Genomic DNA, 56552 nt, shown 5'->3' with positions numbered 1-56552 from the left:
AGGGTTACGCGTAGTGGATGCGTCGATTATGCCGCAGATTATCACCGGCAACCTGAACGCCACCACCATCATGATTGGCGAAAAGATTGCCGACGCCATTCGCGGGCGCGAGCCGCTGGCGAAGAGCACGGCGGCGTATTATGTGGCGGATGGGGCGCCGGTTCGCCGCTGAGTGCGAACTTCTCCCCTCACCCCGGCCCTCTCCCAAAGGGAGAGGGTGTCATCGTCCCCTCTCCCTCTGGGAGAGGGTTAGGGTGAGGGGAAATTATTGCCGAAATGCTTCAAGCCGCTTAACCTGCCGTCCTTCCCCGTCAAAATTCTCCGCCGCCAGCCAGGCGCGCAGCTCTGCATCGCGCTGCGGCCATTCGCCGTCAATAATCGAAAGCATATCGCTGTCGCGGTTGCGTCCTTTACGCACCAGCTTCTGGCGCAGGCGCCCTTCCCAGACAAACCCCAGCCGCTCCGCCGCGTTGCGTGAGGCGATGTTCATCGAATCGCACTTCCACTCCAGCCGGCGATATTGATGCTCAAAGGCATTTTTCAGCAGCAGCCACACCGCTTCGGTACCCACGCGGGTGCCCTTCATTCTGCGCGACCAGGTGACGTGGCCGATCTCAACCGAGCCCTGAAAGCGTTCTATCGCCATATAGCTGACCAGCCCTACCGCCTTTTCGGTGCGCAGATCGATAACGGCAAAGGGCACCAGGTCGTCATCCAGCACCTTTCCCAGCACCCAGTGCGCAGTGGCCTCAACGCTCACAGGCTGGGTGCTGGCAAGCCACGTCCAGTCGCTGTCGTCACCCAGCGCATAGGCTTCAAACAAATCAGCCGAATGGCGGTCAGCATCCAGCGGCTCCAGGCGGCAATACTGCCCGGTGAGCAGGGTACGGGTTAACGCGCGGGCGCATTTCCAGTCCGGAACAATATCATTAACGGTTTGACCATGTTGATTGATTTCGGGCACGGCGATGACTCCCTGAAAGGTAAGGAGTTTGTTATAGCAGGTTAAAAAGCCAACGAAAAGAGAGGTGACTCATAACCAGACCGAATGCGTTATTCCCGGAGGGCATAAGCAAAGCAGAATTTCGACTTTGAGGAAATCCTCAGCCAGCCTACCGTAACGGTGCATAAAACAATCACAATATATTTTCTTCAGGGATCGCTATGAATAAAAAACTGCTGCCGTTACTGGTGCTGGCTGCGCTCTCAAGCGCTGCTCACGCCGCTACCCCGCCCAACACGCTGGTTGTCGCCCAGGGTCTGGATGATATCGTGAGCCTTGACCCGGCCGAAGCCAACGAACTTTCCAGCATCCAGACCGTACCGAGTTTGTATCAGCGTCTGGTACAGCCGGACCGCGATAACCCGGAAAAAAACACCCCGGTTCTGGCCGAAAGCTGGGAAGCGGACTCGGCAGCAAAAACCCTGACCATCAAACTTAAGCCCGATGCAAAATTTGCCTCCGGCAACCCGCTGCGCCCGGAAGATGTGATCTTCTCATATACCCGCGCCGTGACGCTGAACAAATCCCCGGCGTTTATCCTCAACGTACTGGGCTGGGACGCCAGCAACATCGCCAGCCAGCTGAAGAAAGTGGACGACCATACCCTCACGCTTCGCTGGACGGCGGACGTCAGCCCGTCGGTAGCGCTGAATATACTCTCCACGCCGATTGCCTCCATCGTCGATGAAAAGCAGGTTGCGGCGAACGTGAAGGATAACGACTTCGGCAACGCGTGGTTAAAAATGCACTCTGCGGGCAGCGGCGCGTTCAAAATGCGCGTTTACCAGCCGCATCAGGCCATCGTGCTGGAAGCCAACGACTCCGCGCCCGGCGGCGCGCCGAAGCTTAAAAGCATCATCATTAAAAACGTCCCCGATCCCGCTTCCCGCCGCCTGCTGATCCAGCAGGGTGACGCGGACGTGGCGCGCGATCTGGGTGCAGACCAGATAAGCGCCCTCAGCGGCAAGCCGGGCGTGAAGGTGCTGAGCATCCCTTCTGCCGAGCAAAACTATCTGGTGTTTAACACCGGCAACAGCGCTAACCCGCTGCTGAATAATCCAGCGTTCTGGGAAGCCTCGCGCTGGCTGGTGGATTATGAAGGCATCACCAAGGACCTGCTGAAAGGCCAGTATTTTGTTCATCAGAGCTTCCTGCCGGTCGGCCTGCCGGGCGCGCTGGAGGACAATCCGTTCACTTTTGACCCGGCAAAAGCAAAAGCGATCCTCGCCAGGGCGGGCATCAAAGACGCGCATTTCACGCTGGACGTAGAGAATAAACCGCCGTTCATCACCATCGCGCAATCCATGCAGGCGAGCTTCGCTCAGGGCGGCGTGAAGGTGGATCTGCTGCCCGCGGCGGGTAGCCAGGTGTACGCCCGCGTGCGTGCGAAACAGCATCAGGCGGCCATCCGTCTGTGGATCCCGGACTACTTCGATGCGCACTCCAACGCCAGCGCCTTCGCATGGAATGACGGGAAATCCAGCACCGTGGCCGGGCTTAACGGCTGGAAAATTCCGGAGCTGAACAACGCTACGCTGGCGGCGGTTGCCGAGCCGGATCCGGCAAAACGTCTGGATCTGTATAAGAAGATGCAGGAACAGTTACAGCATAACTCGCCGTATGTGTTCGTTGACCAGGGCAAAACCCAGATCGTGGTGCGCGATAACGTGAAGGGGTATCAGCAGGGGCTGAACGCGGATATGGTCTGGTACGATCGCGTTACGAAGTAGCCCTTGTTGCCGGGTGGCGCTGCGCTTACCCGGCCTACGTTCCTGGTTTTTGTAGACCGGGTAAGGCGAAGCCGCCACCCGGCATAAAGAGATTTCCCATGCCACATCTTTCCACCCGCGTGCTTCAGGGTCTGCTGACTCTCCTGCTCACGCTGTTCGGGCTACTGCTGGTCACGTTTGCGCTCTCTGCCTTTTCCCCGGTCGATCGCGTATTGCAGATCGTCGGCGATCACGCCAGCCAGTCCACTTACGATCAGGTTCGCCACCAGCTTGGGCTGGATCGGCCTCTTCCCGTACAGTTCTGGCACTACCTGCAAAACCTCGCTCACGGGGATTTAGGCACCGCCAGCGCTACCGGTCAGCCGGTATTGCAGGACCTGCTGCACGCCTTTCCCGCCACGCTGGAACTGGCAACGCTGGCGCTAATTATCGGCACGGTACTCGGCGTGATTGCGGGTGTACTGTGCGCCCGCTACGCCGGTTCGCCACTGGACTTAGCGATCAGAACGCTCACCCTGCTCGGCAATTCGGTGCCAATATTCTGGCTCGGACTGCTGATGCTGGCTCTGTTCTACGCGAAACTACAGTGGAGCGCTGGCCCCGGCAGGCTGGACGACATCTGGCAATTCACCGTTGAGCCACGAACCGGATTTGCGCTGGTTGATACCTGGCTTTCCGGCGACCGCGAGGCGTTCCACAACGCCATCAGCCACCTGGTGCTGCCGGTGCTGCTGCTGGCCTACTACTCGCTGGCAAGTATCACCCGCCTGACGCGCTCCGCCTGTCTGAGCGAGATGAACAAAGAGTACATATTGCTCGCCCGCGCCAAAGGCGCCGGAGAGATGACCATCCTGCTGCGTCACGTGCTGCCGAACATTCGCAGCACCCTATTGACGGTGATTGCCCTGGCCTACACCAGCATGCTGGAGGGCGCGGTATTAACCGAAACCGTCTTCTCGTGGCCGGGCATCGGGCGCTACCTCACCACGGCCCTGTTCGCCGGTGACACCACCGCCGTGATGGGCGGCACGCTGCTGATTGGCGTCTGCTTTGTTCTGATCAATAACCTTACCGACCTGCTTGTGCGGGCGACCGATCCCAGGGTGCGCTAATGCCGTTTTATCTCTTCTTACGCCGCCTGCGCCGCTCCCCTGCCGCGTTTTGCGGGCTGATCGCCATCGCGCTGCTGGTGCTTATTGCCCTGTTAGCACCGTGGCTTGCGCCGCATGACCCCAACTGGCAGGACGCCGCCGCGCGTCTGCAACCGCCCAACGCGCAGCACTGGCTGGGTACCGATAGCTATGGGCGGGATCTGCTCTCCCGATTAATCTACGGCACCCGTCCGGCACTGGGGCTGGTGGCCTTAGTCACCGTTATTACCCTCCCCGCCGGTCTGCTGGTGGGGATTTTGTCAGGCTACTACGGCGGCTGGATGGAGCGCATCCTGATGCGCTTTACCGACGTGGTGATGTCGATGCCGCGCCTGATCCTCGCCTTCGCGTTTGTCGCGATGCTCGGCCCCGGTCTGGTGAACGGCGCGCTGGCGCTGGCCTTAACGACCTGGCCTGCCTATGCGCGCCAGGCGCGCAGTGAAATCCAGCGTCTGCGCCACAGCGATTATCTGGCCGCCGCGGAGATGATGGGCATTCGCGGCCCGCGCCTGCTGGTCGGCCATATTCTGCCCCTGTGCCTGCCCTCCGCGATTGTACGGCTGGCGCTGGATCTGGCCGGGATCATTCTGGCCGCCGCCGGGCTGGGCTTCCTTGGCCTGGGCGCACGTCCACCGATGGCGGAATGGGGCGCGATGATAGCCGACGGCATGCAGGTCATTTTTGACCAGTGGTGGATTGCCGCCATTCCAGGCGGGGCGATTCTGTTTGCCAGCCTGGCCTTTAACCTGCTGGGCGATGGCCTGCGCGACGTACTGGAGCCACAGCATGACTGAACACCGCGTCATCGTCGATGCGCTAAATATCGACTACCCCGCCGCGCGCGTGGTCAACAACCTGAGCTTTACGTTAGGCAACGAGCGGCTGGCGCTGGTGGGAGAATCCGGCTCCGGCAAGTCCATGTCTGCCCGCGCCCTGATGGGGCTGGTGCGCAAGCCCGGCATCGTGAGCGCTAAGCGGCTTAACGTGCTTGGCAACGACCTGCTGACCCTGAACAGCCGCCGCTGGCAGGCGCTGCGCGGCAACGGCATTGCGATGGTTCTACAGGACCCGCGCTACGCGCTAAATCCGGTGAAAACCGTCGCCGCCCAGCTTGATGAAGCGCTGACCCTCCATCAGCGCCTGCCCCGCGCCGAACGCCTGGCGCGCATTCACGATATCATCCGCGCCGTGGGGCTGAACGAGCACGTGCTCCAGCGCTATCCCGGCGAACTCTCCGGCGGCATGGGCCAGCGCGTGATGATCGCCATTGCGCTCATCAACAACCCGCAGGTGCTGATCGCCGACGAACCGACTTCCGCGCTGGACGCACGCCTGCGCAACCAGATCCTGGAGCTGCTGGTACAGCAGTGCGAGGCGCGGCAGATGGCGATGCTGTTAATCAGCCACGATTTGCCGCTCGTCGCGGAACACTGTGACCGCGTGCTGGTGATGTATCAGGGTGAGAAAGTTGATGAAATGGCGGCGAGCCAGTTGCCGCAGGCAACCCATCCCTACACGCGCACGCTCTGGACCTGCCGCCCGAACGCCGGGACGTTTGGCCAGATGCTGCCGACGCTCGACCGTTCGCAACCGTGGAAGGAGGCCGACAATGGCACTCGTTGAGGTTAACCAGCTCCGGGTGAGTTTTGGTGAAAAAACGGCGGTTTCCGCCGCCAGTTTTGCGATCGAAAAAGGCGAAACCTTCAGCCTGATCGGTGAATCCGGCTGCGGCAAATCGACTCTTCTGCGCGTGCTGGCGGGGCTGCTGCGCGAGTGGAATGGCCACATTTCCGTCCTCGGGGAAAATTTACGGCCAGGACGACGTTTTGAAGGCGCGCTTCGCCGTAACGTGCAGATGGTGTTCCAGGATCCGTGGGCGTCTTTGCACCCGAACCACACCATTGCCCGCACCCTGTCGGAGCCGTTAAACATCCACGGCGAAACCCAGGTTGCCGAAAAGGTGGCGGATGCGCTGCAACAGGTGGGTCTGGCTGCCGACGCCGGCAGGCGTTACCCGCATCAGCTTTCCGGCGGACAGCATCAGCGCGTGGCCATCGCCCGCGCGCTGCTGCTGCGCCCGCAGCTTCTGCTGCTGGATGAACCGACCTCGGCGCTGGATATGTCGGTACAGGCGGAGATCCTGAACCTGCTCAACCGCCTGAAGGCGCAGCACGGCATGACCTACCTGCTGGTGAGCCACGATGCGGACGTGATTGCGCATATGTCCGACCGGGCGGCATTTATGGCGCACGGGGAGATCCGGCGGGTGTTTGACCGTGAGGCGATGTTGCGGGGCGAGCACAGGATGGGGTAAGTGTGCGCGGCGGTGCCCGGTGGCGCTGCGCTTACCGGGCCTACGTTTCGTGCCGCGTTGATGGTTTTTCGTAGGCCGGGTAAGGCGTAGCCGCCACCCGGCAAAAAATCACTTCAGCAGCTTCACCGTGGCATCGATGTCGATCTCATCTTCAGTGAAGATCAGCGTCGTGTTCTGGAAGGTAGTGATCGCCAGCTTCTTCACCGTGCGCATTTCGCCCGGCTTTTTCTCGGTTTTGGGTTTGATGCTGTTCATCAGCAGCCCCACCGACAGCACCGCATTCTCTTTGTCGATTTTGGTCTCAACGGGCTCTTCCTCGCTGAACACCACGAAGGATTTAATTGAGGTGAGCTTCACGCGCTCGCCCGCAATATAAAGATGCTTACTCTCCGGGATCACCTTCACCGCATACGCGGAAAGGCCTTTGCTGTTGGTGGTTGGCTCGAAGGTCACCGCCGCATCTTTCTTAATCAGATCAGGGTTGGCGACCTTAATCACATGAAAATAGCGGTTGTCGCCGTTTTCATCTTTGATAAATCCAAAGCCTTTATCTTTAAACCACGTTGTGATTGTACCGTTCATCGCTGTTACCGCCTGTCAGATCTCAAGACTAAAGTTTTGCAGCGCGCAGTGTAATGCACAATGGCTGACGAGACAAAAAAAAGCCCCTGCACGGGAGCAGGGGAAAGTTCATGTCAGAGCTTTTTAGTATTGTGTATTTAGTTGAACACCATCCCACCATCAATCAGCAGCGACTGACCGGTCATGTAGTCGGAATCCGGCCCGGCGAGGTAAGAGACGCAGGCGGCCACGTCTTCCGGTTCGGACAAACGGCCAAGCGTGATGCGTTTGGCAAAGGTTTCCGTCCCGTAGCCAAGCGGTTTACCCGCCGCCTCGGAGACCTGACGGTCGATTTCCGCCCACATCGGCGTTTTGACGATCCCCGGGCAGTAGGCGTTAACAGTGATCCCCAGCGGCGCGAGATCCCGCGCGGCGGTCTGGGTTAAGCCACGCACCGCGAACTTGCTGGAGCTGTAGACCGCCAGCTCCGGGTTGCCGGTGTGGCCCGCCTGAGAGCAGGCGTTGATAATTTTGCCGCCGTGCCCCTCTTTGCGAAAGGCGTCAATCGCGGCCTGAATGCCCCAGATCACCCCTTTCACGTTGATGTTGTAGACCTTGTCGACAATCTCCGGCGTGATGGATTCGATGGGCGTGGACGGCGCCACCCCGGCGTTATTGACGATGACGTTAAAACCGCCCAGCGCGGTGCGGGCTTTTTCCACCGCCGCGAACACCTGCTCGCGGTCAGAGACGTCCACCTTCACGGCGACGGCCTTCCCGCCGTTACGGGTGATCTCATCCGCGACCGCTTTCGCCGTCTCTTCGTTGTAATCCGCAATAGCAACGGCAAAACCATCCTTCACCAGGCGAAGCGCGATCGCTTTGCCAATCCCCTGACCGGAGCCGGTTACGAGAGCCACTTTTTGCATTTCTCTGTCCTTATATTGATTCACAAAATCTGGCTGAGATGGAGCTGGCCCATCAGCAGCGGGTTATCGCTGTAGTCGACGGGAATGGCCACCACGGCCGGGCCATCGACATCCATTGCCGCACGCAGCGTCGGCTCAAGCGCGTCCGCGCTCTCGACGGCAAAGCCTTTCGCACCGAACGCGTCGGCATAGGCTTTGAAATCGACCGGGCCGAACTCGACGCCGGAAAGCCTCTGGTATTTTTTCTCTTCCTGGATGGCCACCATGTTGTAGGCGTTATCCACCCAGATGATGTGCAGCACGTTGGCGTTCAGGCGTACGGCGGTTTCCAGCTCCATGCTCGACTGCAAAAAGCCGCCGTCCCCGGAGACCGAGACCACCTTGCGCCCCGGGTTGACCAGCCACGCGCCAATCGCCCACGGCAGCGCCACGCCCATGGTCTGCTGACCGTTGGAGATCATCACCTGACGCGCCCGGAAGCTGTAGAGGTAGCGGGCGATCCAGATGTGGAAGCTGCCCATGTCGACGGTGAGCGTTACGTCGTTATTCACGATGTCCTGCATGGCGCGCACAATGCGCAGCGGATGCAGGGCAAACTGGTTAAGCGATGCGCCGCGACGGTCGAGGAGGTCCCGCTGATGCTGGCGATCGACAAGAATTTCCGAGGCGCGCTGGCTGAGTTCAAGTTTGTGCTCGATTCGACTGGCAAGCAGATTCAGCGTGGCGGCAATATCCCCGACCAGTTCCAGATCGGGAACATACTTGCGCTCCTCATAAGCGGGCAGCACGTCAATGTGCACCAGCGTGGCGTCGCCGCTGTTCCACATGGACGGCTCGTACTCCACCGGGCTGTAGCCGATGCAGATAATCAGGTCCGCCAGATGCAGCAGCCGGTCGCCCGCCTGGTTGTTAAAGAGGCCGACGCGTCCGGCGAAGCGGGTGAAGTGTTCCTGATTCACCGCCCCGGCGGCCTGATAGGTGCTGGTGACCGGAATACGGCTTCTCTCCAGCAGCTTATGCAGCGCGGCGCTGTTGGCGGGCTGGCTGGCCATCAGGCCGAGTAAGATGACCGGGTTTTTGGCCTTCGCGATAAGCTTCGCCACGTCGTTGATGGCTGACTCCGGCGCCGGGCCCATCAGCGCCGCGGTGCTGGCGGGTAAAATCGCCCCCGTGGTGGGCTGGTCGACAATATCCTGCGGCAGGCTGACAAACGCCCCGCCCGGCCTGCCCTGCTCGGCAGCGCGAAACGCGTTCGACACCACCTCGGCAATCGCGTCCGGTGAATTAACTTCGACGGCGTATTTGGTGACCGGGCTGAACATGGCGACGGTATCCATGCTCTGGTGCACCAGTTTCGCTTTATCTGCCCGCTTCACCGCCCCGCCCAGCGCCACCACCGGGTCACCTTCGCTGTTGGCGGTGGCGATGCCGGTGATCAGGTTGGAGCAGCCCGGCCCGGAGGTGACCAGCGCGACCCCGGCCTTACCGGTTAGCCGCCCTACCGCTGCCGCCATAAACGCCGCGTTCGCCTCGTGACGCACCGGGATAATCTCGATGGAGGAGTCCAGCAGGGAGTCAAAGACCTTGTCGATTTTTGCGCCCGGTATGCCGAACACCTGCTTCACACCCTGCGCTTCCAGCTGGCCGACAACCATATCGGCGCCGTGCGCCCACTGACGTGACTGTTTCTCACTGTTCACGGTAGTTCTCCTGTTAGTTTTCGACGGCGCGGATAGCCGCATCAAGGTTGCTGGGGTGCAGGTTGGCCTGTAAAAACGCGCTGTCGGCGGGCAGGTCAATCATCAGCTTGTGGATTTCGCCGAAGGTGAGCACGCCGTTCTCCAGCTGATAGTCGAGCAGGTGGCCCCCGCCCTGACGGTCGTCGGTGATAAAGTGTTCGTGATAGCCCGCCACGTTAATGCCCTGCATATGCTGCGGGGTGCGGAACCCGACCAGTACGCCCTCGCGCTGGTTAAAGCGGAACACCGGCTGGTCATCCAGCACGTCGGTCATCGCCCGGTACGGCGGTGTCTGGCGCGGTACGGTGCGGGTGTGCGCGTGGCGGAAATTGCCGTCGATGCGCAGCGCACAGAACAGGTTATCGGAGGGGATTTGCTGGTCGATCACGTCGTGGATCTGCTGACGGCTGACCGGCCCGTCGAAGGCCTTGCGGTACTGCGGCTGGAACCAGGTCATCACCGCGAACGGCGTTTTTTGCTCCGGCTTCGCGGCGCGGGCGCTGCCGTCGGCGCGCAGCTGGTACACCTGACTGCTGAAGGCAATCATTTCACCGTCCAGCTCGTTAAAGGTACCGAGACCAAAATCACCGTGTGCCAGCAGGTCGGCGATGGTCGTCTCCCCTTCGTAGACGCCGCTTAGCAGGGCGCTCATTAGCGATGTCTGATAGATCACGCTGTCAGGATGCTGAGCCGAGAACCCACGCAGGGTCTCGCATAAACTCGCCTCACAGTCGCATGCAAATGAATGCATCATCATGCCCGTCCTCTTCAACTTTATTTATAAAGGTTAAATAAATGTTGACCCGATTCAGCAGAGAGTTCCAATATAGAATCCATGCTGGTTTGAGACGTTTTTGATATGGAACTTCGTTATCTGCGCTATTTTGTCGCGGTAGCACGCGAGCGACACTTCACCAGGGCGGCCAAAGCGCTGGGTATTTCACAGCCTCCTCTGAGTCAGCAGATCAAACGGCTCGAAGAGGAAGTGGGCACGCCGCTGTTCAGGCGCCTGACGCGGGGCGTGGAGCTGACCGAAGCGGGAGAGGCCTTCTATGAGGACGCCTGTAAGATCCTGGCGCTGAGCGATGCCGCGCTGGAGAAAGCCCGGGGCATCGCGCGCGGGCTGAACGGCAGCCTGTCGATTGGCATCACCAGTTCAGATGCTTTTCATCCCAAAATCTTCGCCCTGATTCGCCAGTTTCAGGTGCAGAACATGGCAGTGCAGGTTCACCAGGTGGAAGCCAATATGTCGTCGCTGACGACGATGCTGGCGGAGGGTGAGCTGGATATCGCCTTTGTGCGCCTGCCGTGCGAAAGCAGTAAGGTATTCGAATTAAAAATCCTCGATCGGGAGCCGATGGTGGTGGCGCTGCATCGCGATCATCCTCTGGCGGCATGTGGCGATCTGGCGCTGGATGAGCTGCGGGATACGCCGGTGGTGCTGTTCCCCCAGGAGGTCGCGCCGGGGCTGTATGACCGCGTTTACGGCAGCTGCGAGCGGGCCGGGATCGATATGCAACACACGCTGCAATCCTCACAACTTTCCTCTTCCCTGAGCATGGTCTCCGCTGGCGGCGGGTTCGCGCTGGTGCCGAAATCCATGGCCGCTATTTCTCCGCCGAATGTCACCTACCATGCGCTGCGCTCACCGGAGCTTTATACCGATATCGCGCTCTGCTGGCGGCGTTTTGAGCGTTCGCGGACGGTGAAGCGGTTTCTGGCGATGATGAGCGAGGGGTAGCTACGGTGTGGCTGTGCCCGGCGGCGCTGCGCTTGCGCGGGCCTACGGTTCGTGTCGCGGATAGGTTGGCTTGTTCGCGGTTTTGTAGGCCGGGTAAGGCGCAGCCGCCACCCGGCAATGCCCTTTGGAAGCCGCCTCGCAAACTTTTAAGCAACCTTATGTAATTCAGGGGCATCCCTTTTCATCCCTTCTTCACCTGCAACTTCCCGATTCTGCGGATCTCTTTGAACTGTCTGGCACCTGTGCGGCATACGTGAGCGTACTGGTGGAAACGGACGATGCGGTGACATTTGCCACGCTCTGTAAGCAACTGCTGGGTTGTTAGCGGAGTTTGTGAAGGAGCCTTATATAACGGCTCACTGAGTCGGCCTTATACAAAGGACAACGTTGTTTGATGAATGACTGTTAAGAGCGTTCAGCAGGCTTCGATGCCAGATCGACTTTCAGCCATCTCATGACTAAAAATTACTGTTCGTGCCGGGTGGGGCATGCAATTGTTAGAGGAATGCACAGGAAGGCGGTCACGCCACAGAGGGCGTGACATAAAATCAGGCCTGGTCGTCTTCTTTACCGTAGTAAAGCTTACCGATCTGAATGAGAGGACGGCCCTGGGATTTGCGGTGCAGGTTGCTGTCACGCAGTGAATAAACACAGCCGCAGTATTCCTGCTGGTAGAACTGCTCGCGCTTGCTGATTTCAATCATGCGCGACGAACCGCCCTGTTTCCGCCAGTTATAGTCCCAATAGACCATACCCGGATAGTGGGCGGCGGCTCGCTGACCGCAGTCGTTGATTTGCTGCATATTTTTCCAGCGAGAGATGCCCAGTGAGCTGCTAATCACGTTGAAGCCATTTTCAGCGGCGTAAAGCGCAGTCCGCTCAAAGCGCATGTCAAAACACATGGTGCAGCGAATGCCGCGCTCGGGTTCCCATTCCATGCCTTTGGCGCGCTCAAACCAGTTATCTGTATCGTAATCCGCATCGATAAACGGTACGCCGTGCTGTTCGGCAAAGCGAATATTCTCATCCTTACGAATCAGATACTCTTTCTGCGGATGAATGTTCGGATTGTAGAAGAAGATGGTGTAGTCGATCCCTGAGGCCTGGATCGCCTCCATTACCTCACCAGAACACGGAGCGCAACAGGAGTGCAGCAGCAGTTTATCTGCCCCGTTTGGGAGTTCTAGTTTAGGGCGTTTGAAATCAGCGGTAGTCATAAATTTATTTGTTGAGGTAATGAGGACTGAAAACAGTGTAGCATCAGAGCTGTGCTATCGGGAATGGCGGCCAGTCTCATACATATCCCGCAATGCCTGTTATTGACACATAGCGGACGCATCTTTCACACGTTTCTATATAACCTGGTTAGCAAAACTATCTCCGCTGCACTTCTTCTCAGCAAGCAATTCCTGAATACGCTACGCAAATTAAACAAATATTTCAGGCCAAGATAGATCAGGCACGTTAACGCTGGATCATATGCGCGCTGGCGAAGCGTTTTGGTTTGCCGGTGAGCGCATTTGTGGGGAACTGATGCGAGGTTTTCACCCAGACCAATTCCCCAGACGTTAATACCACTATCTCTCTCACCCCGGCCCCTCGCTCCCCGCCGCCAGCAGCGGCACCACCACATCGCTGACGGGCACCGCAATCCCGTGCCTGCGGCCGTAGCGCTGGATCACGCCGTTGCGGATGTCCCACTCCATCAGGCGATCCGCCTGACGGTCGGACAGGATCGACAGCATTAAAGATCTGCACTGGGACATTCGCCCCAGCCCGCACATTAGCACCATGCAGGTGCGGTCGACGGATAAGCCGCTGACGCTCAACAACGCGATTAATATCGCCTGGCTGATCCAGGCCACGTCACACTGGCTGCTGACCACGCGGCCTTATAAGCATCAGGAACGGGATTTTCTGCGGTACCGCTTTACCGTTTTCAGGTGTGTCGCTACGGATAGGTGGATATTCAGACGAGCCGTTATGAGTTTTTAAACAATTAATAAAGAGTCAAATAGACAGAATACCCAATAAACATTCAAGTATTTATTACATCTTCAATTAATATTCACTTAATTATTATTTAAGCAAAACCACCGTATTAATCATTAACAATTTATCCAGATCCAAACCATAAGCCCCCATACTTTCTTAATTTGCATCAACGAAACCGCAGATCGTTTTATATCCACCCTGTACAAAATTGACGGCCAATTTTGTACGCGCTAGCGTTGCACTAGTTACGTAACTAGCTAAACCATAAGGTCTTTTCAGGATTTCCTTAAATGGAGTTTTAAACAAATGGCTATTCCCGCTTATTTATGGCTTAAAGATGACGGCGGCGCCGATATAAAAGGCTCTGTCGATATATATGGACGTGAAGGTAGCATCGAGATTATCGCCTTAAATCACGGCATAATGCAGCCCACGGACAAGCATAACGGCAAGGCGACAAGTCTTCGCATCCATTCCCCCTATTCTTTCGATAAAGAGATCGACGCTTCCAGCCCCTATTTGTACAAGGCTGTTAGCACGGGCCAGAAGCTAAAATCCGCAGAGATAAAGTTTTACCGTATCAACGATGCTGGTCAGGAAGTGGAATATTTTTCCACCCTTCTGGAAGGCGTGAAGATCGCCAGCGTCTGTCCAATGATGCTTGATATCAAAGATCCTGACTATGAGAAGCATAACCATCTTGAGCTGGTAGAGCTGCTCTATGAAAAAATTACCTGGCGCTACGTGGACGGTAACATCATGCATTCAGATAGCTGGAATGACCGTAAGACGGCATAAGGAGAACGTTATGGGATGGAAGTATGAGCAATCAACTGGCAAGATGTATAAAGACGGCAAATTAATTGAGACAGGATATTCCGGTGCCCTTACCAATAAAAATAATCCGGACCGTCAGCATGTGAAGGGTCTGGGTCCATTGCCGCGCGGAACATATAAAATTGCGGGACATTCGAATTCTAAAGGACCCATTACCATTATCCTTGAGCAAACTTCGGGAGAGAGTTTTGGTCGTTCAGAGTTCCGCATTCATGGTGACCATAAGTACGGTCCAGCCGGATTTGCTTCGGAGGGGTGCATTATTCTCTCACTGTCAACGCGACGTAAAATCCTTCGTGACGGCGGTGAGCTTGAGGTAGTGCGATGAAATACCCAATCGTCCTGCTGCTTTGTGCGCTCACTGTCCCAGCCATTGCAGCCAGCACTGACTGGCCATCAGCACTTCATGGAATCGCCTCAGGTGACACACACTGGATTGAGCAAGCCCCAACGCTGGCTGCCACGGCTGACGTCAGGCAGGCGCAACTGCTGGAGGATGCTTTGGCCGCAGCGCTCACAACAAACACCAGCGCCACACTGAAAGCGCTCCAGACCATTGACGCGGGAAAGTGGCCGCACGTGGTTGGCAGCGATATCGTCTGCACGCCGCCTCTAGAGAAATCCCCCGCCGAAGTCGACGCGTTCTATCAGCGCACCCGCCGGGCGCTGCTGGATACGGTTGAGGGTGCTCAGTGCCTCTGGATCCTGGAAGCAACAATGGAAGAGCTAAACGCTGAGAAAGCCCGTCAGGGTAAGTAAGAGAGTTACCCGGCGCACAACGGCCGGGTCTTCCTTCTCGCCAGACCCTGGCTCACCCCGACCCCTCGCTCCCCGCCGCCAGCAACGGCACCACCACATCGCTGACGGGCACCGCAATCCCGTGCCTGCGGCCATAGCGCTGGATCACGCCGTTGCGTATGTCCCACTCCATCGGGCGATCCGCCTGACGATCGGCAAGGATCGACGTGCCTAAATCCACTGGCGCGCGCTGGAAGTTCGCCAGGATCTCCTCCGCCACCGCATCGTCCAGCTTCGCCCCTTCGGCGCGGGCGACGGTAAGCCCCTCGCGCAGGTAGGCCAGCGCCAGCTCGCTGATATCCTCGCGCCTGAACATCCCGGCGCGGCGATTGGCCAGCACCATCAGCCCGGCGACCGCGTTTTGCAGCAGCTTGCGCCAGGCGACGGTAGTGAAATCTGTCGAGAGCTCAACGTCACAGCGCGTGCCGCGAAGCGCCTCGACCACCCGCTGCGCCTGCGGCACGTCCGGCAGCGTAAGGCGCGGTTTGGCGCGCAGCCAGACGGAGGCATCCGGCTCGCGCTGGGCAGGGAACCAGACCACCGAGGGCAGCACCGTTGCGCCATTGACCAAAGGCGCAAGCTGGGCTTTCTGCTCCACGCCGTTTTGCAGCGCGCAGACCACGGTGTTTTCATCGCACAGAGCGCGCAGCCACCCGGCGCTGTCGGCATTTTGCGTCGTTTTGACCGCCAAAAAAACGAGGTCAACGGGGCGCGTAATGACGCTGGGATCGGTGAGTACCGGACCGGGCACCACAATTTCACCCTCATCATGACGCAGGCGCAGTTCCGGATGCGCGGTGCGCCCACACAGCAGCGGCGTGCGGCCCGCTTCATGCAGCACCGCGGCGATGGTGGTCCCAATCGCACCGGGTCCTGTCAGCGCAATGGTTGGATAGTCAGACATGGATCACTCCCCTTTTGCTAAGCCTGCTATCAGTTATACCACCCTGAAAAGAGCGCGCCACGCCCATTGTCTATACTCAACTCATAACAGACAACGGAGTGCGCCATGCCTTTACCCGACTTCAAATCCTCTGAACCTTATACCCTCGGCATTGAGCTCGAACTCCAGGTGGTTAACCCGCCGGGTTACGATCTGAGCCAGGACTCCTCTGCCCTCATCGCCGCCGTCAAAGACGACATCAAAGGGGGGGAAGTCAAACACGACATCACCGAAAGCATGCTCGAAATCGCCACCGGCGTGTGCCAGACCATCGACCAGGCAGCGGCGCAGTTTTCAGTGATGCAGCAGAGCATCCTGCGCGCGGCGGAAGATCAGCATATCCAGATCTGCGGCGGTGGGACGCATCCGTTCCAGAAATGGCAGCGGCAGGAAGTGTGCGACGACGAGCGCTATAACGTCACGCTGGAGCGCTTTGGCTATCTGATTTTGCAGGCGACGGTGTTCGGCCAGCACGTACACATCGGCTGTCGGACCGGGGACGACGCCATTTACCTGCTGCACGGCCTGTCGCGCTTTGTGCCGCACTTTATCGCCCTGGCCGCCGCATCACCGTATATGCAGGGCACGGACACGAAGTTCGCCTCATCGCGTCTCAACATCTTCTCGGGCTTCCCGGATAACGGTCAGATGCCGTGGGTCAACAGCTGGCAGGAGTTCGAGGGGCTGTTCCGCCGCCTGAGCTCCACCAGCATGATCGACAGCATTAAGGATCTGCACTGGGACATCCGCCCCAGCCCGCACTTCGGCACCGTCGAGGTGCGGGTGATGGATACGCCGCTGACGCTCAGCCACGCCATTAACATCGCCGGGCTTATTCAGGCGACGTCGCACTGGCTGCTGACCGCGAGGCCGTATAAGCATCAGGAACGGGATTTTCTGCTGTACCGCTTTAACCGTTTTCAGGCCTGTCGCTATGGGCTGGAAGGCATTCTGACGGACGTGCATACCGGCGAGCACAAAACCGTGGCGGAAGATATCGCCTGGCTGCTGGAGCAGGTTGCGCCGTCGGCCGAGAAGCTCGGCGCGACAAGCGCAATCAATGAGATTGCCCTGCTGTTAAAGCAGGGCAAGAGCGAGGCGCAGCGCATGCGGGACTTTATCGCCGATGGCGGCTCGCTGATTTCTCTGGTGCAGAAGCACTGTGAGCTGTGGGCGACGAGTCCGTAAGGCCGTGGCCCCACTCGCGCAGGCGCTGGAACAGCACGAACAGCGCCGGGATGAACACTATCCCCACCACGGTCGCCACCAGCATGCCGCTGAACACCGTAGTGCCGATGATGCGGCGGCTCTGGGCACCCGCCCCGGTCGCCAGCATCATCGGCAGGACGCCGATAATGAACGACACGGCGGTCATCATTACCGCGCGGAAGCGGCGCGATGCCCCCTCCCGTGCGGCATCGACAATCGCCATTCCATCCATGCGCCGGGCGCGGGCAAACTCCACGATAAGAATTGCGTTCTTGGCGGCGAGGGCTATCAGTAGCACCAGACCTATCTGCACATACACGTCGTTGGCGTAGCCCGCCAGCCACAGCCAGACCAGCGCCCCGCCGATGGCGAACAGCACCGAGAGCATCACGCTCGCCGGCAGCGTCCAGCTCTCGTACTGGGCGACGAGGAACAGCCACGCCATCACCACCGCCGCCAGCACGATCCATATCGCCTGATTGCCGGTCTGCTGCTCCTGATACGACATGCCGCTCCAGGCGTAGTCGTACCCGGCTGGCAGGTTTTCCGCCAGAATCTCGCCCATCGCCGCCATTGCGGTGCTGCTGCTCACCCCTTCCGCTGCCGAGCCGCTCACCGATACCGACGGGAACTGATTGTACTGCTGAATAAATGGCGCGCCGACGGTCGGCGTGATGGTGACGAGGTTGCTCAGACGCACCCGCTCGCCGCTGTTGCTGCGCACGAACAGGTCGCTGATTTGCTCCGCGCGCTCGCGCCACTGCATCTCGTTCTGCATCACTACGTGGTAGACGCGGTTGTTGACGCTGAAATCCCCGGCGCGCGTGCCGCCAAAGGCGGTTTGCAGGCTGCTGAAGATGCGCGACACCGGCACGTCGAGGCGGGCCGCGCGCTCGCGGTCAACGGTAAGCGTCATCTGCGGCACGTTGCTGCTCCAGGTGGTGAACACGCGGCTCAGCTGCGGGTGCTGGTTGGCTTTCGCCAGCACCTCACGCGTCACGCGCTCCAGCTCCGCCGGGCTTTGCCCCGCCTGCGCCTGAATGCGCAGGTCGAAGCCGGAGGCGTTGCCCAGCCCCGGCAGCGTCGGCGGCGCAAAGGTCATGATGGTCGCTTCCGGCAGGGCCAGCAGCTGGCGCTGAAGGGTGCCCATCACCTCATCCAGCGGCGGACGCTCGCTCCAGTCTTTGAGCATGATGGAGATAAACCCGCCGTTCGATGCGCTGGTGCCGTTGAGGATGTTAAACCCGGAGACCTGAATCACGTCTTCTACCGCCGGGTTGTTAGCGATCAGCTCGCGCGCGGTGGTCATCACCGCTTCGGTGCGCTCCAGCGAGGCTGCCTCCGGCAGCTGGACGCTGGCGAAGAAGTAGCCCTGATCCTCCTGGGGCAGGAAGCCCTTTGGCATCGACATGAAGCTGAATACCACCACCGCCGTCGCGCCTGCGGTGGCCAGCAGCGCCAGCCACGGACGGAGGTTGAACACGCTCACGATCCGGGTGTAAAGCGTGCGCGTGGCGTCCAGCCCGCGGTTGAACCCACGGAAAATCGCGGCGGGCTTTGCCGGACGCGGGCGCAGCAGCAGCGCGCAGAGTGCCGGCGTCAGGGTGAGCGCCACCAGGCTTGAGAGCGTGACGGCAGTCGAGAGCGTCACCGCGAACTGGCGGTACAGCTCGCCCACGATCCCCGGCAGGAGCGCCACCGGCACAAACACCGCCAGCAGCACCAGCGTGGTGGCAATCACTGGCCCGGCAATCTGGCGCAGCGCCAGCGCGATCGCCGCCGTACGGCTCTGCCCTTCCGCCATCAGCGTTTCGACGCTCTCCACCACCACGATGGCGTCATCCACCACCATGGTCAGCGCCAGAATGATAGCGAACAGGCTCAGCGTATTGGCGGAGTAGCCGAGCGTATAGAGCACCGCGAAGGTGCCCACCAGCGACACCGGAATGGCAAGGGCAACAATCAGCGTCGCGCGCCAGCTTTGCAGGAACAGGGACACCACGACCACCACCGCCAGCATCGTCAGCGCCAGCGAGACGCCAATCTCTTTGATGGTGGCGGCCACAAACGAGGTGGTGTCGAATTTGACTTCATAGACCAGATCGTCCGGGAAGCGCGTGGATAACCGTTCCAGCTCCGCGCGCACCGCATCGGCCACGCGCAGGGCGTTAGCGGACGGCGTCGGGTAGATGCCGAGGTAGGCGGAGTCGTGCCCGTTCAGCTGCGCGCCAGAGCTGTAGCTGCGCGAGCCAAGCTCGATGGTGGCGACGTCCTTCAGGCGCACCAGCTGCCCCATCTCCCCGGCGCGGATAATGATGTTGGCAAAGTCGTCGGCCTGATTTAAGCGCCCCAGCCCGTTAATGGTCAGGGTCTGCTGCTGGCCGTTAAACACCGGCGGCGTGCCGACCTGGCCTGCCGCCCCCTGCACGTTCTGCTCGCGCAGCGCCTGCGCCACGTCATCGCTGGTCACGTTCAGGGCGTTCATGCGGTCCGGGCGCAGCCAGATGCGCATGCTGTAGTCCCGTGCGCCAAACATCTGTACCTGCCCGACGCCCGGCAGACGCGACAGCGCCTCGCGCACCTGGGTGCTGGCGTAGTTGCTGACGAACAGCGGCGTGTGGGTGTTGTTCGGTGAGTAAAGGCTTACCCCCATCATCAGGTTGGTGGCGCGCTTGCGCACCTGCACGCCGTTTTGCTGCGCCTCGGTCGGCAGCTGCGCCACGGCCTGCGCCACGCGGTTCTGCACGTCGATGGCGGCGAGATCCGGGTCGGTGCCTGCCGCAAAGGTAATGTTCAGGCTATAGCTACCCTCGTCCGAACTGGTGGACTCCATATAGAGCATATGATCCACCCCGTTCAGCTGGGTTTCCAGCGGCGTGGCGATGGCCTCCGCCACGTCAGCCGAGCTGGCGCCCGGCCAAGACGCTGACACATTCACGACCGGCGGGGTAATCTGCGGGTACTGCTCCACCGGAATAATCCTCAGCGCGATGGCCCCCAGCAGGGTGATAACCAGCGCAATCACCATCGCAAAGCGCGGGCGTTTGATGAAAAACGTCAGCATGATGGCTCCTTAATTCAGTATCTGGACGGCAACGCCTGGCTGCACGCGCTGCGCACCGTCAGTAATCGCTCGCTCACCGGGCTTCAGGCCGGAGGCAATCTGGAACTGCTGGCCGATCTGCCCGGCGACCTTCAGCGGACGCATTTCGGCTTTATCCTCGGCGTTAACCACCCAGGCAAAGAACCCGTCGCCATTCTGCTGTACGGCAGCGGCGGGCAGAGTCAGCACCGGTTGCTCGCTTACCGGACGCAGGTAGACGTTCACGTTGCCGCCGGGCAGCAGCTGATGGCGCGGGTTGGCGAACTCGGCGCGCAGCATCACGCTGGCGGTGCGCGGGTCGATGCGGTTGTCCACGGAGGTCAGTTCCCCGCTGATGCGCTGGCCGTTGCTGTCAATCAGCGCCTGCCAGGCCTGCTTCATGGCGCTGATATCCGCATGCTGTCCGGCTTTGGTGGCAAACGCGCCCTCTTCCAGCGCAAAGGCAATGCGGATCGGATCGAGCTGCACCACCTCCACCAGCACACCGCTGGCAGGATTCACCAGACTGCCGACGTGAAAGTTGCTGTGCCCCACGCGCCCGTCAATCGGTGAGGTAATGCGCGTGTAGTTGAGGGTGACGCTGCGGGTCTCGAGCCGGGCTTTCGCCTGCTCCAGCGCGGCGCTCGCTACGTCGCGCTGCATGCGGGCGTTGTCCACGTCGTGGCGGCTGATGGCGTTGCTGCTGCCCAGGCTTTCAAAGCGTGACAGCTGCTGCTGCGCCTGACGCAGCGTGGCTTCGGCGCTTCTCACTTCGGCCTGCGCCAGACGCAGGGCGGCGCGCGGCTCGGCGTCGTCCAGTTCGAACAACACGTCGCCTTTTTTCACGTACTGCCCGTCGCGGAAGTGGATTTTCGTTATCACGCCTTCCGTGCGGGCGCGCAGCTCAACGGTGTGAATGGCTTCAATGCGGCCCGGGATCTGACGCTCGGCGGCGTGGGCGGTCTGCTCCACGGTGGCGACACGCACGGGAATGGCGGCAGCGAATGCGGGTGGCAGGGTGCAGACGAGGAGTGCGAACAGGAGTGGGAATTTCATGGGAGTACCTCAGGGTTGTTGCCCTCACCCCGGCCCTCTCCCACAGGGAGAGGGAGGTCAGAGTTCCCTCTCCCTGTGGGAGAGGGTTAGGGTGAGGGCAAAAGGTTATGCAGCCTTACGGAACCTGCGGGTCAGTCGCTTCTCGATTTCGACGACGAAGAACATCACCCCCGCCACCGCCAGCGTCACGAACCAGTAGCGCAGCGGCAGCGCTTCGGTGCCGAACAGCATCTGCATAAATGGCAGGTAGATAATCGCCGCCTGGAGCAGGAATAGTACGCCCGTCACCAGCCAGATCCCTTTGTTCGCCAGCAGGCCGCGGTTCAGAGAGAACCCGTCGGTGTTGCGGCAGTTAATCATGTATACCCACTGGGCGCAGACCAGCATCTGCAACAGCACGGTGCGGATAAACTCCGCGCTGTGGCCGCGCGGGGCCAGCCAGGCTTCCAGCGCAAAGGCGGCGATGGCAATCATGGTGCCGACGAAGGCCACGCGCCAGACGGCGTAGGCGTCCATCACGTGCTGCCCGGTCTGACGCGGCGGGCGGCGCATAATGTTGCGCTCGGCGGCCTCAAAAGCCAGGCCGAAGGAGAGCGTGGCGGAGGTCGCCATGTTCATCCACAGGATCAGCACCGGCGTCAGCGGAATGATGTTCCCCGCCAGCAGCGCAATCACAATCAATAGCCCCTGCGCCAGGTTGGTCGGCATGATGAACAGGATGGTCTTCTTCAGGTTGTCGTAAACGCGACGCCCCTCTTTCACCGCGCTGGCGATGGTGGCGAAGTTATCGTCCGTCAGGACCATATCCGCCGCCTCTTTGGTCACTTCCGTGCCTTTGATGCCCATCGCGATACCCACGTCCGCCTGGCGCAGCGCCGGGGCATCGTTCACGCCGTCACCGGTCATGCCGACGATTTCGCCTTTGTCCTGCAACGCTTTCACCAGGCGCAGCTTATGCTCCGGGCTGGTACGGGCGAAGATGTCATACTTCACCGCCGCTTCCGCCAGCTCGGCGTCGTCCATCTTCTCCAGCTGGTAGCCGGTAACCGCCTGCTCGCTGTTGGTGATCCCCAGCATCTGGCCGATGCTCATCGCCGTCTGCGGGTGATCCCCGGTGATCATCTTCACGCGGATCCCCGCCTGCTGGCAGGCGTTAATCGCCTCAATCGCTTCCGGACGCGGCGGATCCATCATCCCGGCAATGCCGAGGAAGATCAGACCGTGGCTCAGGTCGTCGTGAGTTAATGCCTGCTCGCCGTTCGCTGGCTTGAACGCCGCGGCGACCATGCGCAGCCCCTGACGCGCATAGCGCTCCATCTCCGTTTCCCAGTACGCGCGGTCAAAGGCTTGCGCACCGTTGCGGGTCTGCTGCTGCTCACACAGGGCGAAAATCACGTCCGGCGCGCCGGTGATCAAAATCTGCTCCTCACCGCCAATCTGGTAGTGGGTGCTCATGTACTTGTACTGCGAGTCGAACGGGATCTTGTTGACCAGGGTGGTCTCGACCGGCGCGAGGTGCGCTTTCGCCGCCAGCACCTTCAGCGCGCCCTCGGTCGGGCCGCCGGTGATGCCCCACAGCCCGCGCTCGTCCTGAATCAGCTGGCTGTCGTTACACAGGTCGATGGTGCGCAGGTACTGCTCCAGCACGGTGCCCGGCTGGATCTGCACCGGCTCGTCGCTGCCTTCGAGATAGATGTTGCCCACCGGCTCGTAGCTGTTGCCGTCCACGCGATAGCAGGTGTCGGCGGTGATGATGGCTTTCACCGTCATCTCGTTCATGGTCAGGGTGCCGGTTTTATCCGAGCAGACCACGGTCATCGCGCCCAGGGTTTCAACCGTCGGCAGCTTGCGGATAATCGCCCGCTTGCGCGCCATCGCCTGCACGCCCAGGGAGAGGATAATGGAGATAATCGCCGGCAGACCTTCCGGCACGGAGGCTACCGCCAGGCTAATCAGGGAGAGCAGCAGCTCGCCCATCGGGATCTCGCGGAACACCAGGCTGAAGACAAACAGCGCGGCCATCATCGCCAGAATGATGGCGAAGATCGCTTTGCCCAGCTTGTCCATCTGCACCAGCAGCGGGGTGCGGTGTTTTTCAATGCCCGCCATCATCTGGTTGATGTGGCCGAGTTCGGTCTCCTGGCCCGTGGCAATGACCACGCCAACGCCGCCGCCCGCGCTAACCGTCGTACCGGAAAAGACCAGGTTCGTGCGGTCGCCCAGCGGTAATTCGCCGTTCAGCGGGTTCGTGTGTTTATCCACCACGGTGGATTCACCGGTCAGAATTGCCTCTTCCACGCGTAAATTATGCGCTTCGATTAAGCGCATATCCGCCGGAATACGATCGCCTGCGCGCAACACAATAATATCGCCCGGGACGATTTCCGTCGTCGGGATAGTTTCATGGTTGCCGTTACGAATAACGCGCGCCTCGCTGGAGAGCATATTGCGAATACTCTTCAGGGATTTTTCCGCGTTACTTTCCTGAATGTGGCCAATTAAGGCATTGATTACCGCCACGCCCAGAATAACCAGCGTATCAACCCAGTGTCCCATTACTGCCGTTAATACGGCGGCGGCCAGCAGGACGTAAATCAGGACATCGTTAAAATGCGCGAGAAAACGCAGCCAGCCCGGCTTGCCTTTTTTCTCCGGCAGCGCGTTCGGGCCATGCTTCTGTAAACGCGCCTGCGCCTCGGCACGGTCCAGGCCATTAGCCTGGCTCTGCGCCTGAGCAAGCACCTGCTCTACGGTCTGCTGGTACGCCTGCCCGCCTGCGGGTGGCATATTCTGCGAGAAATTTTTTTTGGTCATGGTATTTTTCCTTCAATATCCGGTGGACGGAAGCCGGAATTCCTTTCTGGCTTTAAATAATTCATTTTTAAGTCTTGCGGGTTAAATTGATCTACCGCAATATATTGACTACCCGGTTATTCAAAACTGATTAAAATTATTTCGACGCGTTGATTTTTACAAAATATTTCTAAACCAACACTAAACGAGGAGGAAGCATGTTTGGTATTTATCGCGGACGGCGTCTGGCGTTATACATTGTCGCAGCCATTGTTATTGCGACGTTAATTGGATATAGCACCTATAGCTTTGTAAAATTATTTTCGTGAGAAAGACGTTTATTTACATAACGCGATATTAATTTAATCGCCCCGAAAATATTATCTATTTTCTGTTATTAATTCGCAGAATAACGGTGGCCTTTTACCCAATTTTGCCAGCGGGGATGATATTGCTTTACGTTTCAGGATGCCGGACAATGACATTTTTAACTGACGATTAACATTACGATGAAACACCCGTTAGAATCGCTGCTCACCGCAGGGGGCATTTTGCTGATGGCCCTGCTCTCCTGCCTGCTGTTACCCGCGCCGTCGCTGGGTCTGGTGCTGGCGCAGAAGCTGGTTCAGACCTTTCATATGGTCGATCTGAATCAGCTGTACACCATTCTGTTCTGTCTGTGGTTTTTGGTGCTCGGCGCCATCGAATTCTTTATCCTGCGTTTCATCTGGCGCCGCTGGTTTTCACTGGCGTCGTAAGCCAGTGAGATCGCGCATCCCGTGGATCAGCGCTTCACACCAGGCCGCGTAGTCGTGGCCGCTGGATGAGGGGTGGAAGCTGACGCGATAGCCTTTTTTCCTCAGCACCTGTTCAAAATCCTGCGTGGTGCGATAGATGCCGCCGCCCGGTCCCGTGGTTTCAAACTTCCCGGCCTGTAACCAGAAGCGCACCGGATACGGTGGAGACTGTTGGTACTGACGCGTCAGCCAGCCGGGAGCGTCACCTTCCGGCGCCCACCAGTAAGAACCGGAAAGGCTCAGCACGTTGCCAAACAGGCGCGGATAGCGCAGCGCCACCCATGAAGAGGCAATTCCCCCGTAGCTTGATCCTGCCAGTACGGTTTTCTGCCGCTGCATGCCGATGCCCTTCCCCCGCAGCCACGGCAGCAGCTCGTGCGCCATAAAGTCAGCAAAATCCGGGTTTGGTGGCAGCTCGTTGCCGCGACGGGCGTGATCGAGGCTGTCGATAAACACCACGTTAATCGGAGGCAGGTGATGTCGGGCAATCAGACCGTCCAGCACGTTGGCAAAATGGTATTCGTCCTGATAAACCTGTCCGTCGAAAAGGATGAGCGTCCAGCGTGCAGGCTGTGCGCCGCGCGGTTGGTAGATCATCACGTCGCGGGCATTGCCGAGAATGTTGCTGCTCAGCCTCTGGCGGCTCAACGTCCCGTGCACCAGCGGCTGTGCCGTAGCCCGAACGGAGCAGTAGCGCGCCGGGCTGAGATCGAGCAGAGAATAGCGATTCCAGCGATCGGTCTTCTGCTCCCCAAAGCTATTCGGGTTAAGCGGATCGGCCTGCGCGCTCACCAGGATGGCGCGGCGTTGATCGCGGGCAGAGCCTTCAACGATCGGCACATCGGGGGCGAGCTTGTACTGCATCACCGTATCAGCGGGGACCACGTAGCTGCGGAACCAGACGTCGCTGTTGCCCAGACGGAACAGCGGATCGTGATCCCCCGCCGGCGAGCCGAGAATGAAGACGTTATCCCGCGCGCCGCGCCACAGAAAGGTCACGCGCTTATGGCCCGCATCTACCGGCTCCACCATCGGCGTTCCCTGTCGACGCTGCGCCTGCCAGAACGCCTCGGTACTTCCACCGGCAGAAATGACGTTTGCCAGCGCCTTCAGCGTCGGGCTTTCTGGCGCCAGCATCTGCACGCGTGGTAACGGAGAGGTCTCTTTCATCCGCCACTGAAAACGCCACGGCTTGCCAGCTTCGCCGTGTAGCACCAGCGAGGTGTTCTGTTTCACCGGCAGGGCAAACAGCAGCGTGTGTTCCCCGTCCGCAGGACCGTTTTCGATCAGCGTGCGGATGCGACGGTTTTGCCCATCCAGCAGGCGCGCATCCGTCACGCCATGCAGCGTGGCGGAAACGTAATTTTCATCCAGCTCGGGCAGGGAGAAGCAGACTTCGCCGCTGGCATCAAACTTTCCCTGAACATCGCCCTGCCGGGACGACTGCTCGCACGTTGCCGCCACGGCGGGCAGCGCGCCGATCCCCAACAGCAACCCACTCCATACCCTCTTCATTACCGCTTGTTCCCCAACGAAATTTGTTAACAACGCTAATGCAAATGGTAATAATTTGCAATATCATCAACGGCGTTTTACCGGTGTTTTTATGGCGATAGCAACCAAGGACGTTCAATAAAAATGTTTAAAAATAATAAGATAATGCAGCTCTGGCTGCTGAGTCTGGCGACGACCAGCGTCGCGGCTCAGGCAGAAACGAAAGAAGAAACGATTACGGTGACGCAGGGCGTGACTGAAGAGCCCACTGCGCCCGTAAAAGGCATTGTGGCGACGAAAACGCTCTCCGCCACCAAGACCAGCGCGGAGATCGTGAAGACGCCGCAGTCGGTATCGGTGATCACCCGCGATCAGATGAACATGCAGGACGTCACCTCCGTTTCGCAGGCGCTGCGCTACTCGGCGGGCGTGTTTACCGAGTACCGGGGCTCGTCTAACCGTAACGACGAGGTGTTTGTGCGCGGCTTTAGCTACGTGCCGAAATTCCTCGACGGCTTAAGCTTTGGCGCAACGGCTTCCTCACAGACGGGCACAGTTGACCCGTGGCTGCTGGAGCGCGTGGAGCTGGTGCGCGGCCCGGCCTCGGTGCTGTTTGGACAGGTGAATCCGGGCGGGTTAATCAGTATGACCAGCAAGCGCCCGACGGCGGAGGCCATTCACAACGTGCAGTTCCGCACCGGCAATAACGATCTCGCCGAAGGTGCGTTTGATTTCGGCGGCAAGCTGAGCGACGACGGCCGCGTGCTGTATCGCGTGAACGGTATCGCCCGTACGCAGCATAATCAGGTGGACGATTATAAAGAGACGCGGATGGCGATCGCCCCGGCGATCACCTGGTACCCGAACGATCAGACCCGCTTTACGCTGCTGACCAGCTACCAGAAAGATCCGGATGCCGGATACCGCAACTTCCTGCCCGCGTATGGCACGGTGAAAAGTGCCGACGGGAAGTACATCCCGCGCGACTTTAACGTCAGCGATCCGAATTACAATCAATCCTGGCGCGAGCAGACGATGATTGGCTACGAGCTGGAACACCAGTTCGCCGACAACCTCACCTTCCGCCAGAACGCCCGTTACGCCACCATCAAGCAGAAATATCGTTATCTGGTTTACGCCAACAGCGCGGCCAACAGCACGGTGTTGACCCGTCGCGCCCAGCGTGAAGAGCGCACGACCAACGAATTTGGCCTTGATAACCAGCTGGAATATCTGCTGGAGACCGGAAGCGTCAACCACACCCTGCTCGGCGGGTTTGATTACAAGACCAGTAAGGATAAACAGCTGCTGGCGCGCGGGAGCGGCTCACAGTATGACCTCGACTGGACAAACCCGGTTTACGGCGTGAACGTGGATGAAAGTACCTTCAAAACGGCCACCGACGAGCAGCAAAATCTCGACCAGATGGGCCTGTATCTTCAGGATCAGATGAGCTGGAACAACTGGGAGTGGCTGGTTTCCGGGCGCTACGACTGGAGCGAAGTGCGTACCAGCGACTTCACCGACAACAGCTTAACCCAGCAGAACGACAACAAATTTACCTGGCGCACTGGCCTGCTGTACGCGTTTGATTCTGGCCTGTCGCCGTACATCAGCTACAGCACCTCGTTTGAACCGAACCTGCAAACCAACCGTGCGCCGGGCGTTGCGCCATTCAGGCCTACTACCGGGGAGCAGACCGAGATTGGCGTGAAATATCAGCCGGTCGACACCACGCTGATGACCCTGGCGCTGTACGATTTGACTCAGGACAACGTCGCGACCTATAACAGCGCTGAAGGCTGGTTCGAAAATGCGGGCAAGGTGCGTTCGAAAGGCGCTGAAGCGGAAATCCACGCCACGCTGATGGATAACATCAACCTGATTGGCTCCTACACTTACACCGATGCAAAAACCGAAAGCACCACGGTGGCGGGAACTGAAGGCAAAACGCCTGCGCGCATTCCAGCGCATATGGCATCGGCGTTCGCCAGCTATACCGTTCCGGGCGGAGCGCTGAAGAGCCTGACCGCTGGCGTGGGGATGCGCTACATCGGCACCAGCTACGGCGATGCGAAGAACACCTTCAAGGTGCCATCGGTGGATCTGTATGACGCGATGCTGCGCTACGATCTGGGCGAGATGAACCGCAGCCTGAAAGGGGCAAGCGTGCAGTTCAACGTCAATAACGTGGCAGACACGAAGTATGTGGCGTCATGCGCAAGCGATACGGCGTGCTTCTACGGGATTGGCCGGACGGTGACGGCGACGGTGAATTACAGCTGGTAAGCATGGTGCTGTCTGATCCCCTCACCCTAACCCTCTCCCTAAAGGGGAGAGGGCCGGGGTGAGGGGATGTTTTTCAGTGCGCCCGACCGTGGTTTTCTTTGCGATACGCCCCGGGCGGCTGGTTGAAGGTGCGGGTAAAGATGCGGGTAAACGTCTGCTGCGAGTCAAACCCGTAGCGCAGGCAGATATCGTACACGCGCTCGTCTGACTCACGCAGATCGCGCGCCGCCATCAGCAGCTTGCGTTCGCGGATGTAGCGCCCCAGACTTTCGCCTTTGTACTGCATAAACAGCCGCTGTAAATGCCATTTTGAGTAACCCGCATGGCGGGCAATCTCTTCGATGCGTAACGGCTGGTGTAGATTGTCATCAATCCATTCGACAATCGTATCAATGACCTGAGCGGAAATCGTCATACTGCTCTCCCCCTCTGCTTCTCGCTTAAACATTATTCCCACCACTCGCGAAATTGTTGCGTGGTATCACTTACCCGCACGGGCTCGCCCAGCTCCGGCGTCAGCAGCCGGTAGTTTTTCTCCTTACTGGCTTTCGCCAGCTGGATCAGTGGATCGTTCCAGGTATGTTTCGCCAGCACAAAACGCCCGTTATGTCCCGGTACGACCGCTTTGGCATTGAGATCTGCCGAGGCCTGCGCCGTTTCCGCCGGATGCATATGGATGTACTTCCAGTCCTGGTCGTACTGGCCGTTTTCCATGATGGCTAAGTCAACTCCGCCAAACTGCTCGCCAATCGCTTTGAAGTGCGGGCCGTAACCGGAGTCTCCGCTGTAGTAGACCTTTCGCTCTGGGGTGACAAACATAAAGCTGCCCCACAGGGTCTGGTTACGCTTAATGCCGCGCCCGGAAAAATGGCGCGCCGGCAGAACGTGTACGGTCAGCGTATCGCTGATATGCACCGACTGGTTCCAGTCCCGCTCGTCGATAATCTCAGGGTTCATCCCCCAGTAGCGCAGATGCGACCCCACGCCCAGCGGGGTGACCACGCGCTTAACCTTCGGCAGCAGCGCCTTGATGGTGGCGTAATCCAGATGGTCATAGTGATCGTGGGAGATAATCAGCAGGTCGATCTCCGGCATGCTCTCCGCACGCCACGGGTACTCCCCCGCAAACGCTTTATTGAGGAAGGAGAACGGTGCGGCGTAGCTACTCAGAACCGGATCGATCAGGATGCGTTTCCCCGCCAGCTGCATATACCAGGAGGAGTGGCCGAGCCACACCAGCGTGTCCTGTTCAGGCGACAGGCTCGCCAGATCGGTTTTCACCAGCGGCAGCGGCTGCGCAGGACGGGCGTTTTCGGTTTTACGGGTAAGGAACTGCCACCACGCCACCAGCATATTTTGTTGCCCGGTAAAGCCCGGCGTAGGGAGCGTGTTATGGAATTGCCCGTCGCGATAGTGCGGAGAGGCTTCCACTTCAGAGAGCTGCGCACCCTGCGGTGGCTGGCCAAATCCGGCATTCAGTACAAACGGTAAACTGGCAGCTGAAGCAATAATCATGACTAACACCACGCAGATGAATAGAGGCTTTTTCATTTCCTGACCCGCCTACGCGCCCCATCCGATGGTTTGCGCGGGTGACACTTGATTATGAGTGAGTAAGCACTCATTATAGATAAGATGATTACGCCGTCAAGAAGGTTTTCGTTCTTTGACATTCCGCGTTGCAGCGTATCAAGGCTCGTGTTTCAATCAGGGCTTTTACAATTGACGGGAGGAAAAATTTAGTGGCACGTCCGAAGAGTGAAGATAAAAAACAGGCCTTACTGGAAGCAGCAACGGCTGCGTTTGCGCAGTCAGGTATTGCCGCCTCAACGGCGTTAATTGCCCGTAATGCGGGCGTCGCTGAAGGGACACTGTTTCGCTACTTTGCTACCAAAGACGATCTGCTGAATGCCCTCTACCTGCATCTGAAGCAGGATCTCTGCCAGACCATGCTGGCGAATCTCGATCGCACCATCACCGAGCCAAAAGAGCATACCCGCAATATCTGGAACAGCTATGTAGACTGGGGCATTCGTAACCCCCTGGCGCATGCGGCTATCCGCCAGATTGGCGTCAGTGAAAAGCTGAACGCCGAAACCGAGCAGGCGGTGAAAGACATGTTCCCGGAACTGCATGAACTATGTCGTCGTTCGATCCGCCCGGTGTTTATGTCTGACGAGTTTAAGACCTTCGGTGATGCAATGTTCTTATCGCTGGCTGAAACCACCATGGAGTTTGCCGCGCGCGATCCGTCCCGTGCCGTCGATTTTAAAGCGCTGGGCTTTGAAGCCATGTGGCGCGGGCTTGCTGAGGAAGATAACCATGGACAGTAAATCCTTGCTGGAACATGCCAGACGCGTCGCGCTGGAGATGCCTTTTACCGAACATTGCTGGCCGTTTGGCCCGGAGTATGACGTGTTTAAGGTGGGCGGGAAAATTTTTATGCTGATGGCGACCGCACACGGTCGGGCCCACGTCAGCCTGAAATCCGATCCGGAAAAATCGCTGCTCAATCAGCAGATCTACCGTGGCGTGGAGCCCGGTTACCATCTGAATAAAAAACACTGGATCTCACTTTATGGCACGGACGACATCACGCCTGAACTGGTCACCGACCTGATTACGGATTCGTGGAATCTGGTCGTTGATAAACTGCCGAAAAAAGATCAGAAGTGGATACGGCCAGCCTGATTGTTCGTCTGAGACGAACAGAATAAGCGCTCGAATCGCACTTATCTTTTCCCGCTTCGCGCGGTAATCTGCTTTCCTTTCACGCCCGCCCGCGGGCGAATTTCATCACCAGGAGTTGTTATGGATATTATTTCTGTCGCCCTGAAACGCCACTCTACCAAGGCGTTCGACCCAGCCAAAAAACTGACCGCAGAAGAAGCGGAAAAAATCAAAACGCTGCTGCAATACAGCCCGTCCAGCACCAACTCCCAGCCGTGGCACTTTATTGTTGCCAGCACTGAAGAGGGTAAAGCGCGCGTGGCAAAATCCGCGGCGGGCACCTATGTGTTTAACGAACGCAAAATGCTGGATGCCTCTCACGTGGTGGTGTTCTGCGCGAAAACCGCGATGGACGATGCCTGGCTTGAGCGCGTTGTCGATCAGGAAGAGGCTGACGGCCGTTTCGCCACGCCAGAAGCAAAAGCCGCGAACCACAAAGGCCGCTGCTATTTTGCCGACATGCACCGCGTGGATCTGAAAGATGACGACCAGTGGATGGCGAAGCAGGTTTACCTGAACGTCGGCAACTTCCTGCTGGGCGTGGCCGCGATGGGCCTGGATGCGGTACCCATCGAAGGGTTTGACGCCGCGATCCTCGACGAAGAGTTTGGCCTGAAAGAGAAAGGCTTCACCAGCCTGGTGGTGGTCCCGGTCGGGCATCACAGCGTGGAAGATTTCAACGCCACGCTGCCGAAATCTCGCCTGCCGCTGAGCACGATTGTGACTGAATGCTAAGCGCTTCTGGCACGCCGGCTATCGGCGTGCCCGTTTTCAGTAAAGCGTTATCTGCGGATGCTTTACCCCGCACACCAGCGCATAACGCGTTAATGTATCGAGACTCGCCCGGGTAATATTTGCTTCCATTCGTGATACCGTCGGTGCGCTGACGCCCATCCGCTCCGCCACCTGGGCGCGCGTCAGACCAGCATGATTGCGCCATTGCGCCAGCATCTCCCGCAGGCGTTCCTTGCGCTCTTCTGCATCAAAGGAAGCCTGGACTTCTGAATCGCTTAACAGTTCAGCTCTGAGTTCGTCCCAGTCAATAATCTTTTTGCTCATCCAACATCTCCTGTTGTCGTTTCAGTGCCAGACGGAGTTCAGCAGAGGGCGTTTTTTGCGTCTTCTTGATAAACACCCGCAGCAGAAAAATGGTTCTTTCCCGCTGATAAACGTAGATCCCACGAGTATGGATCAGCCCGACGGTTCGGATTTCGAACAAACCATTGGGTAAGGGTTTGCTGTCAGGTTCACGCAATACTGTCGGGTTGTTGCGTAATTTATCAAGCTGGCGAATCAGCTTAGCCTGTACTCCCGCAGGCAATCAGAGGATCTCCTCCCTGACTGTCGCATGAACGATAAGTCTGAACACTGTATTTCATCCCTGATAATATTAGCATGTAAGGCAATTTGCATTAAAGGCTAATTTTGCCTTTCGTGATTCACCTTACCAGCTTATTCCAGGCAGGACCGGATCCGCGTTGATTCCCTGAAAGCCCCGCGCAAAAAACTTATTTCCCCTGCTCCGCCAGCCACGCCATCGCCCTCTCCCCTGCCTCATCCACGGGTAAATAGACCAGCAGCCGCGATCCGTTTCGCGGCGCAGAGTACCAGTACATCTGCTGGAGATGAAAATCCCCCAGCTCGGGATGGGTGAACAGCTTGAGCTGGTTCTCCACGCCGCGCACGTCGTTACGCTGGTGCCACAGGGTTTTAAACTCTTCGGACACCGCAAAAAAACGCGCCAGCTTCGCTTCCCAGAGCGGGTCGCCACGGTGCTCAGCCATGGCCGCGCGGAAGTAGGAGACGAAAATCGGCAGCACGTCGTCACGTTTGCCGAGCCGCGCGCGCCACGCCGGATGGGTGAGGAACAGGTAAATACAGTTGCGATCTTCCGGCGGGATGGCGTTGAAATCGACGCCCATCAGGTGGCCGAAGCTGTCGTTCCACGCCACGATATCGAAATTCGGTTTCTGAATACTGGCAGGTTTCGGCATCAGGGTATCAAGCAGGCGGCGCGTGCCTTCGCTGATGCCCTCGCAGCAGACCGCCTGCGGGGCTTCACCCGGCGGCAAACCGGCTAACACAAACAGGTGTCGGGCCTCGGTTGGGGTGCACTGCAAGGCTTTCGCCACGGCCGCCATCACCGCGCTCGATGGGTTGACGTCCCGGCCCTGTTCCAGCCAGGTGTACCAGGTCACGCCGACATCCGCGAGCATCGCCACCTCCTCCCGGCGCAGGCCCGGCGTGCGGCGGCGGCCGCTGCGCGGTAAGCCGAGCCGCTGCGGATCAAGGCTTTCGCGCCGGGCACGCAAAAACGCGCCCAGCTGCTTGCGGGTGTCATCCTGAAGAGAGGTGACAGGTTCAGACATCAGCGCCATAACATCTCCTGCATGGTAGTGCCAGTACCAGTATAAGCAAGAACTGGTACCCGTTTATCAGATGGTTGATGCTACGACTCTACGCTGTTTGACGCAATGGAGTCACCATGAATACGTCAGTTGTTTCACCGGGTCGTGCGGGCCTGATATTGCTGTTAACCGGCCAGATGCTGCCGCTGATTGATACCTCAATCACCAACGTGGCGCTGGATTCCATCACCCATTCATTACACGCCACCGCCACCGAACTGGAGCTGATCGTCGCCCTCTACGGCGTGGCCTTTGCCGTCTGCCTGGCCCCCGGCAGCAAGCTGGGCGATAACCTTGGCCGCCGTCGCCTGTTTATGTGGGGCGTGGCGTGTTTTGGCCTGGCCTCACTGCTGTGCGGCATGGCGGGCAATATCGAACAGTTGCTTGGCGCGCGCATTCTTCAGGGCGCGGGCGCCGCGCTGATCATGCCGCAAATTCTCGCGACGTTGCATGTGACGTTAAAAGGAACGGCACACGCCAGAGCGATCAGCCTGTTCGGGGGTATCGGCGGAATTGCGTTTATCGTCGGCCAGATGGGTGGCGGCTGGCTGGTGTCGGCGGACATCGCCGGGCTGGGCTGGCGCAACGCCTTCTTTATCAACGTGCCGATTTGTCTGGTGGTGCTGGCGCTGAGCCGTCGCTACGTGCCGGAAACCCGCCGCGACACGCCGTCGCGCATTGACTGGACCGGGACTGTCCTGCTGACGGCAATACTGTGCTGTCTGCTGTTCCCGATGGCGCTCGGCCCGCAGTGGCACTGGTCGTGGCCGCTGAAGGCCGCACTGCTGGCGATTGTGCCGCTGGCCTGTTTGATGGTGCTGAACGCGCGCAAAAAAGAGCGTGAGAATGCCCACCCGCTCATCGCGCCGCGCCTGTTACAGCTGCGCAGCATCCGCTTTGGCGTGCTGATCGGGATACTCTTTTTCAGCGTCTGGTCCGGGTTCATGTTCTGTATGGCGCTGACCATGCAAAGCGGTCTGGGGATGGCGCCATGGCAGTCCGGGAACAGCTTTATCGCGCTTGGCGTCACCTATTTTATTTCTGCCTGGTTCGCCCCACGCCTGATTGCCCGCTACAGCACCAGCGCCATCCTGCTGACCGGGCTTGCGATTCAGCTTGTCGGCCTGGTGGCGCTGATCGCCACGTTCCGTCACTGGGGAATGCAGAATACCGCGCTGACGCTGGCCCCGGCCACCGGGCTGGTGGGTTACGGGCAGGCGCTGATTGTAAACAGCTTCTACCGTATCGGGATGCGCGATATTCAGCCTGACGACGCGGGGGCCGCGAGCGCGATTTTAAGCACGCTGCAACAGGCTGCGCTGGGGCTTGGCCCGGCCATTTTCGGCGCGATTTTGCTGCACGGGCTGCAAAATCATCACGGAGATTATACCCAGGCGGTCAACGTCTTCCTGATGGTGGAAACGGCCATGATGGTGGTGCTGGCGCTGGTCACGCTGCGTATGCGTCATCGTCTGTGTTTACCGGTCGTCAAGGCCTGTCCGGCGACAAAATAAAACTGCCTGAATTTGCATAATAGATCCGCAGCCGCCATTATGGGGCTGCATCAATACAGGAGACGTTATGCAGGAATTAATTGCTCAGGTTGAAGAGTTAGGGATTGAAATTAATCACACCACCTCTTTAGTGATTATCTTTGGTATTATTTTTCTTACGGCCATTATCGTTCATTTTATTCTGCACAAAGTGGTGCTGCGCGCATTCGAGAAACGCGCCCAGGCCAGCAGTCATTTATGGTTGCAGATCATTACGCAGAACAAATTATTTCACCGTCTGGCGTTTACCCTCCAGGGGATAATCGTCAACGTTCAGGCGGTTCTGTGGCTGCAAAAAGGCAGCGAAGCGGCGGAATTACTCACCACCTGCGCGAAATTGTGGGTGATGGTTTATGCCCTGCTCTCCTTCTTCTCGTTGCTGGACGTGATTTTCAATCTGTCGCAGAAAATGGCTACCGCCTCGCAGCTGCCGCTGAAGGGGATATTCCAGGGCGTTAAGCTGGTGAGTGCCATTCTGGTGGGGATACTGATTATCTCCCTGCTGATCGGTCAGTCACCCGCCATTCTGATAAGCGGCCTGGGTGCGATGGCTGCCGTTCTGATGCTGGTCTTTAAAGACCCGATACTGGGCTTAGTGGCGGGCATTCAGCTCTCCGCCAACGACATGCTCAAGCTCGGCGACTGGCTGGAGATGCCGAAGTACGGCGCCAACGGCACGGTGACCGACATCGGCCTGACCACCGTTAAAGTGCGCAACTTCGATAACACCATCACCACCATCCCGACCTGGGCGCTGGTGTCCGATGCGTTCATCAACTGGAGCGGCATGTCCGCCTCCGGTGGTCGCCGCATCAAGCGTAGCCTGAATATCGATACCACCAGCATTCATTTCCTCGACGAGCAGGAGCAGCAGAAACTGATTCAGGCGAAACTGCTGAAGCCGTATCTGGCGGCGCGTCATGAGGAAATTAACCTGTGGAATCAGCAGAACGGCGAAGGGGAATCGGTATTAAACCTGCGCAAGATGACCAATATCGGCACCTTCCGTGCCTACCTGAATGAATATCTGCGTAACCACCCGCGCATTCGCAAAGATATGACGCTGATGGTGCGCCAGCTCGCGCCGGATGCCAACGGGCTGCCGATTGAAATATATGCCTTTACCAACACGGTGATCTGGGCGGAATACGAAGATATTCAGGCCGACATCTTCGATCATATTTTCGCGGTGGTGGATGAATTTGGCCTGCGTATTCACCAGTCGCCAACCGGAAACGATATTCGCTCGCTGGCTGGCGTCATCGCCAGATAATCAGGCGCTGGCGCGGGAAATAAAGCGCCAGTCCATCATGACCCTTTCCGTGGGCGCATCCGGGTTGTCGATTTTGTTCAGTAACAGATCGACCGCCTTGCGCCCGATATCCCGCGACGGCTGTTCAATGGTGGTGAGTGAAATCATCTCCGCCAGCTCAGTGCCGTCAAAGCCGACCACCGCGATATCTTCTGGCACCCGCAGCCCTGCCTGCTGTATGGCGCGCAGCGCCCCCGCCGCCAGCGTATCGGAAACGGCAAATACCGCATCCGGCGGGTTTGCTTTTAACAGATTTTGCATCGCCGCCATGCCCGCACCAGAGCTGAGCTCACTGGCGTACTCCACCGCCTGATAATCCAGATCCCGCAGGTGTATGACGCTCTTATAGCCGCGCTCGCGCAGACGGGCATATTTGTAGCTGAGGTCGTGGTTGATGAGCGCAATGCGTTTGCGTCCCCCGTCGGCAAGCTGGCTGACAACGTGCTGGGAGGCATCAACATCATTAATCCCCACGCAGGAGACCGCGCCCGCATCGGCGTATTCAGCGCACTGCACCCACGGCGCGTTGCCAATCAGCGCGGCCAGCTCCGGCAGTTTCGAGAACGCATCCATGGTGATAATGCCGTCGACGATTTTGCCGGAGAGCAGGCTTAAGCCCGAGCGGGAGCGCTCAATATCCGAGCCGGAGTTGCACAGCAGAATGCGATAGCCGTTCTTTTCTGCCTCGGCTTCAATGCCCTTCACCACTTCGGCGCAGAACGGGTTGGCGATGTTCGAGACCATCACCAGGATCATATAGCTGCGGGCAGTGCGCAGCTGACGCGCCAGCAGATTGGGCTGATAGTTACTCTCCTGGATCGCCTGCAAAACGCGCTCGCGGTTTTTCGCCTTCACGGTATCGCTGTTATTCAGTACGCGGGAGACCGTTGCTACGGATACCCCGGCCAGTTGAGCGATTTTCTGAATTGACATAGCGACGATACATCCTGCGGTTAGCGTTTTGTGCAGGCTACCATAAATTGATTGCCCGGCGAACCGGGCAATGCGTCAGTATTCCACGCGCACCCAGCGCTGCTGCTGATGACTTTTCATAATCGCATCAATGATATACATCACACAGGTGCCATCCTGGAAGGTGGCAAACTGCGGATTATCCGGCATCGCGCCCGCCTGCACGGCACGGTAAAACTGCGCCATCATATTTTTAAAGGCATCCGGCCAGCCTTCAATGTGCCCGCCGGGGAAGTGGGCGCTGTCGGCCACGTCACGGTTCATCAGGCCCGGATCGTCGCAGAGTATCTGGTTTGCCCTGGCGCGATGGCCGACCCACAGCTGCTGCGGGATTTCCTGATCCCACGCCACCGACTGCTCACTGCCGTTAATTTCAAAGGTCAGGCGATTTTTTCGCCCCGCGCTCACCTGCGAGACGCTAAAGCTGCCCTTGCTGCCGTCGTCAAAGCGGAACAGCACCGAGCCAAAGTCTTCGGTGGTGACCGGTTTGTCTTCATACTCCGCCTGCTCGTCATGGGAGAAGGTCTGATGACCGCCCGCGCTGGCCTTGCGCGTTGGCCAGACGGTGGATAAATCAGCCATCACCCCGGTAATACGCCTGCCGGTCACATACTGTACCGTATCGCACCAGTGGGAGCCGATATCCGCCACCGCCCGCGACGCGCCGCCGAGCGCGGCATCCACCCGCCAGTTGTAGTCGGTTTCCAGCAGCATCCAGTCCTGTAAATAGCTGCCGTGCGAAGCAAACAGCCGCCCGAGGCTGCCCGCACGCATCATGCTCGCCGCCTGGCGCACCATCGCAAACTGGCGATAGACAAAACTCACGCCATGCACCACGCCTGCCTGCTCCGCCAGCGTCACCAGCTCGCGCGCCTCGTCCGGCGTCATGCACAGCGGCTTTTCGGAAAACACGTGCTTGCCCGCACGCAGGATCTGGCAGTTAATCTCCGCGTGCAGGTGGTTCGGCGTGCAGTTGTGCACCGCGTGCAGATTAGGGAGCGCGAGCAGTTCCTCCACGCTGGCACAGGCGTGCGGCACATTGAGCTGGTGCGCCTTTTCCTGCGACTTAACGAGCGAGCCGTCACAGAGCGCGACCACCTGCACAAACCCGAGACGCCTGAGCGCCTCGATATGCGCCGGGCCAATAAACCCGCTGCCGATAATCCCGACGTTAATCATGGCTGCCCCCTGCGGCGAAATCATCAAACGCCCGTCCGGAAACCGGGATGATATGACGGCGGATAAATTCACTGCCCTCACTCGCGCCGGTATCGCCATCCTTCAGGCAGCACTCCCACTCCAGCACCGCCCAGCCGTCGTAGTCGTACTGGGTCAGCTTGCTGAAAATGCCCTTAAAGTCGATCTGTCCGTCGCCGGGCGAGCGGAAGCGTCCGGCGCGGTTGATCCACGGCTGGTAACCGCCGTAGACGCCGCTGCGCCCGCTGGGGCGGAACTCGGCGTCCTTCACGTGGAACGCTTTAATGCGCGCATGGTAGATATCAATAAAGGTCAGATAGTCCATCTGCTGGAGCAGCATATGGCTTGGATCGTAGAGAATATTACAGCGCGGATGGTTATCGACCAGCGCCAGAAAACGCTCGAAGGTGACGCCGTCGTGCAGATCTTCCCCCGGATGCAGCTCAAAGCAGACGTCCACGCCCTGCTCGTCGAAGGTATCCAGAATCGGCCGCCAGCGGGCTGCCAGCTCCCCGAATGCATCCTGAAAACGCTGCTCGTTGTGCGGCGGCCACGGGTAGAAAAACGGCCAGGCCAGCGATCCGGAGAAGGTGGCGTGTGCTTTCAGGCCTAATCGGGCCGAGGCGACCGCCGCCTGCTTCAGCTTTTCCGTCGCCCACGCCTGACGCGCCGCCTCGTTACCCCGCACGGAAGCAGGGGCGAAGTGGTCAAACGCCTCGCTGTAAACCGGGTTTACCGCAACAAGCTGCCCTTCCAGATGGGTCGACAGCTCGCTGATGACCAGCCCATGCGCGGCCAGCCTGGCGGTGATGTCGTCGCAGTAGGCCTGACTCTCTGCGGCTTTCTCCACATCAAAAATATGCGGATGGTTGCAGGGGATCTGCACCGCTTTGTAACCCTTCCCCGCCGCCCATCCTGCCAGCCCGTCGAGCGTGTTGAAGGGCGCTTCCCCGCCAATAAACTGCGACAGAAAAATGCCCGGTCCTTTCATTGTCCTCATACCACCTCCTGAACGTTACGCCTTGTCATCGTCATACTTAAACGTGAGAAGGAAAATCAGCGCGATCGCCGCGGCAGCCACCGCCGGGATCCACCAGAATGTGACCCACGCCTGCGGCACGGTCTGCCCTGCCACCAGACGGTTGTAGAGCGCGCCGGAAATCTGCGAGCCGAGCAGCATGCCGATGCCGTAGGTGAACATCACGATCATGCTCTGCGCCTGGCCTTTGACCTTTTCGCCCGCCACGCGGTCGGTGTAGATAAAGCCAACGACAAAGAAGAAATCGTAGCAGACGCCGTGGAGCAGAATGCCGAGATACAGCAGAATGCGCCCCTCCTCGCTGACGCCCAGCGCGAACATGGCATAACGTACAAACCACGCCAGCATGCCGATCAGCAGCATATATTTCACGCCCAGGCGGCGGAACAGCAGAGGAATAACCAGCATGAAGACGATCTCAGACATCTGCCCGAAGGACATGGCGGTGCTGACGTCGGCAATGCCGGCATCCGCCAGATACGAGGCGGTGTAGGCGTAATAGGTGCCGAGCGGGACGGAGATCAGCATCGCGCAGACGGAGAAAACGAAGAAGTGGCGGGTTTTGAGCAGCGCGAAGGCGTCCGCGCAGAAGAGATCCCGCACCTTTACCGGCAGGCCTTTCGCCGGGGCGGGCGTGTGCGGCAGCGTCAGGCTGTAGATCGCCAGCAACACGGAGCTGACCGCCGCCACCTGGAAGATGGTGACGCTGGACGCCACGCCGGTGACGCCGATGAAAATGCCCGCCGCGATCCAGCCGATGGTGCCGAACACGCGCACTACCGGGAAGGTTTTATCCACGTTCGCCAGACTGTGAAACGCAATGTTGTTGGTCAGCGCCAGCGTCGGCATATAGCAGAGCGTGTAGCCAAACAGCAGGCCAATCAGCAGCGCGCCGTTCTCAGCAATCAGCGCCCCCGGCACGAACCAGAGGATCGCCGCGCCCGCGAGGTGCATCACCGCCATCACCTTCTGCGAGGCGAAGAAGCGGTCCACCAGCATCCCGAGCACGAACGGCGAAAGAATGGAAGCGATGGGTCCGGCAGAGAACGCGTCGCCAATCAGCAAAGACATGTTGTGCCGGGTCATCACCAGGCCAAGCGTGACCGACCAGCTACCCCAGATAAAAAATTGCAGAAACATCATCAGCGACAGACGCGGCACCAGCAGCCGGTGCTGCGTTATCGCCTTTTCACTACTCTCAGTTGACACCATGATAAGCCTCACCCGGAAAAAGTAATCGATTACAAATTAGTTCAAATGAAAAGTAATCGATTACAAAACAAAGATCCTCTGGATCAAAACAGAATTGGGAGGGGAGTCACGATAAAGGTGAAGGGGAGGTGCCGGGTGACGGCTGCGCCTTACCCGGCCTACTAAATAACGTCCCCGAACATGTAGGCCCGGTAAGCGCAGCGCCACCGGGCGTGAAGGCGGGTGCGGTCTGGTTTGGTGCGGTCTGGTGCCCTCACCCCGGCCCTCTCCCACAGGGAGAGGGAGAAAACCGCGCTACTTTTTGCGTGAAAGCTTAAACGCGATAAACAGGAACACCACCCACACCGGCAGCAGCATCGCTGACAGGCGCATCTCATCCATGGTGCACATCAGCACCAGAATCAGGCCGAGGAAGGCGATACAGAGGTAGTTCCCCGCCGGATAGAGCAGCGCTTTAAACTGCGTCTCGCGCCCCTTGCGTCGCATCGCCGCGCGGAAGCGAAGGTGCGCCAGGCAGATCATGATCCAGTTCAGCAGCAGCGTGGCGACAACCAGCGCCATCAGCAGGCCAAACGCCTCTTTCGGCAGCAGATAGTTAATCAGCACCACCAGCGAGGTGATAGCGCCAGAAAGGAACAGCGAATTGATCGGCACGCCGCGACGGCTGACGCGGGTGAGGAACTTCGGCGCGTTGCCCTGTACGGAGAGGCCAAACAGCATGCGGCTGTTGGAGTAAACCCCGCTGTTGTAAACCGACAATGACGCCACGAGAATAACGAAGTTGAGCGCCGAAGCCACCACGTTGCTGTTCAAATCGTGGAAGATCATCACGAACGGGCTACTGTCAGATTTCACTTCTACCCACGGATAGAGCGCCAGCAGCACCACCAGCGAGCCGATATAGAACAGCAGGATACGGTACACCACCTGGTTGACCGCTTTCGGAATGCTTTTGTGCGGATCGCGCGCTTCAGCCGCGGTGATGCCAATCAGCTCCAGCCCGCCGAAGGAGAACATAATGACCGCCAGCGACAGGATCAGCCCTTTCCAGCCGGTCGCCAGAAAGCCGCCGTGCTGCCACAGGTTGTCGATGCTTGCACGCTCGCCGCCGTGACCGGAGAACAGCAGCCACAGGCCAAAGCCGATCATGCCAATAATCGCCAGCACCTTGATCAGCGCAAACCAGAACTCGGTCTCGCCATACAGGCGCACGTTCACAAGGTTAACGGCGTTAATGATGATGAAGAAGGCCGCGGCCCAAATCCACGTCGGCACGTCCGGGAGCCAGTACTGCATATAGATGCCGGCGGCGGTCAGCTCTGCCATGCCCACCAGCACGAACATCACCCAGTAGTTCCAGCCGGAGAGGAAACCTGCGAACGGCCCCCAGTATTTATAGGCAAAGTGTGCGAAGGAGCCGGACACCGGCTCTTCAACGACCATCTCGCCGAGCTGGCGCATGATCAGGAAGGCGATAATCCCGGCGATAGCGTAACCCAGCAGAACCGCCGGGCCAGCCATTTGAATGGCGGGGCCGATACCGAGAAACAGCCCGGTACCGATCGCGCCGCCAAGGGCAATTAACTGAATATGTCGATTTTGCAAACCACGTTGCAGCGTCGGACTCTTATCCGACGAAGCTTCAGCGCTACCATGGCCTGAAGCGGATGACGCGTCTTTCACGCCCTACCCCTGTCTCTTTTTTAGAAGGGGCACGTTTTAACACTTCATGCTGGTGGTAGCAAGCTTAACGCCGGGCCAGCGCATGCGCCCGGCGGATAAACGTCACGACCCGATGATCCCGCCGTCCGCTTTGGTAATCACCACCGTTGACGATCGCGGACGCCCGTTCGGGCTGGCGTCTGGCCAGTTGGAAACAGCGCGCGGATTGGCCGGGTCGGTAATATCATCCCCGCCCTCCCCCGGATGCTGAATGTTGATAAACAGCGTGCGGTTGTCCGGCGTAAACGCAATGCCGGTGATTTCACATCCGCGCGGCCCGGTCAGAAAACGGCGATACTCGTTGGTGCCCGGAATGGTGGCGACCATCTGGTTATTGCCCATCCCCTCGTACGCTTTCTTATTGATGGTGCTGGAGGAGACGTCGGTCTGGATCCACAGGACGCCCCGGTGATCGAACGACAAACCATCCGGGCTGCCGAATGCCGCGCCCTGCATGGAGCCTTTGGCCTTCGGATCGTCGCCGTCGGTACGCCCGGCCATAACCAGAATATCCCACTTAAAGCGTGCGGCGGCAGGATCGGCACCCTCTTCGTGCCAGTGCATGATGTGACCAAACACGTTGTTGGCGCGCGGGTTAGCGGCATCGACCGGTGCCTTCCCCTCTTTACCGCGATCGCTGTTGTTGGTGAGCGTACAGTAGACGCTGCCGCTGGCGTGCGGATCGACGGCAATCCACTCGGGACGATCCATTTTCGTTGCCCCCACCGCGTCGGCCGCCAGGCGGGTTTTGATCAGCAGATCGCCCTGGCTTTCAAACCCGTTGCTTTTATCCAGGCCATTTTGCCCGAAGATCAGCGGCAGCCAGTCGCCGCTTCCGTCCTGGTTGAACCTGGCAACGTACAGCGTGCCGGACGTCAGCAGCTGCATATTGGCTTCCCGGTTCGCGGGATCGTATTTTTTGTCGGAGACAAACTTATAGATGTACTCAAACTTCTGGTCGTCGCCCATGTAGACCACCACGCGATTATCGGCGGCGAGCGTGACGGCGGCCCCCTCATGCTTGAAGCGGCCCAGCGCGGTGTGCTTGCGCGGGGTGGAGGTCGGGTTGTAGGGATCGATCTCCACCACCCAGCCGAAACGGTTGGGTTCGTTAGGGGTTTTATCGACGCTGAACCGCTCATCCACCTCGTTCCAGCGATAGGACTCATCGCTGTCGCTGATGCCGTAGCGTTTTTCCAGCGGATTGAGATCGGCTTTTTTCACAAAAATGTCCGACCAGTTCTCCTCGCAGGTGAGATAGGTGCCCCAAGGCGTGTGGCCGTTGGCGCAGTTCTGCATGGTGCCCAGAACGCGTTCCCCCTGCGGATCGGCGGCGGTTTTCATTAAATCCTGATGCCGCGCCGGGCCGGTAAGCTGCATCGGCGTATTGACGGTAATTCGCCGGGCGAAGGAAGACGGACGCACCACCTCCCAGCCGCTGCCCGTTTTTTTCACTTCCACCACCGACACGCCCATCGCGTTCTGCCCCTTGCGGGCTTTATCGAGGCTCCAGTTCGCCGTACCGTCGGTAAACAGCATCCCGTTATCGATGTATTCATGGTTCAGCGCCAGCAGGCCATGTTCCGGGTTTTGCGCCCCCTGCGGCAGGCTAAACCACGCCATGCCATCGTGGTGCATACCCGCCTGCACAGCCTGTTCGTCTGTGGTATTGCTGGCGTCCGGCTTAAATGCCGGCATGTTGTCTTTGATTCCCGTCGGATCACCCCAGCGATAGAACGGGCGGGCAATATAGCCTTCTGGCACCCTGACCGTGTCTTCCGTGGAGACGTCGATGCTGGTAAAGCCCAGGGAAACCGCTTTTGCCAGCGCGGAAGACTTCGATACCGCGGCAATGGCATTTTCGGGTGTGATCAGATACGGGAATGATACGGCGGCCCCCGCTACGGCCCCCATCTGGAGAAAACGGCGGCGGGAGAGGAACACCTCTGCAACCTCGGAGAATACCGGGTTAGCGCTGCGGTTACTGATATCGTCGCGATGTTCTTTTTTAAATACGGATTTGAGGGGTCTGCCCATAGCGGCTTCCTGTCATTGGCCAAGAGGTAAGGATGTGGCGACCAGTGTAAGAAGCTTTTATTACAATTTTATAACACGACAACGAAGGGATTGGGGCGTCCCTGCCCCGGATAACGAGGTGGAACGCTTAGAACTCGTAGCCAACCGAGACCTTAAAGGTACGAGGCTCGCCCTGAGTGATGTAAGTACCGGAATCGTCCACGCTTGACCAGTAGTTCTCGTTGGTCACGTTGTCGATGCCTGCCCGCACGGTCATCTGGTTTTCATTGTGGTTCACCGCGAAGCGATAGCGCATGCCCAGATCCAGCGTGGTGTAGCTGTCCAGCTTTTTGGTGTTCGCAAGATCGGCATACTGCGTGCCGGAGTGGTTAACGCGCGCGGTCGCCGTCAGGCCTTCAATCGGCTTGATATCGTACTCTGCGCCCAGCACGGCGTAGAAGCTCGGAATACCGATCGCATCGTTGCCCTGATTGACGCCGTTTTTGGTTTTGGTCAGCTCGGCCTGCAACCAGGTGGCGCTGGCATTCAGACGCATCCCAAGCATTGGCTCGCCGAAGACGTTCAGCTCCACGCCGCGGTTACGTTGTTCTGCATCCAGGCCGTAGTGACCGCTGTCGTCAAGGATCGCCGACGGCATTTTGATCTCAAACAGCGCCAGGGAGCCGCCCACGCGGCCAAAGTCCGCCTTTACGCCCACTTCGTTCTGCTTAGAGTGCACGATACCGGTACTCTGGCCGTAGTTGTTTGCTGAGCGAGGCGCAGTTTCACCGGGCTGTAACGCCTCGGTGTGGTTGGCGTAGAGGGAAATTTCCTCCCACGGTTTATAGACTACGCCGTAGGTTGGCATCCAGCGGCTGCCGTCGAAACCGTCCGCGTCGTTTTCCGCGCCGGTGATTTTGTTGTACCCGCGGATGACAACTTTCTGATGACGTGCGCCTGCGGTGAACAGCAGCTTGTCATCCAGCACGCCCAGGGTATCACTCAGCAGCCAGCCCTGCGTGCGGGTGCGCCCGCTGGTCAGCGGATCGCTGTATTTGCCGCCAGAGCCGCTGAAGTTGCTGCTGTCCGGCATAGCCACGCCGGTGTTGTGGTAGATGTTGGTGGTCGGATTATCCGCCGCGGCCGACATTTTCCACGCGATTTTTTCGTTTTTGGTCATCGCCGAATACCCGACGTTCACCTTGTGCGAGACGAAGCCGGTAGTGAAGTTACCGCGAATGCCCGCCATGCCGCTGACGGAATCGCTGATGCGGTTGGTATCAAGGCGGCTGACCGTCGCATTACCGCTCTTATCGAGGAGCTTCGGCGCGCTGTAGATCCCTTCTTCGTGCGCGTGCTGCGCGCCGAGACCGGTATATGCCGTCCAGCTATCGGTGATGTCATACTCGCTGCGCCACATCCCGAACTCGTTTTCGATATCGCTGTAGGCCCACTTCTGCGAGAAGTTGCGATCGTTCTTCGGCGGCTCAGGCACAAAGTCCACCGCCGAGATGTTGACGCTGGTTGGGCTGCCGTGGAAGGTTTTTTTCTGGTAGCCCATGTCCAGCGAGGTGCGGAAGCGGTCGCCTTTGTAATCCAGGCCGGTGGAGAGCAGCGTGGTGCGGCGGCGGTCGTTCGGCACGCCGGTTTCCCCTTCGCGATGCACGAGGTTCACGCGCGCGCCAAACTGGTCGTTATCGCCAAAGCGACGACCCGCATCCAGCGTGGTGCCAATCTGGGAATCCGAGGTGTAGTCAACGCCCACTTTCGCCTGCGGGGTGTCGCCCGCGTGTTTGGGCTCAAGGTTGATCATCCCGCCCACGCCGGAGCTTGCGGCGCCGTTCATCAGGGAGTTGGCCCCTTTGAAAATCTCGATACGGTCAACCATCTGGGCATCCACCACCTGACGCGGCAGCACCCCGGACAATCCGCCAAAGGTCATATCGTCGCCGTCAAACTTCAGGCCGCGAATGCGGAAGGTTTCCGCGCTGTTGCCGTAACCCTGAACAAATTGCACGCCCGCGTCGTTGGCAACCACGTCAGCAATGGTTTTTGCCTGCTGATCTTCCACCAGCTTCGAGGTGTAGCTGATGATGTTGAACGGCACGTCCATGGCGTTCTGCTGACCGAGCATACCCATGCGCCCGCCGTTCGCCACCTGGCCGTCGAGGAAGGCTGGAAGCAGCTGGTCACCACCGGGTTTGAAATCACTCCCCGCCGTGGACTGGACCACGATGGTGTCCTCTTTTTTCTCATCCGCCGCAAAAGCGGAGTGTGTAACCGCGCCGATGGCAATCGCCAGCAGCGTTTTGTGCATTGTGGTGTTGTTCATAATGAGCTCTTAACGTGCGCGCAAAAATGACCCGTTGTCGGGCCTTAAAAGTTATTAAAAGAAATGCAAATGAGAACTATACGCATTATGAATGCGTAATCAAGTGTCAACGGACATCTCTGAGCGAGAAGAGACAAGAAACAAGGCTGGCGGGAGGTATGGCGCGCAACCACCCCGAAACAGGGGTGGTTGCTAAGGCATTATTTTTTCTTGAAAATATCGGCGGTACCGTGAATTTTGTTGTTGGTATTACCGGAAGTCAGCACCAGAACATCAGCACCTTCTTTATCGGCTTTCTCGATCAGCTCTTTTTTCGCGTCGTCTACCGAGACTTCATTGGAAGTGCTAACCGTACCGATTTTTTCATACTGTGATTCCACTTTCTCAAACTCGTTTTTCGTCAGCAGTTCAGCCGCAAAGGTATTGGTGGTAAACAGAAATGCAGTGCCCATCAAAATAGCAGTCGTTTTTTTCATAACCTTTTTCCTTGAGATTAATCAGCAACTACGAAAAGCCCCACGAGTAAGAGTGAGGTGATATGAGCATGGTAGAGGAATAGCAAAATTGCCATAGGGTAAGAAAAATACTGTTATAACAGTCAATTGTGCTGTGAAAAATGTGCGTTAACGCTACTTTCGCGAGGGGTGTTTCATGGAGAAAATCAGCAGGACGTCGCGCAGGCGGCAATCTGTGAAATTTAATGGCACGCCCTGTAGGATTCGAACCTACGACCTACGGCTTAGAAGAACGTAGAGTACTATTTAACGCACTGTAATATCATTAGTTTTTCCGCGCTCGCTACGCATTTGTGTCATTACGTGTCGTTACCTGCTTTCTCGTTTTCTTGTGATACATCCATGCATGACACATCTATGACACAGAGAATGCATATCCATGCCACCAGACATCGCTATGTAATTTCCCGATCCCCCAACTTTGCGTAGCTCCTTCCAGTTTCGTAACACGCAGCTTTACGCCCTCCCATAACATCAGCATAATCCCCACCGATCCGATTGTAAGACTTAACCAGCGCGCGCTACTTTTTCTCCCTGCCCTATACTTTCAGTCTGACTGACTGGAGGTTTCTATGTGTGGACGTTTTGCACAAGCACAAACACGTGAAGACTATCTGGCATATCTTGCCGATGAAGGCGACCGCGACATTGCATATGACCCGGAACCTATTGGCCGGTACAACGTGGCGCCAGGAACCAAAGTGCTGCTACTGAGCGAACGCGATGAGCAGTTACATCTCGATCCGGTTCTGTGGTCCTACGCGCCCGGGTGGTGGGATAAAGCGCCTTTGATTAACGCCCGTGTAGAAACTGCGGCCACCAGCAGAATGTTTAAACCTCTGTGGCAGCATGGCCGGGCGATCTGCTTTGCCGATGGATGGTTCGAATGGAAAAAGGAAGGTGACAAGAAACAACCCTACTTCATTCACCGGGCAGACGGCCAGCCCATATTCATGGCAGCGATCGGCAGCAGGCCATTTGAACGCGGCGATGAGGCAGAGGGCTTCCTGATCGTGACATCTGCTGCTGACAAAGGACTGGTCGATATTCATGACCGTCGGCCACTGGTTCTGTCGCCGGAAGCTGCAAGGGAATGGATGCGTCAAGATGTAGGTGGGAAAGAAGCTGAGGAGATAATAGCCGACGGGACAGTCCCCTCCGACAAGTTTATCTGGCATGCCGTTACGCGCGCCGTAGGCAATGTGAAGAACCAGGGGCCAGAACTTATAGAGCCCGTCACTTGACCACTGGAAGATCTGAATACCGGGTGGTGTAGCGTGGAGAAAGCATTTCACGCTTCATCTGCCACTGTTGCTGTATGCCCTGCCCGGCAAAATAGAGCGTGCCCTTTCCGTCCTTTGCATTCAGGTGATCCAGTACTTCCATTAACTTCTCACTACCAGCTCGGGGAGCACTGTCATCGAACAGGTTTAGTTGGGCCACGCCCTGGCTGAAGAAGTCGCCCAGCATGACACCCGCTTTCTGGTACCGGTGACCGTCCTTCCATATTTTGTCCAGACACTTTACCGCGGCGTTGATGATGTCTCTGCTGTCCTGAGTTGGCGTGAGCAGCCTTACCGATGCGCTGTTTCCGTAATACGGCTCATTAAGGGCAAATGGAGAGGTCTTGACGAAAGCGGAGATAAAACGGCAGTACTGATGCTCACCACGTAGCTTTTCAGCTCCACGGGCCGCATAGCTGCAAATAGCCTGCCGCATCTGCTCATAGTCTGTAATGCGTTCGCCAAACGATCGGCTGCATACAATTTCCTGCTTCACCGGCGCGAACTCTTCCAGATCCAGGCATGGCTCGCCCCGCAGCTCCCGCACAGTTCGCTCCAGCACAACGTTAAAGTGTTTACGGATAATCCACGTGCTCTGCTCTGAGAGGTCCAGTGCTGTTTTGATGCCCATGGCGTTCAGCTTTTTGCTGATGCGACGACCAACGCCCCAGACATCCTCCACAGGAACAAGCGCCAGTAGCCTTCGCTGCCGGTCGACGTTTGAGAGATCGACCACGCCGCCCGTCTGCCGCTGCCATTTTTTCGCAGCATGGTTAGCCAGCTTAGCCAGCGTCTTGGTCTGCGCTATGCCGACGCCGACTGTAAGATGTGTCCGCTGTAAAATAGTCGCGCGGATCTCTTTCCCAAATTCAGTCAGGTCCCGGCAGTTTCTTACGCCGGTCAGATCGCAAAAGGCTTCGTCTATGCTGTAAATTTCCACGCGCGGGCTCATTTCTTCCAGCGTGGTCATTACCCGGCTGGACATGTCTGCATAGAGCTCGTAGTTGCTGCTGAAGCAAACAACACCAGCGCGCCGGAACAACTCCTTCTGCTTGAAGAACGGCTCACCCATCGCGATCCCGGCAGCCTTTGCTTCTGCGCTACGTGCGATTACGCAACCGTCATTATTGGACAGAACGACAACAGGCCGCCCGCGCAGGTCTGGTCTGAATACCGTCTCGCAACTGGCATAAAATGAGTTCACATCGACAAGGGCAAACATCACATCACCGGATTGTCGTCTGTGAACGCCGCAGCGCCATTGATAAAAAAGGTTACAACTCCCATGACTTCGACTTCATCTAAAGCATCTCCCTCTACGCTTTCACCGTCTTCGGTGATGAGCGCACCGCCCATAACGACCGCGAATTGTAGTTGGCCAAACGCATGCACCAGCACGCTCGTTCCGTTGCATGGCGGAAGATCGGTCTGAAAAAGCGCGTAGCCACCTGACGTTTCAACCAGGCATGAGTAGCGATTAACGCCACTTAACTGTTCAAGCCTGTATCGCTGAGCTTTTGCCTCCATGGCCCCTCCCAAAACAACTGTGTTTATATACAGTAGCGTCAAATATGAGAGTCGATCAAGTTGGACAGTGATGCTAAACTTCAGACCTTTCCGAATTCACTGATTTCTATAATGTTAAAGTTATTCGCCAAGTACACATCAATAGGTGTTATCAACACGCTCATTCATTGGGTTGTGTTCGCTATTTGCATATATGCATTTCACACAGGTCAGGCACTTGGCAACTTCGCCGGGTTCGTCGTGGCGGTGTCATTCAGCTTCTTTGCAAACGCCAGGTTCACGTTTAAGTCTTCGACAACCACGATGCGCTACATGCTGTATGTTGGGTTTATGGGATCCTTAAGCGCAGCTGTTGGTTGGGCTGCCGATAAGTCCGGCATGGCGCCGATCGTGACTCTCATTCTCTTCTCCGCCATCAGTCTGGTGTGCGGTTTTATTTATTCAAAGTTCATTGTCTTTAGGGATGCGAAATGAAAATTTCTCTGGTAGTTCCCGTCTTTAACGAAGAAGACGCGATACCTATTTTTTATAAAACTGTTCGGGAATTTGAAGGGCTTCAGCAGCATGAAGTAGAGATAGTCTTCATCAATGACGGCAGCAAAGATGCTACAGAATCAATTATTAATGCTCTTTCTGTTGCCGATCCGCTTGTGGTTCCACTGTCGTTCACTCGAAACTTTGGTAAAGAGCCAGCTCTTTTCGCCGGCCTTGACCACGCAACTGGTGAAGCGATTATCCCGATTGATGTTGACCTGCAAGACCCTATTGAAGTTATTCCTCACCTGATAGAGAAATGGCAGTCCGGCGCAGATATGGTGCTGGCTAAGCGCTCTGACCGCTCCACTGACAGCCGGCTTAAGCGTAAATCTGCTGAGTGGTTTTATAAGCTTCACAACAAAATCAGCAACCCGCAGATAGAAGAGAACGTCGGCGACTTCCGGCTCATGTCTCGCGAAGTAGTGGAAAACATTAAACTCATGCCAGAACGAAATCTCTTCATGAAGGGCGTGCTGAGCTGGGTTGGTGGCCGGACCGATGTTGTTGAATATGCCCGCGCAGAACGCGTTGCCGGCAGCACGAAATTCAACGGCTGGAAGCTATGGAACCTGGCACTTGAGGGGATCACAAGCTTCTCCACCTTCCCGCTGCGCATGTGGACTTATATCGGCTTGTTCGTTGCCGGTGCAGCCTTTCTTTATGGTGCATGGATGATATTTGACACGATTGCATTCGGTAACGCCGTGCGTGGGTATCCATCTTTACTGGTTTCTATCTTGTTTCTTGGAGGCATCCAGTTGATCGGCATCGGCGTCCTGGGTGAATACATCGGAAGAATTTATGTCGAGGTGAAGCAGCGCCCTCGTTATATTTTGAAGGATAATAAGTAATGCCTAGAATAAATAGTTATTTTTTACATGCATTATCTTTGTTAGTAATATTTTTTATTACTCTTAGCATTTGCATGCATACACCCATGCATTCAGATGATTATCTTTACGCGTTAAAGGGATTAAGTATTTCTGAGCACTTAAAGCACTATGAGAGCTGGAGTGGCAGAATAGTGGCTGATTATGTCAGCACAGCGATGCTTTCCATTCCTGAATTTTATAGAGCAATAGCAAATTCACTAGCATTGACTTCAAGTGTTTATTTAATATTTCTTATTGGTTCTTCAGCAGGAGAGATAAATAAATTCGATTGCATAAAAATATTAATTATTTTTATGCTTTACTGGGTAAGCAATACAAATTTAGGGCAAACCACTTTCTGGATTGTTGGTTCAGCGAATTATCTTTGGACAAACATGTTCATTTGCGCATACTTATTGTGCGTAATAAAAAGATATAACATCTATTTAACCTCCATTCTCGCAGTGATGGCTGGGTGCTCAAACGAAAATACTGGCGCGGTAGTTGTTATTCTCTCTGGCATTTATTATTTATATAATGCGTATATAATTAGATCTTTACGCCATAGAGGGCTTATTTATACCTTATTGTCTTTAGCGGGATTCATCGCATTAATTGCCGCTCCAGGAAATTATGAAAGAGCCAAATCTTTTAGCGCCTGGTACTCTAAACCTTTAATTGAAAGGCTAGTTGAGCATTTATACTCCAGGATACCCGATGTCATTTCCATCATGTGGCCTTTATTTCTGGCTTTCACAATTATCGCATTAATAAATCTCTTGAGCGAAAAGACAAATAAGAAATCGACAACATTAGCATTGATATTCTTATTTGCGGCATTATCCACATCCTTAATTATGTTTGCAGCACCTTCCTATCCTCCCAGGGCGGCAAATGGCACTTTAATTCTTGTTTTGATTGCTGTATCTTTTTTATTAAAGGATTCTTTTTTCACTTTAACTCAAAAATATTTGACATGCTCATTATTTGCTTTGGTTATATTGTATTTTATACCTCAATACCTTTGGATGTATGAATCTTACAAAGAAACCTTCCATCAGTCAGAGGTTAGAAAGTATTTAATCGACAAGCAAATCTCGCAAGGGAAAAGGGAGTTGAGGATACCTGATTTCTATTTCTCTAAACTTGCCAAGAGTGGAGACAAGTTTGATCCTTACCATAACAAGTGGTCTTATGGAAAGTACTATGGGGTGCTTTCAATTGAAAGGGATATGGCGAAACTGGACTACTCGATTGTATTTAGCGGAAAAAAGATAGTTGTAAACAAAAACATAATTCCACGCCAAGCGGATGTTAAGATCGTTTATATTACAAATGATGGGCGTATTGCATTCGAGACTAACAGAAATATTACCTTGCCAAAAGATGGTGCTCTGAAGATTTTTCTACACGTCAAATACAAAGGGAAAGATAAGGTACAAAATTTCGATTTCTACCCTGACTCAATGAACTTTGATGGTGGTTTTTTAACAGGGGCAAACATTGATAAAGGTGATATCGAATGGATCGAATTCGGTTTATTTAAAGGTCAAGAAAGATATACAGATGTTAAAATAAGTATTTAGCATAGAGGGTGGCTAGGCCACCCTTTTTTATGCAGAAGCATTCACTGTAAGCCAAGTGGTTCCGTTCCAGATCCACATTACAGATGGGTCTCCAGGGTATGATGGCGTTGAGGTTCTGTGAGCCTGGATACCATTTACGAAACCTGAAGTGTTAGTGATTGTTGGCTTACCCGATGACAGAACTTTTACATGCCTCCATCCACAAAAAGTAGGGAGAAGGGAGGCCTGATAACAACTAAAAATTGAACCACCTATGAATCCTGACTTCCCAGATGATATTGTGATTGCCAAACGGTATGCCTTGGTCCAGTCGTTTGTAGGGGCAGATATTCTGTAAAGCCTCCAGCCACCATGGTTCATTCCAAAGTATTTGTTTGGCTGAAAGAAAATCTGATTTGAATTATCTTGTGCCTCCAATGCGATCTGTAATGGAGCATCGCCCCACCAATAGAATGCTCCCCTGATAAAATCTGTGTTAGCCCTGGTCAGGTTAACCACTATCTTACATTGGGCGCTTGCAGCATTCACACCAAATGCTCTTCCAACACCAGAAGGCTCAATTACATCAGTTTTAACCAATGCCTCTGCTGGTACTACTTGTAGCTGATAGTCAACTGGAGCGCCAAGAACACCATCAAGTAATGACCAGTCGCCAGATGGGCAGAGGTTGTTAACTGATGCGCTTAAGGTATCCCCCCCCTGGTTATCTGCTGTAGCATCGGTGCCGATTAGGTGTGACATATGGTCAATGGTTGATACCCAGCTACTATATTGCGCTCTGGCACCAAGAATTGTCCAAGGCCCCCTTACCATCCCGTTCCCGTTAATTTCGCCATAGAGACCGATGATCGTATTGCGCTGGGCTGGTGTGCTGTTGTTATCTATAACGTAATTTGGAGTCCCTGATGTATCGAGGCCTACAAATGTATTTGAATTCCCTTCATAACTAAAGCTCGGTCCGGAACCACTCCCCGTGATTACTAACCCACCGCCTGCTAATTGCTCTACGATATTTTGGTTAACAGACGAGTCCGAAATATCGATTATGAATTTACCACCACCGGATGTTGTGCCAGTCCTGATTCTGGTGAATTTGTTCCAATATGATCCACCGCCCCAATTGACAAGCCCCGGTAATGTAAATGTTTGCGAACCATAAGATGTAATATCACCAGTCGAGTCAATATTTTCAAATACACAATATTGAAACCCTCTAATGGTTAACGACTTACAAGAAAGACCGCTAATCTTGAGTGATTTAACATGCGCCACAAGGAAATCCCCGTTAGGGATTCGGCCAACACAATCAACGTTACAGCGGATCACAAAGCGACCAGCAGACGCATGAATGCCTGTTAGCTTCGTCATGTCAACGACATAATCGCCAGGCGGGATATGTAATTCCTTCCTTTGCTGGCCATACTGAATAAGTTTGGAATAATCCCCGTTAGCATAATCTAAAGCTGCACACAGTTTTGCAGTAACGTCAGTTCCATCAGGGAATACTCCCCATCCGCGCACATCTAAATCGTCACGCCAGCGGGAAATCTGTAACTCAGGATATTTATTTGCGCCGTCAGGGTCTGATATTTGCGTCCGCAGTACCGCATCACCAACACTTAACCATGCCCCAGGGCCGATACCGCCTGTAGTTAGTGGCGTGGAGCCGGCAGGTACTGATTTAGGAAGAGCACCATCCCATCGGTAATATTCCCCGGTAGCTTCAAGGCGCAAAACCTGGTTAGGAAGCGTAAGGTTATTACCGTCTTCGAAGCTATCCAGAGTTATATAGCCAAAAGCTGATATTGCCTGCTGTGCCAGCCAGCGCAGGCCCTCGATCGTATAATGCTTATTGCCGAAACGGTCAGTGTAAGTCCATCCCATCGAGGTAACAAACTCGTCAATTTTCCCGGCGTTAAACTTCAGATCGCGCGGTGATTCGCTTGGGACAGGCAGGTTTGTTGGTGTCGTAGCCATATTGATTCCATAAAAAAACCCGGCGCGGTGGCCAGGTCTGGTTGGTCGGGGAAGGTTCTTATTCGTAGATGGCGTCGCTGTATTCCGCGACGGTCAGAGATACCGTGTTATCTGTGTTCGGTTTGATGCTGTTGACTGTCCATAGCTGACTGTCCAGTTCCTCCACCGTCGCAATGAGATAGCGCGACGGGAGCTGCACAGTGTCTCCGTTCCATATGTTGAGCTGAATGTTAGGGATAGGCCAGCACCGCGACACTCAGGCGATGACGCTTTCCCTCTTTCCGGAAAAACATCAGCCTGACCATGATTAACAGGCAAACTATGGCGTTTGCATCCATAAGAAGAAGCTGCCATGTCATTTATCTTCCTCCCCCAGCCCCGGCATCTTCCCGCTTTTGGATTTGCGGAGAATACGCAGCAGGACTGCCACGGAAATGGAAGCAGTGACAATTGCACCGACAGCGGGCGATACCTCAATGCTGGCCGGTGGCTTCATCAGGCTTAACGGCGTGTTGATGATTCCGGCCATGATTTTCGCCATGGGGACGGAGAAGAACACGCCACTGATAAACGATATCAGCGCAAAGATAGCCTGCTTCCAGAGTTGATGGGGATCTGAGGTCAGAACGTATAGCGCCGTTCCGGCGAGTGATCCGAGCATCACTGCTGGAGTCGCCTCCGGAAACAGCGTGGCAAAGGTTACACCGACTGATGACGATGTAAGACCAACGCCTACGATAGTGAAGGTCTCAGACATATTTATTCCGTGTGTAGTTGGTTCAGGCCCTCGGGACGATTTAAAAAGTAGGCGTGTCGATGATGGTTCCCGGGGCCTGGAATAAAAAACCCGGCGACAGGCCGGGAAGATGAGGGTAAGGCAATGTCGGCTCTCTGGCCGAAGGGTCCCAGGTAGTGGGTTCTGTGTGCGGCGTACCGCAAATAAAAAAGCCCCGCAAGATGGCGAGGCTGTTAATTCTTTGTCGACCTACGAAGCTATGGCGACGATATCAGATTTACATGAAATATATGCGTTTCAGTTCGGTTTTGCAAGACTTACATCTAAATTTGTCGCCTTTTGTTGTGAACGTGATCGCGTTACTGAGATAAGCGCACCGCTATCGAGTCGCTTAAAGCTGTTACGCATATCCGATAACAAAGCTTCACGGCCTTCGCATGCTGAACGCCGATATCTTCCGCCACATCCCGCTGTCGTCAGCCGACAGTACTAATGTGGCGCGAAACATCGGCATCGACAAAGCGTGGGATAAATCAGCCTACGCGCCGGCAAGCAAAGAAACACG

General features: G+C 56.9%; 51 protein-coding genes and 4 pseudogenes (1 of these 55 running past the window's edge). 23 read left to right on the top strand and 32 right to left on the bottom strand.

Features of this window, described 5'->3' with window-relative positions; translation table 11 throughout:
- Positions 1-172, top strand: partial view of a choline dehydrogenase gene (gene betA, locus ACOTWU_RS00275; protein ID WP_252049324.1) — the 3' portion only. The gene continues 1493 nt to the left of window position 1, outside the view; 172 of the gene's 1665 nt are visible here — the last part of the coding sequence; the start codon falls outside the window, past its left edge; it ends in the stop codon at positions 170-172.
- A gap of 93 nt (positions 173-265) precedes the next feature.
- Here betA and ACOTWU_RS00270 read toward each other — a convergent pair whose 3' ends face one another.
- Positions 266-964, bottom strand: coding sequence for a GNAT family N-acetyltransferase (locus tag ACOTWU_RS00270; protein ID WP_032103078.1), 699 nt, complete (start codon positions 962-964; stop codon positions 266-268).
- Between the two features lie 200 nt (positions 965-1164).
- On the opposite strand from ACOTWU_RS00270, the gene ACOTWU_RS00265 reads away from it, so the two are divergent.
- The 5 genes from ACOTWU_RS00265 (at position 1165) to ACOTWU_RS00245 (ending at position 6198) form a co-directional block, all read left to right on the top strand.
- Positions 1165-2733, top strand: coding sequence for an ABC transporter substrate-binding protein (locus tag ACOTWU_RS00265; protein WP_126499148.1), 1569 nt, complete (start codon positions 1165-1167; stop codon positions 2731-2733).
- Between the two features lie 98 nt (positions 2734-2831).
- Positions 2832-3845: an ABC transporter permease gene (locus ACOTWU_RS00260; RefSeq protein ID WP_017694356.1), complete on the top strand. Its 1014-nt coding sequence runs from the start codon at positions 2832-2834 to the stop codon at positions 3843-3845.
- Positions 3845-4678 carry an ABC transporter permease gene (locus ACOTWU_RS00255; RefSeq protein WP_023296077.1) on the top strand — a complete coding sequence of 278 codons (834 nt, stop codon included), beginning with the start codon at positions 3845-3847 and terminating at the stop codon, positions 4676-4678. The genes ACOTWU_RS00260 and ACOTWU_RS00255 overlap by 1 nt, the downstream gene beginning before the upstream one ends.
- Positions 4671-5507, top strand: a complete 837-nt coding sequence (locus ACOTWU_RS00250) for an ABC transporter ATP-binding protein (protein ID WP_047057858.1) — start codon at positions 4671-4673, stop codon at positions 5505-5507. Before ACOTWU_RS00255 ends, ACOTWU_RS00250 begins: the two co-directional genes overlap by 8 nt.
- On the top strand, positions 5494-6198 hold the full coding sequence (locus tag ACOTWU_RS00245) for an ABC transporter ATP-binding protein (protein ID WP_126499147.1): 705 nt from the start codon (positions 5494-5496) through the stop codon (positions 6196-6198). Before ACOTWU_RS00250 ends, ACOTWU_RS00245 begins: the two co-directional genes overlap by 14 nt.
- Positions 6199-6306: 108 nt before the next feature.
- On the opposite strand, the gene ACOTWU_RS00240 is transcribed toward ACOTWU_RS00245, so the two are convergent.
- The 4 genes from ACOTWU_RS00240 to budA form a co-directional block, all read right to left on the bottom strand.
- Positions 6307-6780: a cold-shock protein gene (locus ACOTWU_RS00240; RefSeq protein ID WP_015571193.1), complete on the bottom strand. Its 474-nt coding sequence runs from the start codon at positions 6778-6780 to the stop codon at positions 6307-6309.
- Between the two features lie 137 nt (positions 6781-6917).
- Positions 6918-7688: a (S)-acetoin forming diacetyl reductase gene (locus tag ACOTWU_RS00235; RefSeq protein WP_003858846.1), complete on the bottom strand. Its 771-nt coding sequence runs from the start codon at positions 7686-7688 to the stop codon at positions 6918-6920.
- Positions 7689-7708: 20 nt separating this feature from the next.
- On the bottom strand, positions 7709-9430 hold the full coding sequence (alsS, locus tag ACOTWU_RS00230; RefSeq protein WP_152818972.1) for an acetolactate synthase AlsS: 1722 nt from the start codon (positions 9428-9430) through the stop codon (positions 7709-7711).
- Positions 9402-10181, bottom strand: a complete 780-nt coding sequence (gene budA, locus ACOTWU_RS00225) for an acetolactate decarboxylase (protein ID WP_126499165.1) — start codon at positions 10179-10181, stop codon at positions 9402-9404. The genes alsS and budA overlap by 29 nt, the downstream gene beginning before the upstream one ends.
- 105 nt (positions 10182-10286) lie before the next feature.
- On the opposite strand from budA, the gene ACOTWU_RS00220 reads away from it, so the two are divergent.
- On the top strand, positions 10287-11168 hold the full coding sequence (locus tag ACOTWU_RS00220; protein WP_003858850.1) for a LysR family transcriptional regulator: 882 nt from the start codon (positions 10287-10289) through the stop codon (positions 11166-11168).
- A 548-nt stretch (positions 11169-11716) separates the two neighbouring features.
- Here ACOTWU_RS00220 and ACOTWU_RS00215 read toward each other — a convergent pair.
- Both ACOTWU_RS00215 and ACOTWU_RS00210 read right to left on the bottom strand, forming a co-directional pair.
- Positions 11717-12385 carry an epoxyqueuosine reductase QueH gene (locus ACOTWU_RS00215; RefSeq protein WP_023296073.1) on the bottom strand — a complete coding sequence of 223 codons (669 nt, stop codon included), beginning with the start codon at positions 12383-12385 and terminating at the stop codon, positions 11717-11719.
- Between the two features lie 369 nt (positions 12386-12754).
- Positions 12755-12907: pseudogene (locus ACOTWU_RS00210) on the bottom strand (ketopantoate reductase C-terminal domain-containing protein); the annotation flags it as partial.
- Between ACOTWU_RS00210 and ACOTWU_RS00205 the strand changes: the two are divergent.
- The 4 genes and pseudogenes from ACOTWU_RS00205 to ACOTWU_RS00190 form a co-directional block, all read left to right on the top strand.
- Positions 12903-13126: pseudogene (locus tag ACOTWU_RS00205) on the top strand (glutamate-cysteine ligase family protein); the annotation flags it as partial. The pseudogenes ACOTWU_RS00210 and ACOTWU_RS00205 overlap by 5 nt on opposite strands.
- 343 nt (positions 13127-13469) lie before the next feature.
- Positions 13470-13961, top strand: coding sequence for an Hcp family type VI secretion system effector (locus tag ACOTWU_RS00200; RefSeq protein WP_003858859.1), 492 nt, complete (start codon positions 13470-13472; stop codon positions 13959-13961).
- A 10-nt stretch (positions 13962-13971) separates the two neighbouring features.
- Positions 13972-14328 carry a tlde1 domain-containing protein gene (locus tag ACOTWU_RS00195; protein ID WP_006809708.1) on the top strand — a complete coding sequence of 119 codons (357 nt, stop codon included), beginning with the start codon at positions 13972-13974 and terminating at the stop codon, positions 14326-14328.
- Positions 14325-14759, top strand: a complete 435-nt coding sequence (locus tag ACOTWU_RS00190) for a hypothetical protein (RefSeq protein ID WP_040117345.1) — start codon at positions 14325-14327, stop codon at positions 14757-14759. The genes ACOTWU_RS00195 and ACOTWU_RS00190 overlap by 4 nt, the downstream gene beginning before the upstream one ends.
- Positions 14760-14811: 52 nt before the next feature.
- On the opposite strand, the gene ACOTWU_RS00185 is transcribed toward ACOTWU_RS00190, so the two are convergent.
- Positions 14812-15702, bottom strand: a complete 891-nt coding sequence (locus tag ACOTWU_RS00185; protein WP_126499146.1) for an oxidoreductase — start codon at positions 15700-15702, stop codon at positions 14812-14814.
- Positions 15703-15807: 105 nt separating this feature from the next.
- On the opposite strand from ACOTWU_RS00185, the gene ACOTWU_RS00180 reads away from it, so the two are divergent.
- Entirely contained in the window at positions 15808-16929 is a 1122-nt protein-coding gene (locus ACOTWU_RS00180) for a YbdK family carboxylate-amine ligase (protein WP_047732821.1), read from the top strand.
- On the opposite strand, the gene ACOTWU_RS00175 is transcribed toward ACOTWU_RS00180, so the two are convergent.
- From ACOTWU_RS00175 to ACOTWU_RS00165, 3 genes are all read right to left on the bottom strand, one after another.
- A complete protein-coding gene (locus ACOTWU_RS00175; protein WP_126499145.1) occupies positions 16859-20014 on the bottom strand; it encodes an efflux RND transporter permease subunit in 3156 nt (1051 codons plus the stop codon). The two genes, ACOTWU_RS00180 and ACOTWU_RS00175, sit on opposite strands and share 71 nt — an antisense overlap.
- Positions 20015-20023: 9 nt before the next feature.
- Positions 20024-21088 (bottom strand): efflux RND transporter periplasmic adaptor subunit, encoded by a 1065-nt coding sequence (locus ACOTWU_RS00170; RefSeq protein ID WP_126499144.1) that lies wholly within the window; start codon positions 21086-21088, stop codon positions 20024-20026.
- A gap of 105 nt (positions 21089-21193) precedes the next feature.
- On the bottom strand, positions 21194-23902 hold the full coding sequence (locus ACOTWU_RS00165; protein WP_047052874.1) for a cation-transporting P-type ATPase: 2709 nt from the start codon (positions 23900-23902) through the stop codon (positions 21194-21196).
- Positions 23903-24390: 488 nt separating this feature from the next.
- Between ACOTWU_RS00165 and ACOTWU_RS00160 the strand changes: the two genes are divergently transcribed.
- A complete protein-coding gene (locus ACOTWU_RS00160) occupies positions 24391-24639 on the top strand; it encodes a DUF1158 domain-containing protein (protein ID WP_003858875.1) in 249 nt (82 codons plus the stop codon).
- Here the strand turns inward: ACOTWU_RS00160 and ACOTWU_RS00155 are convergent.
- A complete protein-coding gene (locus ACOTWU_RS00155; protein ID WP_126499143.1) occupies positions 24625-26193 on the bottom strand; it encodes an alpha/beta hydrolase-fold protein in 1569 nt (522 codons plus the stop codon). The genes ACOTWU_RS00160 and ACOTWU_RS00155 overlap by 15 nt on opposite strands.
- 123 nt (positions 26194-26316) lie before the next feature.
- On the opposite strand from ACOTWU_RS00155, the gene ACOTWU_RS00150 reads away from it, so the two are divergent.
- A complete protein-coding gene (locus tag ACOTWU_RS00150; RefSeq protein ID WP_047365376.1) occupies positions 26317-28461 on the top strand; it encodes a TonB-dependent siderophore receptor in 2145 nt (714 codons plus the stop codon).
- Positions 28462-28534: 73 nt separating this feature from the next.
- Here the strand turns inward: ACOTWU_RS00150 and ACOTWU_RS00145 are convergent, their stop codons facing one another.
- Both ACOTWU_RS00145 and ACOTWU_RS00140 read right to left on the bottom strand, forming a co-directional pair.
- Positions 28535-28876, bottom strand: coding sequence for a RamA family antibiotic efflux transcriptional regulator (locus ACOTWU_RS00145; RefSeq protein WP_003858880.1), 342 nt, complete (start codon positions 28874-28876; stop codon positions 28535-28537).
- Between the two features lie 32 nt (positions 28877-28908).
- Positions 28909-30012, bottom strand: coding sequence for a RomA family MBL fold metallo-hydrolase (locus ACOTWU_RS00140; RefSeq protein WP_126499142.1), 1104 nt, complete (start codon positions 30010-30012; stop codon positions 28909-28911).
- Positions 30013-30203: 191 nt separating this feature from the next.
- On the opposite strand from ACOTWU_RS00140, the gene ACOTWU_RS00135 reads away from it, so the two are divergent.
- The 3 genes from ACOTWU_RS00135 to nfsB all read left to right on the top strand — a co-directional run bounded on the left by ACOTWU_RS00135 (position 30204) and on the right by nfsB (position 31926).
- Entirely contained in the window at positions 30204-30794 is a 591-nt protein-coding gene (locus ACOTWU_RS00135; RefSeq protein ID WP_003858882.1) for a TetR/AcrR family transcriptional regulator, read from the top strand.
- Positions 30784-31152 (top strand): MmcQ/YjbR family DNA-binding protein, encoded by a 369-nt coding sequence (locus ACOTWU_RS00130; RefSeq protein ID WP_126499141.1) that lies wholly within the window; start codon positions 30784-30786, stop codon positions 31150-31152. The genes ACOTWU_RS00135 and ACOTWU_RS00130 overlap by 11 nt, the downstream gene beginning before the upstream one ends.
- A gap of 120 nt (positions 31153-31272) precedes the next feature.
- Complete coding sequence (gene nfsB, locus ACOTWU_RS00125) at positions 31273-31926, top strand: oxygen-insensitive NAD(P)H nitroreductase (RefSeq protein WP_003858884.1); 654 nt, start codon at positions 31273-31275, stop codon at positions 31924-31926.
- A 36-nt stretch (positions 31927-31962) separates the two neighbouring features.
- On the opposite strand, the gene ACOTWU_RS00120 is transcribed toward nfsB, so the two are convergent.
- From ACOTWU_RS00120 to ACOTWU_RS00110, 3 genes are all read right to left on the bottom strand, one after another.
- On the bottom strand, positions 31963-32250 hold the full coding sequence (locus tag ACOTWU_RS00120) for a helix-turn-helix domain-containing protein (protein WP_015571209.1): 288 nt from the start codon (positions 32248-32250) through the stop codon (positions 31963-31965).
- Positions 32231-32512, bottom strand: a complete 282-nt coding sequence (locus ACOTWU_RS00115; protein ID WP_023296064.1) for a type II toxin-antitoxin system RelE/ParE family toxin — start codon at positions 32510-32512, stop codon at positions 32231-32233. The genes ACOTWU_RS00120 and ACOTWU_RS00115 overlap by 20 nt, the downstream gene beginning before the upstream one ends.
- Before the next feature lie 187 nt (positions 32513-32699).
- Entirely contained in the window at positions 32700-33569 is an 870-nt protein-coding gene (locus ACOTWU_RS00110) for a helix-turn-helix transcriptional regulator (protein WP_045357441.1), read from the bottom strand.
- A gap of 107 nt (positions 33570-33676) precedes the next feature.
- On the opposite strand from ACOTWU_RS00110, the gene ACOTWU_RS00105 reads away from it, so the two are divergent.
- The gene (locus tag ACOTWU_RS00105; protein ID WP_017382555.1) at positions 33677-35113 is read left to right on the top strand and encodes an MFS transporter; all 1437 of its coding nucleotides are present in this window, start codon (positions 33677-33679) and stop codon (positions 35111-35113) included.
- A 67-nt stretch (positions 35114-35180) separates the two neighbouring features.
- Positions 35181-36425, top strand: coding sequence for a mechanosensitive ion channel family protein (locus ACOTWU_RS00100; protein WP_015571212.1), 1245 nt, complete (start codon positions 35181-35183; stop codon positions 36423-36425).
- On the opposite strand, the gene ACOTWU_RS00095 is transcribed toward ACOTWU_RS00100, so the two are convergent.
- The 8 genes from ACOTWU_RS00095 to yahO all read right to left on the bottom strand — a co-directional run bounded on the left by ACOTWU_RS00095 (position 36426) and on the right by yahO (position 47430).
- The gene (locus ACOTWU_RS00095) at positions 36426-37397 is read right to left on the bottom strand and encodes a LacI family DNA-binding transcriptional regulator (protein ID WP_045344575.1); all 972 of its coding nucleotides are present in this window, start codon (positions 37395-37397) and stop codon (positions 36426-36428) included.
- 75 nt (positions 37398-37472) lie between these two features.
- Complete coding sequence (locus ACOTWU_RS00090) at positions 37473-38615, bottom strand: Gfo/Idh/MocA family protein (RefSeq protein ID WP_126499140.1); 1143 nt, start codon at positions 38613-38615, stop codon at positions 37473-37475.
- The gene (locus tag ACOTWU_RS00085) at positions 38608-39633 is read right to left on the bottom strand and encodes a sugar phosphate isomerase/epimerase family protein (RefSeq protein ID WP_017382558.1); all 1026 of its coding nucleotides are present in this window, start codon (positions 39631-39633) and stop codon (positions 38608-38610) included. Before ACOTWU_RS00085 ends, ACOTWU_RS00090 begins: the two co-directional genes overlap by 8 nt.
- A 15-nt stretch (positions 39634-39648) precedes the next feature.
- Positions 39649-40884, bottom strand: coding sequence for an MFS transporter (locus ACOTWU_RS00080; RefSeq protein ID WP_015571216.1), 1236 nt, complete (start codon positions 40882-40884; stop codon positions 39649-39651).
- 294 nt (positions 40885-41178) lie between these two features.
- Positions 41179-42567: a phenylalanine transporter gene (gene pheP / locus ACOTWU_RS00075; protein ID WP_047746732.1), complete on the bottom strand. Its 1389-nt coding sequence runs from the start codon at positions 42565-42567 to the stop codon at positions 41179-41181.
- A 102-nt stretch (positions 42568-42669) separates the two neighbouring features.
- On the bottom strand, positions 42670-44643 hold the full coding sequence (locus ACOTWU_RS00070) for a PhoX family protein (protein ID WP_126499139.1): 1974 nt from the start codon (positions 44641-44643) through the stop codon (positions 42670-42672).
- A 127-nt stretch (positions 44644-44770) separates the two neighbouring features.
- Positions 44771-46954, bottom strand: a complete 2184-nt coding sequence (locus tag ACOTWU_RS00065; RefSeq protein ID WP_126499138.1) for a TonB-dependent receptor — start codon at positions 46952-46954, stop codon at positions 44771-44773.
- Between the two features lie 200 nt (positions 46955-47154).
- Entirely contained in the window at positions 47155-47430 is a 276-nt protein-coding gene (gene yahO, locus ACOTWU_RS00060; RefSeq protein ID WP_017382562.1) for a DUF1471 family periplasmic protein YahO, read from the bottom strand.
- Between the two features lie 611 nt (positions 47431-48041).
- Between yahO and ACOTWU_RS00055 the strand changes: the two genes are divergently transcribed.
- A complete protein-coding gene (locus ACOTWU_RS00055) occupies positions 48042-48713 on the top strand; it encodes an SOS response-associated peptidase (protein WP_126499136.1) in 672 nt (223 codons plus the stop codon).
- On the opposite strand, the gene ACOTWU_RS00050 is transcribed toward ACOTWU_RS00055, so the two are convergent.
- Together ACOTWU_RS00050 and ACOTWU_RS00045 are read right to left on the bottom strand one after the other, a co-directional pair.
- The gene (locus tag ACOTWU_RS00050) at positions 48706-49974 is read right to left on the bottom strand and encodes a Y-family DNA polymerase (RefSeq protein WP_126499135.1); all 1269 of its coding nucleotides are present in this window, start codon (positions 49972-49974) and stop codon (positions 48706-48708) included. The genes ACOTWU_RS00055 and ACOTWU_RS00050 overlap by 8 nt on opposite strands.
- Positions 49974-50279, bottom strand: coding sequence for a hypothetical protein (locus tag ACOTWU_RS00045; protein WP_252049326.1), 306 nt, complete (start codon positions 50277-50279; stop codon positions 49974-49976). Before ACOTWU_RS00045 ends, ACOTWU_RS00050 begins: the two co-directional genes overlap by 1 nt.
- Positions 50280-50390: 111 nt before the next feature.
- On the opposite strand from ACOTWU_RS00045, the gene ACOTWU_RS00040 reads away from it, so the two are divergent.
- From ACOTWU_RS00040 to ACOTWU_RS00030, 3 genes are read left to right on the top strand one after another with little or no spacing between them, the layout of a single operon-like run.
- On the top strand, positions 50391-50753 hold the full coding sequence (locus ACOTWU_RS00040; protein WP_032648602.1) for a GtrA family protein: 363 nt from the start codon (positions 50391-50393) through the stop codon (positions 50751-50753).
- The gene (locus ACOTWU_RS00035) at positions 50750-51667 is read left to right on the top strand and encodes a glycosyltransferase family 2 protein (protein WP_063859155.1); all 918 of its coding nucleotides are present in this window, start codon (positions 50750-50752) and stop codon (positions 51665-51667) included. Before ACOTWU_RS00040 ends, ACOTWU_RS00035 begins: the two co-directional genes overlap by 4 nt.
- A complete protein-coding gene (locus ACOTWU_RS00030) occupies positions 51667-53274 on the top strand; it encodes a DUF6056 family protein (RefSeq protein WP_058672765.1) in 1608 nt (535 codons plus the stop codon). The genes ACOTWU_RS00035 and ACOTWU_RS00030 overlap by 1 nt, the downstream gene beginning before the upstream one ends.
- 27 nt (positions 53275-53301) lie before the next feature.
- Here ACOTWU_RS00030 and ACOTWU_RS00025 read toward each other — a convergent pair whose 3' ends face one another.
- The 5 genes and pseudogenes from ACOTWU_RS00025 to ACOTWU_RS00005 form a co-directional block, all read right to left on the bottom strand.
- Positions 53302-55251, bottom strand: coding sequence for a hypothetical protein (locus ACOTWU_RS00025; RefSeq protein WP_252049328.1), 1950 nt, complete (start codon positions 55249-55251; stop codon positions 53302-53304).
- Between the two features lie 58 nt (positions 55252-55309).
- A pseudogene (locus ACOTWU_RS00020) lies at positions 55310-55489 on the bottom strand (hypothetical protein); the annotation flags it as partial.
- A complete protein-coding gene (locus tag ACOTWU_RS00015) occupies positions 55482-55544 on the bottom strand; it encodes a hypothetical protein (protein ID WP_232964279.1) in 63 nt (20 codons plus the stop codon). The pseudogene ACOTWU_RS00020 and the gene ACOTWU_RS00015, both read right to left, overlap by 8 nt.
- A gap of 62 nt (positions 55545-55606) precedes the next feature.
- On the bottom strand, positions 55607-56008 hold the full coding sequence (locus ACOTWU_RS00010; RefSeq protein ID WP_001514183.1) for a putative holin: 402 nt from the start codon (positions 56006-56008) through the stop codon (positions 55607-55609).
- Between the two features lie 276 nt (positions 56009-56284).
- Positions 56285-56395 (bottom strand): annotated as a pseudogene (locus ACOTWU_RS00005) (antiterminator); the annotation flags it as partial.
- Positions 56396-56552: the final 157 nt, after the last annotated feature.

Origin of the sequence: Enterobacter cloacae complex sp. GYL001 (genome assembly GCF_049237125.1) — a bacterium.
GTDB lineage: Bacteria > Pseudomonadota > Gammaproteobacteria > Enterobacterales > Enterobacteriaceae > Enterobacter > Enterobacter hormaechei_C.
Note: the sequence above shows the minus strand (reverse complement) of the source record. Positions and strands in the feature narration are given on the sequence as shown.

What these genes read in the sequence shown, in the direction of transcription:
- ACOTWU_RS00030 (WP_058672765.1), top strand. Translation starts at nt 51,667, where the DNA reads ATGCCTAGAATAAATAGTTATTTTTTACATGCATTATCTTTGTTAGTA.
- ACOTWU_RS00105 (WP_017382555.1), top strand. Translation starts at nt 33,677, where the DNA reads ATGAATACGTCAGTTGTTTCACCGGGTCGTGCGGGCCTGATATTGCTG.
- alsS (WP_152818972.1), bottom strand. Translation starts at nt 9,430, where the DNA reads ATGCGGCTATCCGCGCCGTCGAAAACTAACAGGAGAACTACCGTGAAC.
- ACOTWU_RS00065 (WP_126499138.1), bottom strand. Translation starts at nt 46,954, where the DNA reads ATGAACAACACCACAATGCACAAAACGCTGCTGGCGATTGCCATCGGC.
- ACOTWU_RS00245 (WP_126499147.1), top strand. Translation starts at nt 5,494, where the DNA reads ATGGCACTCGTTGAGGTTAACCAGCTCCGGGTGAGTTTTGGTGAAAAA.
- ACOTWU_RS00185 (WP_126499146.1), bottom strand. Translation starts at nt 15,702, where the DNA reads ATGTCTGACTATCCAACCATTGCGCTGACAGGACCCGGTGCGATTGGG.
- ACOTWU_RS00175 (WP_126499145.1), bottom strand. Translation starts at nt 20,014, where the DNA reads ATGCTGACGTTTTTCATCAAACGCCCGCGCTTTGCGATGGTGATTGCG.
- ACOTWU_RS00055 (WP_126499136.1), top strand. Translation starts at nt 48,042, where the DNA reads ATGTGTGGACGTTTTGCACAAGCACAAACACGTGAAGACTATCTGGCA.
- ACOTWU_RS00200 (WP_003858859.1), top strand. Translation starts at nt 13,470, where the DNA reads ATGGCTATTCCCGCTTATTTATGGCTTAAAGATGACGGCGGCGCCGAT.
- ACOTWU_RS00095 (WP_045344575.1), bottom strand. Translation starts at nt 37,397, where the DNA reads ATGTCAATTCAGAAAATCGCTCAACTGGCCGGGGTATCCGTAGCAACG.
- ACOTWU_RS00050 (WP_126499135.1), bottom strand. Translation starts at nt 49,974, where the DNA reads ATGTTTGCCCTTGTCGATGTGAACTCATTTTATGCCAGTTGCGAGACG.
- ACOTWU_RS00265 (WP_126499148.1), top strand. Translation starts at nt 1,165, where the DNA reads ATGAATAAAAAACTGCTGCCGTTACTGGTGCTGGCTGCGCTCTCAAGC.
- ACOTWU_RS00150 (WP_047365376.1), top strand. Translation starts at nt 26,317, where the DNA reads ATGTTTAAAAATAATAAGATAATGCAGCTCTGGCTGCTGAGTCTGGCG.
- ACOTWU_RS00045 (WP_252049326.1), bottom strand. Translation starts at nt 50,279, where the DNA reads ATGGAGGCAAAAGCTCAGCGATACAGGCTTGAACAGTTAAGTGGCGTT.
- ACOTWU_RS00140 (WP_126499142.1), bottom strand. Translation starts at nt 30,012, where the DNA reads ATGAAAAAGCCTCTATTCATCTGCGTGGTGTTAGTCATGATTATTGCT.
- ACOTWU_RS00040 (WP_032648602.1), top strand. Translation starts at nt 50,391, where the DNA reads ATGTTAAAGTTATTCGCCAAGTACACATCAATAGGTGTTATCAACACG.
- ACOTWU_RS00080 (WP_015571216.1), bottom strand. Translation starts at nt 40,884, where the DNA reads ATGGTGTCAACTGAGAGTAGTGAAAAGGCGATAACGCAGCACCGGCTG.
- ACOTWU_RS00240 (WP_015571193.1), bottom strand. Translation starts at nt 6,780, where the DNA reads ATGAACGGTACAATCACAACGTGGTTTAAAGATAAAGGCTTTGGATTT.
- ACOTWU_RS00220 (WP_003858850.1), top strand. Translation starts at nt 10,287, where the DNA reads ATGGAACTTCGTTATCTGCGCTATTTTGTCGCGGTAGCACGCGAGCGA.
- ACOTWU_RS00155 (WP_126499143.1), bottom strand. Translation starts at nt 26,193, where the DNA reads ATGAAGAGGGTATGGAGTGGGTTGCTGTTGGGGATCGGCGCGCTGCCC.
- ACOTWU_RS00110 (WP_045357441.1), bottom strand. Translation starts at nt 33,569, where the DNA reads ATGGCGCTGATGTCTGAACCTGTCACCTCTCTTCAGGATGACACCCGC.
- ACOTWU_RS00235 (WP_003858846.1), bottom strand. Translation starts at nt 7,688, where the DNA reads ATGCAAAAAGTGGCTCTCGTAACCGGCTCCGGTCAGGGGATTGGCAAA.
- ACOTWU_RS00165 (WP_047052874.1), bottom strand. Translation starts at nt 23,902, where the DNA reads ATGACCAAAAAAAATTTCTCGCAGAATATGCCACCCGCAGGCGGGCAG.
- ACOTWU_RS00160 (WP_003858875.1), top strand. Translation starts at nt 24,391, where the DNA reads ATGAAACACCCGTTAGAATCGCTGCTCACCGCAGGGGGCATTTTGCTG.
- ACOTWU_RS00025 (WP_252049328.1), bottom strand. Translation starts at nt 55,251, where the DNA reads ATGGCTACGACACCAACAAACCTGCCTGTCCCAAGCGAATCACCGCGC.
- ACOTWU_RS00250 (WP_047057858.1), top strand. Translation starts at nt 4,671, where the DNA reads ATGACTGAACACCGCGTCATCGTCGATGCGCTAAATATCGACTACCCC.
- ACOTWU_RS00100 (WP_015571212.1), top strand. Translation starts at nt 35,181, where the DNA reads ATGCAGGAATTAATTGCTCAGGTTGAAGAGTTAGGGATTGAAATTAAT.
- yahO (WP_017382562.1), bottom strand. Translation starts at nt 47,430, where the DNA reads ATGAAAAAAACGACTGCTATTTTGATGGGCACTGCATTTCTGTTTACC.
- budA (WP_126499165.1), bottom strand. Translation starts at nt 10,181, where the DNA reads ATGATGCATTCATTTGCATGCGACTGTGAGGCGAGTTTATGCGAGACC.
- ACOTWU_RS00090 (WP_126499140.1), bottom strand. Translation starts at nt 38,615, where the DNA reads ATGATTAACGTCGGGATTATCGGCAGCGGGTTTATTGGCCCGGCGCAT.
- ACOTWU_RS00255 (WP_023296077.1), top strand. Translation starts at nt 3,845, where the DNA reads ATGCCGTTTTATCTCTTCTTACGCCGCCTGCGCCGCTCCCCTGCCGCG.
- nfsB (WP_003858884.1), top strand. Translation starts at nt 31,273, where the DNA reads ATGGATATTATTTCTGTCGCCCTGAAACGCCACTCTACCAAGGCGTTC.
- ACOTWU_RS00190 (WP_040117345.1), top strand. Translation starts at nt 14,325, where the DNA reads ATGAAATACCCAATCGTCCTGCTGCTTTGTGCGCTCACTGTCCCAGCC.
- ACOTWU_RS00070 (WP_126499139.1), bottom strand. Translation starts at nt 44,643, where the DNA reads ATGGGCAGACCCCTCAAATCCGTATTTAAAAAAGAACATCGCGACGAT.
- ACOTWU_RS00195 (WP_006809708.1), top strand. Translation starts at nt 13,972, where the DNA reads ATGGGATGGAAGTATGAGCAATCAACTGGCAAGATGTATAAAGACGGC.
- ACOTWU_RS00010 (WP_001514183.1), bottom strand. Translation starts at nt 56,008, where the DNA reads ATGTCTGAGACCTTCACTATCGTAGGCGTTGGTCTTACATCGTCATCA.
- ACOTWU_RS00260 (WP_017694356.1), top strand. Translation starts at nt 2,832, where the DNA reads ATGCCACATCTTTCCACCCGCGTGCTTCAGGGTCTGCTGACTCTCCTG.
- ACOTWU_RS00145 (WP_003858880.1), bottom strand. Translation starts at nt 28,876, where the DNA reads ATGACGATTTCCGCTCAGGTCATTGATACGATTGTCGAATGGATTGAT.
- ACOTWU_RS00170 (WP_126499144.1), bottom strand. Translation starts at nt 21,088, where the DNA reads ATGAAATTCCCACTCCTGTTCGCACTCCTCGTCTGCACCCTGCCACCC.
- ACOTWU_RS00180 (WP_047732821.1), top strand. Translation starts at nt 15,808, where the DNA reads ATGCCTTTACCCGACTTCAAATCCTCTGAACCTTATACCCTCGGCATT.
- ACOTWU_RS00085 (WP_017382558.1), bottom strand. Translation starts at nt 39,633, where the DNA reads ATGAGGACAATGAAAGGACCGGGCATTTTTCTGTCGCAGTTTATTGGC.
- ACOTWU_RS00130 (WP_126499141.1), top strand. Translation starts at nt 30,784, where the DNA reads ATGGACAGTAAATCCTTGCTGGAACATGCCAGACGCGTCGCGCTGGAG.
- ACOTWU_RS00035 (WP_063859155.1), top strand. Translation starts at nt 50,750, where the DNA reads ATGAAAATTTCTCTGGTAGTTCCCGTCTTTAACGAAGAAGACGCGATA.
- ACOTWU_RS00120 (WP_015571209.1), bottom strand. Translation starts at nt 32,250, where the DNA reads ATGAGCAAAAAGATTATTGACTGGGACGAACTCAGAGCTGAACTGTTA.
- ACOTWU_RS00215 (WP_023296073.1), bottom strand. Translation starts at nt 12,385, where the DNA reads ATGACTACCGCTGATTTCAAACGCCCTAAACTAGAACTCCCAAACGGG.